Raw genomic sequence first — 57,671 nt, 5'->3', positions numbered from 1 at the left:
TCACGTAGTAAATCTCATCAAAGACGAGGGTGTGGGGGTGGCTCAGGCCCCAGAAGCGCGTCAAGGCGGCAATGAGACCGGCCACGGCGGTCACGATCCAGCCGCGCAGCCGCACCGCTGCGGGCAAGGTCCATCCCAGAGGCTCCAACCCCAGCATCTCGCGCAGCTGATCCTGGGTGCGGGGCGCCTGCGCCTCAGCTACCTCGGGCGTCCCCGTTTGGAGTGCGTCAACCGCTTCAGCCGGCACGGAGGGCGCCGTCCACCCTTCGATGGGCAGGGCCTGCTCCTCCTGGCCCGGTGAAGGGGCCGGCATGGGTGGCTGTTCTGTGAATGGTTCGTCATCCATAGGCTGTGCTGCAGAGTCGATCACACTAGTGAGTCTAGAGGGCAAGTCCATACTGGAAGCATGAGTGAGGCCATTCTTCCCCAGCCCAGTGCCGTGTCAATGTCGGATCCGGGGTGCCCCACTGAGAAGCCGGGGCCCTATATTCCGCGGCCGGGCACCATTGTTCTGTCCGCCACCCCCATTGGAAATGTCGGCGACGCTTCGGCGCGTCTGTGCCAGGCTTTGGAGCACGCCGATCTCATTGCCGCAGAGGACACCCGCCGTCTGCTCAATCTCGCTGGGCGCCTGGGCATCCAGGTCACCGGCCGCCTCACCGCCCTCCACGAGCACAATGAGCGCGACAAGGCCCATGAGCTCATTGAAGCCGCCCGTGAAGGCCGGAGCATTGTCGTGGTCTGCGACGCCGGGATGCCACTGGTCTCGGATCCCGGCTATCGGCTGGTGTCCGCGGCCGCTCAGGCCGGGGTACCGGTAAGTGCCATTCCGGGGCCCTCGGCGGCGCTCACCGCCCTGGTCCTGTCCGGGTTGGCCTCTGATCGTTTCTGCTTCGAGGGTTTCGTGCCCCGCAAGGACGGGCAGCGGCGCCGGGCTCTGACAGCGCTGGCTGAGGAGACGCGCACCATGATCTTCTTCGAGTCCCCTCGCCGCGTGCACCGGACTCTCCAGTCCATGGTTGAGGTCTTCGGGGCGCAGCGCCCGGCGGCCCTGTGCCGTGAGCTGACCAAGACGCACGAGGAGATCCGCCGGGCCACCCTGGGCGAACTCGCCCAGGCCACGGCCGGGGAGGTCCTGGGAGAGATCGTGCTGGTGGTCGCCGGCGCCTCGACGGGCGGAGCCGACCCGCAGCAGGCGGCCCGCCAGGCCCTGGCCCTGGCCGACGGCGGCATGCGGCTCAAGGCTGCGGCCTCCCGGGTGGCCCAGGACCGGGGGCTGCGGCCCAACGAGATCTACCGCCAGGCCCTGGCCCTGCGTTCGACGACGGAACTAGGCTGAGCACTATGACCGTGACAGCGCCTGCGCTCCGTGCCCTCATTATCGTTGATGTTCAGCCGACCTTCTGCGAGGGCGGCGCTCTGCCCGTGACCGGCGGCAACGCCGTCGCCCAACGGATTGCGGACTTCGCCGCAGCACACCGCGGCGCCTACAAACTCGTGGTTACCACCCAGGACTGGCACATAAACCCGGGTGACCATTTCTCCGCCGAGCCCGACTTCATCAACACCTGGCCTCCCCACGGCGTGGCTGGAACCCCGGAGGCGGCCCTCCACCCCGCTTTGTCCGAGCTGGAGGCGGATCTGGCGGTCCGCAAGGGGCAGTACTCGGCCGCCTACTCGGGATTCGAGGGAACGGTGCAGGACGGCACCGGCCTTGACGAGGCGCTGCGCGCCCATGGGATCACGGCCCTGGACATTGTCGGGCTGGCCGAGTCCCACTGCGTGAAGGAAACCGCCCTGGACGGCAGGCGCTTAGGGTACCGGGTGCGTGTACTCACTGACCTGACTGAGCCAGTCCGCCCCGAGCTGGGTGCGGCGGCCCGCGCCGAACTCGACGAGGCCGGCGTGGAGCTCATTGACTCCACCGATCTGTGAACCTGTAGAAGAGGCCCGCCAAGGCGCTCCGGCGGCCTTGGCGGACGCGGGCCGCCGCTGGCCGCCGCTGGCCGGCTCCGGTGACTTTGGTGGTTCACGGGTGCGGCAGCGGTCCGCGAATGCAGTAGCGGACCGCGGGCGCGGCATGACGGTATGAGGACCGCAGGCGGGTTGGTTCCCGCGGCCCTAGTCGCCGCGGGCGCCACCGGCTGGCGGCGGCATCGGCCGGTAGACCACCTGCTGGGGGGCGATTCCATATCCGCCGGAGGACGCCGACTGGGCTGATGGCGGCACGGGGCCCGACTGGGCGGACTGAGCAACAGGACCGGATTGGGCGGACTGGGCGTAGGAACCCGACTGGGCGGATTGGGCGTAGGAACCCGACTGGGCTCCCGGGGCCGATGGAACCGCCTGCCCCGGGGTGCCGGGCACCACTGGCTGCACGGGGATCGGCCCGGATGGCGTGGGCCCGGAGGCGGCGCTAAGGGCACCCGGGTAGGAGAACTGCTGGTGTGCTCCGGTCCAGGGGGCGGCTGCCGCCTGGACCCCCATCGGCGCGCCTGGCCCGGGTGCTTGATGGTTCGCGAGCTGGGAGACGAGTATCCGGGCGCGCTTGCGGCGTCGGACGAGCAGCCAGACGGAGCCGGCGATGAGCACGCCGGCATTAATGGGCATGAGCGGCATGCTGAAGAAGAACAGCAGGCGCGCTGTTTCCCGTCCGGGTGCGGTGTCCGACAGATTGATCCTCACCGGGTGCGCACTGGTGCAGGCCACCTTGTAGGTGCCGGCGAACGTGGAGGTGAAGACCAGCTGCTCCGGAGGGGTCTTAGCGCTGGTCCTAGGGCTGCGCTGGACCGAGACCTTGGAGTCGGCGGGGGAGCGGACTGTGCAGGAGATGTACTTGTCATCGGAGTAGAACCCGTAGGTCGTGTCCTCCAGGAGGGTCAGGTTCGTGGACTCGCCGTTACTGGGCACATTGACGTAATGGTCCTCGTTAATAGAGCCCATCGACTCGGTGACGAAGAACAGGATCAGGCACAGAATAAGGCCGACGCCGCCGATGACTGTCATGATGAGCGGCCCCTTGAGGGATGGCAGGGGGCGTCCGACTGTGCTGGAGGGCTGGAAAACTGTGCTGGAGGGCTGGAAGGTGTGAACGGGCTCCCCCGCCGCGGCCCACTGGCCGTGCGGTGAGGGCGATGATCCGGGGTAAGGGCTCCAACTTGTCACGGGCGCATCTCCGAAGTCATGGCGTGGGCCAGGACCCCTGGCCGGGGCCGGTGGAACCGGAGGAGGCCACCTGCGCCAGGAGGGCCTTCTTATTGGAGGACTTGCGCACGGCCAGCCAGATGCTGCCCGCCACCAGCAGGGGCAGGCCGACGGTTCCGCAAAGGCCCCCGAGGAGGAAGAGGATCGTACTGGAGAAGATCTCAGTCCCCATGGTCTTACCAACGAACACCGAAGCGTTCCCATCGGTGCTGCAGGTGATGGTGTGCTCTCCCGCCTCAGTGGGAGTGAAGGTATCGACTATGGGGATGTCGTTGATCTCGAGGCCGTTGGAGGGCCACAGTTGGACGTCCTGGCCCGAGGGGCTGGTCACCGTGCAAAAGGGGGAGCCGGAGCTGTAGAGGCCGTACGTGGACGTTTCCAGCGTGGCGGTGACGGTGCCGTTGGCCTGGATCGCGGACATGGAGCCGGTGATGGAGGTAATGGTGGCGACCGATATCGCTGTCGCCGCAATGGCCATCACGGTCAGGACAGCGCCGGCAATGGCCATAATCGCGGGCCCCTTGAGGCTCTTGACGGCTTGGGGGGGCCGCCCACCCGCGTACGGGCCCCCGCTGTAAGGGGCTCCGCTGTAAGGGGCTCCGCTGTAAGGGGCTCCGCTGTAAGGGGCCCCGGTGGCCGGACCCGCGTACGGCCCGCCCCCGGGTGCGCCCGCGTAGGGGGCTCCGGTGTACGGGGCGCCCCCGGGGGTGCCCGTGTATGGCGCCCCCGGATAGGCGCCGGGAGCGCTGTAAGGGGGGCCAGGCGTGGACGGGACCTGCTGCATGGTGACCTCTCGGGCGATGGCGGCGCGGACCGCTGTGACGGCTGAGGGAAGGGGCCCTCGGGGAGAAGAACCCATCTGAGGAACAGGATACGGCTTGACGTGACCATACGGGCACGGGCCCGCCGAACCGATAAGCTGCCCCCCATGAGCCACATCCTCTCCGCGGTCGCCTGGCCCTACGCCAACGGGCCGCGCCACATCGGTCACGTCGCCGGCTTCGGTGTCCCCTCCGACGTCTTCTCCCGCTACATGCGCATGGCGGGTCACGATGTCCTCATGGTCTCAGGCACCGACGAGCACGGCACCCCGATCCTGGTGGCCGCCGACGAGGAAGGGGTGAGCGCCCGCGAGCTGGCCGATCGCAATAACCGGCTCATTGTGGAGGACCTGGTCGCCCTGGGCCTGTCCTACGACCTATTCACCCGCACCACCGCCGGCAACCACTACCACGTTGTCCAGGACATGTTCCGCACTGTGCGCGACAACGGCTACATGGTCCAGCAGGTCACCCGCTCGGCCATCTCCCCATCCACCGGGCGCACCCTGCCCGACCGCTACATTGAGGGGACCTGTCCCATCTGCGGGGCCGCCGGGGCCCGCGGCGACCAGTGCGACACCTGCGGCAACCAGCTCGACCCCACTGACCTGGTCAACCCGCGCTCGCGGATTAACGGCGAGACCCCCGCCTTCGTGGATTCCACCCACTGGTTCCTCGACCTGCCCGCGCTCGCACAGGCCCTGGGCGAGTGGCTTCACGAGCGCGAGGCCTCCGGCACCTGGCGGCCCAATGTCATCAAGTTCTCGCAGAACCTCTTAGAGGACATTCGCCCGCGCGCCATGACCCGCGACATTGACTGGGGCATCCCCGTCCCCGGATGGGAGGACCAGCCTTCCAAACGGCTCTACGTGTGGTTCGACGCCGTCGTCGGCTACCTGTCGGCTTCTATCGAGTGGGCGCGGCGCAGCGGGGACCCCGAGGCCTGGCGCCAGTGGTGGAACGACCCGCAGGCCCTGTCCTACTACTTCATGGGCAAGGACAACATTGTTTTCCACTCCCAGATCTGGCCGGCCGAACTCCTGGGCTACAACGGCCAGGGCGGCCGCGGGGGCGGCCCCGGGGATCTGGGCGTCCTCAACCTGCCCACCGAAGTGGTCTCAAGCGAATTCTTAACCATGGAGGGCAAGAAATTCTCCTCCTCCCACGGCATTGTCATCTATGTGCGCGACTTCCTGTCCCGCTACCAGGCTGACGCCCTGCGCTACTTCATTTGCGCGGCCGGCCCTGAGACCGCCGACGCCGACTTCACCTGGGCGGAGTTCGTGCGCCGCACCAATGGAGAACTCGTCGCCGGGTGGGGGAACCTGGTCAATCGCACCGCCTCCATGATTCACAAGCGCTTCGGGGCCATCCCCGCCCCCGGCGAGCTCCAGGACATCGACCGCGCCCTGCTGGCGTCCGTCGAGGCCGGCTACAGCGCGGTGGGCGACCTCATTCGCCACCACCGCCAGAAGGCGGCCCTGGCCGAAGCCATGCGGCTGGTGGGTGAGGCCAATAAGTACGTCGCGGACACCGAGCCCTTCAAGCTCAAGGGGCAGGATCCGGCCACCCAGGAGCGCCTGGCCACGGTCCTGCACACCCTGGCCCAGGCGGTGACCGACCTCAACCTCATGCTCTCCCCCTTCCTGCCCCACGCCGCCAACGCCGTCGACCGCGTCATGGGCGGGGACGGACGGATCGCGCCCATGCCCCGCATTGAGGAGGTCCGCGAACTCGACCCCCAGGTCCTGCCCGAGGCCCTGGCCGACCGCGACAGTTACCCGGTCATTGTGGGCGACTACTCCACCGCCCCCAGTTGGGGCCGCCACCAGATCACCGCCGGCACCCCGGTGGGCAAGCCCGCCCCCGTGTTCGCCAAGCTCGACGAGGCCATTGTCGAGGCCGAGCTGGCCCGCTACACCGACGCCATCCCCGACGACGTCACTGGGGCCTGAGACGCCGGCCCGCCACAGCGCTGCTGTTTCACGACACAGATGGCGCCCCATCACCAGGCGCCCCGCTCCGGGCGATGGCGCCGTACAGCCGCCCGAGGAGGACTCATGAGCCGTACCAGGCGCTCCTGGCCGCCGGCCGACGCCGAGGCGCCCCTGGCCGTCCCGGTCACCGACAACCACACCCACCTGCCCGTCCCCGGCCGGTCCGAGACCGACCCCGAGTCATTGGAGTCATTGAGCGCCGCCCAACTCGTGCAGCGCGCCAAGGCGGTGGGCGTGACCGCTCTGATCACGTCGGCCTGCGAAACCACTACCTGGGAGCCCAGCCTCGCCCTGGCCCGCACCCTGCCGGCCGTGCGCGTCGCCCTGGCGGTCCACCCCAATGAGGCGGTCCTCCACGCCGGTGTCCGCGAGGTGGGGCCAGACGGCCTGACCCCACGGGTCGAGCCCCACCACGACGAGCCGCTTCCGGAGGCTCTGAACCGCCTGGAGGCCCTGGTGCGCTCCAACCGCGACCTCGTCGTGGCCGTGGGGGAGTCCGGCCTGGACTTCTTCCGCACCGGTGAGCGCGGCGCCCGGGCGCAGAGGGACGCTTTCCGCGCCCACATCGCCCTGGCCAAGGAGCTCGGCCTGCCCCTGCAGATCCACGACCGCGATGCCCACGAGGCCTGCGTCGAGGTGCTCTTGGCCGACGGCGCTCCCGAGCGCACCGTTTTCCACTGCTTCAGCGGCGGAACCGCCCTGGCCGCGGTGTGCGCCGAGCAGGGCTGGTACGCCTCGGTGGCCGGGCCGGTCACGTACCCCTCCAACCGCGAGCTGCGCCGGGCCCTGGCCTCCCTGCCGCCCCAGCTGCTCCTCGTGGAGACTGACGCCCCCTACCTGCCCCCAAAGCCGTGGCGCGGGCGCCCCAACGCCTCCTATCTCATGCCCGCCACAGTGCGCTTTTTGGCCGGGATGCTCGGCCAGGCCGAGGAGCACCTGTGCGCGCGGCTGCAAAGCAATACCGAGCAGGTCTACGGCTCCTGGTGACCAGGCCCGTCCCGAATGCAGGACCCGTCCCGAATGCAGGACCCGTCCCGAATGCAGGACCCGTCCCGAATGCAGGACCCGTCCCGAATGCAGGACGACGACGCGCGAAAGACAACAGATACCTGTACAATGCCCGCTCGGGCTGGTTTTGCGACCGGACGGACGAGTTTCGTGCCCGAAGTGTGTACCTGCGCACAGCTGTCCGAACTGTGAGTACGTGCATAGTCGACTGCTCGGCCAATCGACTACCGTGAAGGGCGATCGCCGAACGAAGGATTGTGACAGTGGGTCGACACTCCCAGAGCAGCTCCCTGAGCACCACGCTGGTTGAGCTCGGGGCCCTTGCCTCCATGAGCCGTAATGCGACCACGCACGGGCGTCGCCGTGCCGAGGGGCCAGCGCAGACCGCGGTGACCCCCACGCTCTACCGCGCCGGGGGCGTGGCCGCAGCCCTGTCCCTGGCCGTATCCGGCGGCGCCTACGCCGCTACCCAGGTTTCCGGCTCCGACATTGAGCCCCTGGGCAATGGATCGGACGCCATGGGCGCCATTGGCTCGCCCTCGCCGGCCTCAGAGGAGTCCGAGGGCCTGATCGTCCAGGGCGAGGCTCTTGAGGTTTCCACCATGACCGAGGAGTCCACTGAGGCTTACACCACGGTCTACAAGGAGACGACGGCGCTCGCCGAGGGCGAGACCAAGGTCGAGACCGCCGGCGTCAACGGTGTGAGTCGCACCACCTACCAGGTGACCTCGCAGGGCGGCACGGAGATCTCGCGCGAGGCCATTTCCGCGGTGACCGTGTCCGCGAGGGTTGACGAGGTGGTGCTGGTGGGCACCGGCTCCACTCAGGAGGTCGCGGTCGCCAGCGCCGGGGATGGCACGACGCCGGAGTCCGCCAAGGCCGTGGCCCAGGCGATGATGGCCTCTCACGGCTGGGGCGACGACCAGTTCTCCTGCCTGGTGAGCCTGTGGACGCGCGAGTCGGGCTGGAACTACCAGGCCGAGAACCCCTCCTCGGGCGCCTACGGCATCCCCCAGGCCCTGCCCGGCTCCAAGATGTCCTCTGTGGCCTCGGACTGGGCCACCAACCCGGTCACCCAGATCACCTGGGGGCTGCAGTACATTGCCGGGCGCTACGGCAGCCCGTGCAGCGCCTGGGCTCACTCGGAGTCCACCGGCTGGTACTGATCTCCCTGCGCGCCTCCCGCTCCATACGGGCCCTTTACGGGCTCGCGCCCCTCAAGGGGCCGGTCAGCGGGGAGGCTCCGCCCAGGCGCTGGGGTTCGACCCCAGCGCGCGGGCTCCGCACGGGCGCGTCGCTCATCCGCCTCGGCGCCTATCGCCGTGGCGGGACAGCATCTTGGCGGGACGGCTCAGAACGCGCGAGGCCCGCCTTGGCGCGCGGCGTCGCGATCGCGCCGCGGCGACAGCGCCCGGGAACGGGGCGCATCCTCCACACGCGCATGCGCGGCTCATGGCGGGAGGGCGCACGTGACCTTTTCCATGTTCCCCTGGGCACAATTCTTCCGATACGGTAGGGCGGCCGCTGACGGAAGGAATCGCATCGTGGGTGACGTGGGCGCCGCAAACCTGGACAACGAAGTCGAGGGTGCGATGAACGCGCCCGGCCGCCCGGACCGCAGCGGCTGGCGCCGTCTTAAGTCGCGGGTGAGTCCGGCGCTCATGCGCGCCAGCGGGATTGCGGTGGGCCTGTCCCTGGCGGTCTCGGGAGGCAGCTACGCCGCGGTGCAGATGGCCGGCGGCGCGCGGCCCACGACCTTCGCCTCAGAGTCCGAGCTCACCGCTATTGGTGCGGCGCGGGGCGGCAACTCAGCCCTTGACCAGGACTCCGGCGCGGGGCTGGCGGTAGGGGGCGATTCCTCCACGACCGTCATTGAGACTGTTGATGAGACCCAGGCCCACGGTCAGGTCCAGCAGGAGAGCGCCGACCTGGCGGCCGGAGAGACCAAAGTCCAGACCGAGGGCGTCGACGGGTTGACGCGCACCACCTATCGCGTGGTCCGCAACGGCGACCAGGAGATCTCCCGCGAAGTGGTCTCCGTGGTCGTCACCCCTGCGGTCGATGAGGTTGTCCTGGTGGGAACCGCCTCCAGCGCTTCGGGCTCCGGGTCCGGGTCGGGGTCGGGATCGGGCTCCGCCGCCCCGCCGAGCTCCGCCGCCCCGGGCACCCCGGCCGCAGAGGCGCAGGCCATCGCCAAGACGCAGATCGCCGGCTACGGCTGGGGTGAGGACGAGTTCAACTGCCTGGTGAGTCTGTGGAACAAGGAGTCCGGCTGGTCCACCACCGCGGGCAACCCCTCGGGCGCCTACGGCATCCCCCAGGCCCTGCCCGGCTCCAAGATGGCCGCCTTCGGCGATGACTGGCAGACCAGTGCCAGCACCCAGATTGCCTGGGGCCTGTCCTATATCTCTGGTCGCTACTCCACCCCCTGCGGCGCCTGGTCGCACTTCCAATCCAACGGCTGGTACTGAGCGCCGCACCCCAGGCGGGGTGCCGCAATGGCGGCGGCGGCGCCCGCTACGCTGAGGCCATGCCCAACACCATCGCGCCCTCCGAGCAAGGCCCGGCCGGCACCGGCCTGCTGGGGCCCACGCAGGTGCGCGACCTATCGACGGCCCTGGGCATTCGTCCCACCAAGGCCCTGGGGCAGAACTTCGTCCACGACGCCGGCACGGTGCGCCGTATTGCCCGCTACGCGGGAGTCCAACCCGGTGAGACCGTCCTGGAGATCGGGCCCGGACTGGGGTCCCTGACCTTGGCCCTCCTGGAGACCGGGGCGAACGTGGTCGCCGTCGAGATCGACCCCCTGCTGGCCCGTGCCCTACCGGTGACGGTCGCCGACCGCATGGAGCGGGCCGCCGGGCGCCTCCACGTGGTGTGCGCGGACGCCCTGACCATTACCGGCCCCCAGGCGCTGCACCTGGCGCAGGACGCCCCCCAACCCACCAGATTGGTCGCCAACCTGCCCTATAACGTTGCCGTCCCGGTGCTCCTGACCCTCCTGGCCGCCCTGCCCGGTCTGGTCAGCGCCACCGTTATGGTCCAGGCGGAGGTCGCCGACCGCCTCGCCGCGCCCCCGGGCTCACGCACCTACGGCATCCCCAGCGCCAAGACCGCCTGGTACGCCGCGGCCCGCCGCGGCCCCACCATTGGCCGCACCGTCTTCTGGCCGGCGCCCAATGTCGACTCCGCCCTGGTCGAACTCACCCGCCGCACCCCTCCGGCCACCACCGCCACCCGCGAGCAGGTTTTCGCCGTCGTCGACGCTGCTTTCGCCCAGCGCCGCAAGACCCTGCGCAAGGCGCTCGCCCCTTTGGCGGGCAGTCCCGAGCGGGCCGAGGCCGCCATCCGCGCCGCCGGCATTGACCCCGGGCTGCGCGGGGAGAGGCTTGACATCCGTGCCTTCGCCGCACTCGCCCAGGAGTTAGCAACCCTGTCCGCGCCCGCCCAGGAGTAGCCATGAGCCATCTGCGCGCCATCCCCGGAACCGGGGACGAGCCCCCCCGACAGCCCAGCCGCAGTGGCACCGCCACCACGGTGCGCGTCGAGGCCCCCGGCAAAGTCAACCTCTTCCTGTCTTGCGGGGCCCCCGGCGCCGACGGCTACCACCCGCTGACCACCGTCTTCCAGGCGGTGCGCCTCATTGAAACCGTCACCGCCCGCCGCCAGGCCCGCGACGCCCACGGCGCCATCACCCTGACCCTGGAGGAGGGGCCCGCCGTCCCCACCGACGAACGCAACCTCGCCGTGCGCGCAGCCCGGCTCCTGGCCGAGGCCACCGGTGTCACCGAGGGCGTCGACCTGCTCCTGCGCAAGCGCGTCCCCGTCGCCGGGGGCATGGCCGGGGGCTCAGCCGACGCCGCCGCCGCCCTGCTGGCCTGCAACACCCTGTGGGGCACCGGCCTGGAGGCCACCGAGCTCATAGAGCTGGCCGCACGCCTGGGCGCCGACGTCCCCTTCCCCCTCGTCGGCGCCACCGCCCTGGGGCAGGGGCGCGGGGACAGGCTCAGTCCCCTCATGACCCGTGGCACCTACCAGTGGGTCTTCGCCCTCCAGAACCGGGGTCTGTCCACCCCCAAGGTCTTCCGGCGCTTCGACGAGCTGGCCGCCGGCCGCGGGGCCGCCCCCGCCACCGAGCCCGTCCCCGAGCGCATGACCGCGGCCCTGCGCGCCGGCGACACCGCCGCCTTGGCCGCCGCGCTCCACAACGACCTCGCCCCGGCCGCCCTGTCCCTGCGCCCCGAACTGGCCCGGGTCATTGCCCTCGCCCAGGACGCCGGTGCCCTGCGCGCCATTATCTCCGGGTCGGGCCCCACAGTCGCCGCCCTGGTGCCCGACGCCGCCACCGCCCAGGCCGTGGCCCAGGCCCTGGACCATTCCGGAGCGTGCGCCGGCGTCCTGCGGGCCGACGCCCCGGTGGCCGGTGCCCGGGTGGTGGGCTAATGGCGCACCTGCTCGGTGTTGAGGACCTGCGGATTACGGCCGGGTCCCGCGTCCTTCTGGACGGCGTCACCCTGGGCATTGAGGACGGCTCCCGGGTGGGGGTGCTGGGACCCAACGGCGCGGGCAAGTCCACATTCCTGGCCGCCCTGGCGGGCCTGCGCGAGGTCGAGGGCGGGCGCGTGACCCGCACCGGCGGTCTGCGCCTGGTTCTGCTGCCGCAGTCCGACGAACTCGATCCCCATGCCACCGTGGTCCAGGCCATCCACGGGGATGTGCCCGAGCACGTGTGGGCCTCGGAGACCGCCGTGCGCGACATTCACGCCGGCCTCCTCGGGGACCTGGACATGGGCGCGGCAGTGAGTACCCTCTCCGGCGGGCAGCGCCGGCGCGTCCACCTGGCCGCCGTGCTCACGGCGCCCGCACAAGTCGTGATCCTCGACGAGCCCACCAACCACCTCGACGTCGAGGGCGTGGACTGGCTCGCCGGGCATCTGAGCGCCCGCTTCGGCGGCAGGCGCCCCGGACGCGGGGCACTGGTCGTGGTCACCCACGACCGCTGGTTCCTCGACGCCCTGTGCACCAACGTGTGGGAGGTGGTTCCCGGGATCGACCCGGGCGGAGGGCGCAGGCAGGTGCCCGGGCGCATTGAGACCTACGACGGCGGTTACGCCGCCTACGTCCTGGCCCGTGCCGAGCGCGCCCGGCAGGCCGCCCTGGCCGCTGAGAAGCGCCAGAACCTGCTGCGTAAGGAGCTTGCGTGGTTGCGCCGCGGGGCGCCCGCCCGCACCTCCAAGCCGCGTTTTCGCGTGGAGGCCGCCGAGACCCTCATCGCCGACGTCCCGCCCCCCAGGGACTCTGTTGAGCTCGTAGCCATGGCCACCGCCCGTCTGGGCAAGCGAGTCCTGGACCTGGAGGATGTCAGCGTGCGCTATCCGGCGCCCGGGGGCGCCCAAGGCTCACAGGGCGGGCGCCAGGTTCTACGGAAAGTGACCTGGCGCCTGGCCCCCGGGGAGCGGGTTGGCGTCATTGGCGCCAATGGGGCCGGGAAGACCACTTTGCTGCGGCTGCTCGAAGGCGTCCAGGAGCCCAGTGGCGGGCGGGTCGTGCGCGGCAAGACCGTCAAGGTGGCGGCCCTATCCCAGTCCACCCACGAGCTCGACGCCCTGGCGGACAAGCGGGTGGTCGAGGCCGTGGCCATGGTGGGGGAGCGGGTGAGCGTGGGCGGCAAAGAGCTGACCGCCGCCCAGCTTGTTGAGCGGCTCGGTTTCACCCGCCAACGCGCCTGGACCCGCGTGGGCGAGGTCTCCGGCGGCGAGCGCAGGCGCCTCCAACTGCTGCGCCTGCTCATGACCGAACCCAATGTGCTGCTCCTGGACGAGCCCACCAACGATCTGGACACCGACACGCTCGCCGCCGTCGAGGACATTCTCGACTCCTTCCCCGGCACACTGGTCGTCGTCTCCCACGACCGCTACCTCCTGGAGCGGGTCACCGACCACCAGGTCGCTCTCCTGGGCGACGGCACTGTGCGGGACCTGCCCGGTGGCGTCGAGCAGTACCTGGAACTGCGGCGCCAGGGGCGGGGGATATCCACAGGGGCGCAGACCACCGCGGGGCGCACCAATGGGGCCACCAGAACGGCCGGGGGCCCAGGGGATGACCGGGGCGCCCGAAGCGGCCACGACGGCCGGGGCTCGCGCGCGGCCGGCATTGCGGGGCCCGCAGTCGCCGGTGAGACGGCCGGGGGAGGCGGTGCCCCCACGGGCGGTGACGCGCCGGTGGGGCTCACCGGGGCGCAACGGCGTGAGGCGACGAAGAACCTGGCCCGCATTGAACGTCAGATGGCCAAGGCCACCGCCGCCATCGACGCCTTGCACGCCCGCGTGGAGGCCGTCTCAGCGGACCCGGCCCGCATTGACGAGCTCGCCGGCCTGGGCCGCGAACTCGCGGCGGCCCAGGCCGACCACAACGCCCTGGAGGAGCAGTGGCTCCAGGTGGCCGAGGAGCTGGAGTGAGACAGTCCCCATCGGCCGCGCCCGCACCGGCCAGCGGTGGGCGCGCGGGCCTCCTGCCCGGCCTCGACCTGGTCAAACCCGTCCTGGCTCTACTGGTCATCTGGATTCACACCGCGCCCTTGGGTCATCTGGCCCCGCACGTGGACGTCTATGTGACGATCGTGCTGGGGCGCTTGGCCGTGCCCCTGTACCTGGCGATCTCCGGCTACCTGCTCTTCCGTCGCGAACGGCCCCCCGTGCGCCGCCAACTCACGCGCCTGGCCCAGCTCTACCTCATCTGGTGCCTGCTGTACCTGCCGGTCATTGTCAGGGACCGGCCCGCCCCACTGACGGCCACGGCGCTCGTTCGCCTGGTGCTCACCGGTGGCGACACCCACCTGTGGTACCTGCCGGCCTGCGCCGTGGGCATCGCTGTTGTCGCGTGCGGCCTCAGGCGCTGGTCGGCCACCACCCTCGCCCTGGTCCTGCTCGCCGTCTACCTGCTGGGCATCGTCCTCTACTGCGCCCTGGACTCCGGCCTCTTGCCGGCCACCGGGATGGCGGGGCTGCCCGCCCGGTGCCTGGAATTGCTCGACGCGGTGGCCATGGCTCCGCGCGACGGCTTATTCACGGGCAGCGCCTTCGTTGCCGTGGGCGCCTGGATCGGGCGTGAGGGCGGCTGGCGGGTGCGGCCGGCACTGGCCCTGGCCGTGCTGGCCATGGGCGGAATGCTCGTCGAGGGCGTCCTGCGCCGCGCCCTCCACCTGGGGGCCGACCTCAGCCTGCCGGTGAGCACGAGCTACCTGTGCTTGGCGGTGTTCGTGCCGGCAGTCATGAGCCTGCTGGTGGCGTGGAGACCATCCCAGCCGGTCCGCGGCCAGATCCTGGCCCGCAACACCGGCAGCCTCATGTACTTCATCCACTACGCGGTCATTGCGCTTCTGGGCTACTCGCTGGAGTCCTCCGCCGGCGTGCGGGGGTTCCTGGCCGTCACCGTCATCTCCGGGGCCCTGGCAGTGGCCTTGGTCAGGCTCTCGGCGCACCCGCGGCTGCGCTTCCTGGCACGGCTCTATTGAGCCCCGGCGGGCAAGTCGCCCGGCCGCGCCCCGCCGGGCGCGCGCGTGTGCTGGGGGCCGGCACCGCAACGGCCCCCCCACCCGGCCGCGCCCCCGCCGGGGCATGGCTCAGTGCTCCAGAGGGGCCACTTGGCGGGCCAGGGCCACAATGGCGCTCAGGTGCGGGGCAATGTCATCGGCCTGGGCGCCCCACAGGCGCATGAGCAGGTCCACGGGAACGGTTGGCAGCCCGGCCATGCGCAGAACCACGAGCCCCTGGATGTCCCCTGAGGGTGAGAAGGCGGAGAAGCCGGCCATATTAGGGCCCGGGCGGAGGCGCTGCGGCGTCGCCCCCGGAAGCAGGTCTGTGACCAATCCCATCTGTGTGCGACGTCGCCCCTCCTTGGTGCCATTGTCGCCCGCGCGCAGGAGACTCATGTCGACGACGAAGGGCTTGTCCCTCACGCTGTGGGCGTGAAGCAGTCGCGCCAGGCTCTCCGTGCGCTCCACCGTGAGCAGGTCGCCAAGGAGCGATTCGAACTCATTGCGCCACAAAGGGCTGGTGACGCCCAGGAGGTAGGCGCGTCTGCGGGCCTCCTCCCGGGCCCAACCCGGTGGCGGGAAGGATGGGATCACGACCCAGTGCTCGGGGTCTGGACTGACCGCGATCTTCATCGTTCCTCCTACTCGTGGGGACTTCCTATGGAGGATATCGCTCACAGGCCTCACTATGCTGACCCTGTGATGGTTGACGAGCGTCATTCTGTCTTCCTGCCCGCTTCCAGGGCACGAAGAGTCATTGCGGTGCTCGCAGACACCGTTGTGGTGGTCCTCGTGGCGGTGCTCACCCTTCGATGGGGGGCCTTGGGGTGCGCGGCCATGGTGATTGCCACACTCGCGGTCATGGTGCTCCTTCAGGCGCTGACCGGCGCCACCCCCGGCGACGCCATTGCCGGGGTGCGGCTGCGCCGCGTTTCACGCCAGGGGGCGCGCCCCGGGTGGGCGGCCATCTACCGGGCGGCTCTCCTGGTGCTGGCGACAGCGGCGACAGCGGGCATCGCCCCCCTGGTCTTCTTCCTGCGCATTGTCTTTAAAGGCAGGGAGCGCAGCTGGCTCGACCGCCTCGCCGGCACAGTGATGCTGTCGTCGGCCGCCGCCTCTGGCACGGCCTGCAGCCTGGTGTGTGACGGGGTCCTCATTGCCCTGACAGGGCCCACCGTCGTGGGGCGCCAACCCAGTCAGATCGCCTCGCACCCCGACGCCCGGCTCGTCCCCATCCTGGTCGATGACTCCTCGGTGTCCAAGACTCATGCGCTTCTAGTCCCCACTCTGCATGGGGTCATGATCACTGACCTGGACTCGACCAATGGCACCCACGTGGAGAATGAGTGGGGTGTTCACCGCATTGACCCGGGTCAACCGCTCTTCGTTCGCCATGGGCGTCACGCATACTTCGGCGATGGTGTGTGCGTTATCGGTTCGTAAGGTGGACGCGCTCGTGCTATGAAAGAGTCGGTCGGGTTCTCAGGTGTCTGCTGCGTTCTCGGGCAGGCGTGTTCGGAGGTGGAGGAGCATGACAGTCGGTCTTGAGCTGATGAGTGGGGTCCGGTGGGCTGAAGGCCCGTGGACGGCGGTAATCACGCCCCGCGGGGCGATGCTTCTGCCGCCGAGCGTCCCCATGGACCTGGTGGAGCGGCTCTGGACTCTGCTGCGGTCCAGCGAGGGCACGCTGACGACGGTCCTTGATGAATTCGTAATGGGAATGGGCGGTCGCCTGGGATCCATACCGGACTTCGTCCTCGTGGCCCCTGACGCCGAGGGCGCCATCCGGCTCGCCCTGCGCGGGGAGGTCACTGTCGAGCTTGATGGGGAAACCCTTGACGCTCGCGGCGTGATCACCTGGCGCGAAGCCGCCGTGCGCGGCACCCCCTCGGTGCGTCTGCGCACCTCCGAGGAGAGCCCGCGCATTGTCCTGCGGCCCGCCGCCGACGCCGTCGTGGGCGCCTGCATGGTGCTGCTGGGGCGCCCGATCGGCGCCCGGCGTCAGGCGGGGCGCCGGAGCGCTACCCGGCGCGCCCTGAGGAACGACGACGACGCCAAAGCCCCGGCCCCGCCACCGAGCCCGGCCGGGACGTCCCGCCCCCCCGGCCACAGCCTGCGAGCGCCGACGACGCCGGCCATCTCACCGGGCCTGACCGAGTCGCCCTACTGGCCGGCCCACAGCGTTGGGGTGCCCACAACGACGTCCCCGCCCAGCTCTGCTGAGGCTGGTGGGGGCGAGACGGGTGGAGGTTCCGCGGCACCAGCCGTTGATGTGAAAGCGCCCACGCCTGCTTCGCCCTCGAGCCCCGCCGAGGTCTCCGAGATTACGCTCGCCCCCGCTGCTCAGACGCGGGTGCCCACACCGACTTCCCCCTCCAGTCCTGCCGAGTCCGCTGAGGCCCCTGAGTCCACTGAGATCTCCGGGGCCTCAGCGGCTATTGGGGCCGAGTCCCCTGCGGCAGGGGTGAGTGCGGTCTCGCCGGTTTCCCCGACCAGCCCGGCCGAGCCGGCTGAGGCCGACGCTTCCGGGGCCTCTGATGCTTCCGCAGTCTCTGAGGTTTCTGGGGCGGCTGAGGCTGATGGTGCCGCTGATCCCGGTGAGGGTGCGGCGGCTGAGGAGGTCTCGCCGGTTTCTCCGACCAGTCCGGCCGAGTCCGTCGCCTATGTCCCGGCCCATGGATTCCCGGTGTCCACGCCGGTTTCCCCGACCAGCCCGGCCGAGCCGGCTGAGGCCGACGTTTCCGGAGTCTCTGAGGTTTTTGATGCTTCTGGGGCGGCTGAGGCTGATAGTGCCGCTGAGTCCGGTGAGGGTGCGGCGGCTGAGGAGGTCTCGCCGGTTTCCCCGACCAGCCCGGCCGAGTCCGTCGCCTATGTCCCGGCCCATGGATTCCCGGTGTCCACGCCGGTTTCCCCGACCAGCCCGGCCGAGCCGGCTGAGGCCGACGCTTCCGGGGCCTCCGAAGCCCCTGGAGGCGGCGGGGCCCTTGGGGGCGTGTCCTGGGACGAGATCGCTCCCACCGTCGAGGTGCAGAGGCCCACACCGGCCTCCTCGCCCAGTCCCGCTGAGGCCTTCATGACTTCGTTCGCCCCTGCTGCCGAGGCGCGGCCCGCCCCCGCCTCGAGTCCGGCCCAGGCCACCGGGTCCCTTGCGTACGGTGCGGTGAGATCGGGAGTCATGGAGTCGAGCCCGGCCGAGGCGGTCCCGACGCCCGTCTACGGCATTAGGATGCCCACGCCCGCCTCCCCGGCGAGCCCGGGTGACTCGGCGGCGTTCGCGCACGGTGCCGGCGCCTCGCCGGGGTTCCTTGACGCAGCTGACGTCCCTCGTCCGGGAGCCCCCGATCCCAGGGCCGACCGCCCCGGCGACCACGATGGGCACACGGTCGCCGGCCTGCCTGAAGACCTTGTCGCCGAACTCGCCCCCCTGGCGGCCGCAGCCTCCGGTGGCTCTCCTGTGGAGGTCGGCCCGTCAGAAGCGGCTCAGGTGCGGATGGTGCTTTCCGCCGTCTGCGCGCAGGGGCACCCCAATCCCACGAACTACACCAACTGTCGCGTGTGCGGTCGAGACCTCAACCGCCCTGCCCGGCCCTGCCCCTGTCCACCACTGGGGCGTGTGGTCTCCTCCGCCGGGCAGAGCCTGGAGCTCTCCGGCCCGGTGCTGGTCGGCCGTGATCCGACGGCCGGCGACGTGCGGACATGCACGGGCATGCCTCCGCGCATTATGAGCGTGCCCTCCCCTGAGCACCTGATTTCACGCAATCACGTCCTCATTGACGTCGATGAGTGGTCGGTGCTGGCCCAGGACCTCTCGAATGCCAATGGGACGGTACTCATACGTGAGGGCGCCGCCCCGATTCGCCTATCGAGGACTGAGCCGGCCCTGCTCCGCAGCGGTGACATTCTCGACTTGGGCGACGGCCAGTCGCTTATCCTGGAGAATCTTCCGTGACAACGGATCGGCGCGGTGCGCCTCCGGTGATCGCCGGGTTCACGCATGTGCGCGGCCTGGGGGCCGGCGGATACTCAACCGTTTACCTCTATGAGCAGCACATGCCGCGCCGTGAGGTTGCGGTCAAGGTCACCAATGTTGACGTCGCCGGTCGGGCGACTTCAGGATTCGAGCATGAGGCGAACCTCATGGCGAAGGTGTCGACCCACCCCGCCATTCTCTCCATCTACGGGGCGGGGGTGGCTGCTGACGGGCGCCCTTTTCTCGTCATGGAGTACTGCCCCCCGCCGTCGTTGGAGACGGTTCTGCGCCGGGGGACCCTCAGTGTCCAAAATGCCCTGAGCACGGCCATCCAGATCGCCGGGGCGGTGGAGACCGCCCACCGGGCCGGCATCATTCACCGCGACATTAAACCCGCCAACATTCTTTTCACCACCTATCGGCGCCCGGTGCTCGCCGATTTCGGCATTTCGGCCATGAGCGTGCCCGACGGAGACCAGGAGCTGCGCGGCATGAGCGTGCCCTGGGCGCCGCCCGAGCAGCTTGTGGGCGGCCGTACGGCCCGACCCACCTCGGACGTCTACTCCTTGGGGGCCACCACCTACGCCATGCTCACCGGGCGCAGCCCCTTCGAGCCGCGCGACGGCAGGAGCCTCGACATCTACGAGCTCTCCCGCAGGATCGTCAATGAGCCTTTGACGCCTCTGACTCGGCAGGACGCCCCGCCATCCTTGCAGCGGGTGCTGTCCATTGCCATGGATAAGCGGCCGGAGAACCGCTACGGGAGCGCCCTGGCCTTCGCTCGCGCCCTCCAGCAGGTCGAGGCCGAACTCGACCTGCCGATCACCACCGTGGACCTGCTCCAGGAGGCCGGCACCGAGCCCAGTGAGGAGGAGCAGGGCGAAGACGGCTCCGCCACTCGACTGGGGGTGTTCAACCGGGTGGAGCAGCCGGTCGTGGACGCCGGTGGCCCCCGGGCCTCGGGCCGGACGATCACGGCGCTCGACGACGATGAGGACGAGGAGGAGGAAAGCCCCTGGAACCGCCGCGCCCGGCGCGGCCGCACGGTGCTCGCCGTGGTGGCCACCATTGTGACCGCCGCACTCGTTGGCGGCGCCATCCTCCTGGCGCGCGACAAGAACATTACCCGCCCGTCGCCCACATTCGCCACTATCTCCCCGGGAACAATCGACCCCCTGGCCTCTCAGGCCGACCCGCCGCGCAACCTGGCGGGCGAGCTGGGACAGGATGGTGCCGTGACCTTCACCTGGGAGGCTCCCGCCGATGACTGGGAGGGAAGCTATCTCTACCGGGAGATCGTGCCGGGACAGGAGACCAAGCTGGAGACCACGAAGACCACGGAGGTGACCCTCTCGGCCCGCTCAGGGCGCACCTGCATTGAGGTCTATGGCGTCAGGGACGACGGCAGGTCCTCGGCGGCGGTCACCGCCTGCGTCGACACCCCCTGACAGCCCGACGTCATGAGACATCCTGACAGCCCCGACAGCAGGATCCTCAATGGAGCGCGGCGGGATTCGGGGCAGCGCGCCGGGATTCGGCCCGGTGACCGGTGGAGGGCCGTGCGGGCCTCAGACCTCGACGCGGTAGGCCGTGCGCCCAAAACGAATCACCGCGCCGCCCAGGGCGGGGGCGGGCACATCGGGTGTGGCCGCGACCGTGCGGTTGCGCTGCTCTATGCGGGTGCCATTGGTGGAGTGCAGGTCCGTGACCCACACCCCGTCCAGCGTGGGGGCGAGCGCCGCATGGGTCTTGGACACTGATCGCTCAGGATCGGCCAGGGCGATGGGGACGGCGTCGGGGTACAGGGAAATATTGTCCGGGTCGCGCCCCACAACCGCCGGCCGCACCAGGAGGATGGGTTCGCCGCCGCTGACCGGCACCAGGTGCACCCCAATGGAGCGGCGCACGCGCGAGGCACCGGCTGCAGGCGGATTCGTCATGGTCTCAGCGGCCTTCGGTGCCGGGGTCGCCGGAGCCTCCGGGGCATATGGGGCCTCGGGGGCCTGCGGGGCCTTCAGGGCTTGCGGGGTCGCGGGGGCCTGTGGAGTCTCCAGGGCCTGTGGGGTCGCGGGGGCCTGCGGGGTCTCCACGACCTGTGGGGTCGCGGGAGCCTGTGGGGCCCCGAGGGCATATGGGGTCTCCAGGGCTTGCGGCGACGCGGGGGCCTCATGGCTGACGGCCCGCCGCCTTTGACGCCGCTGGACGGGCACCACTGCAGGAATGTCGGTGGTGTCGTCGTCCAATGGCACGGGCACGCTCGACCAGGGCACCGAGTCAATGATCGCCTGCTCCTGCTCCGGAGGCGGGATCATGGCCCCGGAGTCGAAGGTGCGCGCCGTCTGGGGCGAACTCGGTGAGGTGAAGGAGAACCGGTCGGGGGAGAAGACTTCCGGAGTCCAGTCCTCGGTGGGGCGTGAAATCGTTGGCACCTGCTGACCCTGCTGCACCCGGGCCGGCCGTGCCTTGCGGGAGGACACCACCATCATCTCAGCCAGGTGGTCGTGCCATCCTCGGCCACTGGGATCGGAGGCCGCGGAGCGCATGAGCCAGATCGCCCCCAGGCCGAGCGTGGACAGCAGGAGTACCACGGTGATGTCCATGTGCAGGAAGGCCCCCATCATGGAGGGCTTCCCCGTGCGGGCATTGACCAGGCGCACGCCCAGCGCCTTGCCGCCGGGCGACCAGCCGGACAAACCCACCATGGTCAGGCGCGCCAGCGTCACAATAATGACAGCGATCACAATGCCGAATGCCCAAGACATGCCCAACAGGTGCAGAACCACGGCCTGCCCGGCGGACAGCACCAGCGCAAGAAGAAGATCAATGACCCCGGCCAGCGCCCGCGCCGTGGTCGGCGCCGTCTGAAGTGCCCAAGAGGCATCGGAGCGGTGTCGTGGAGGGCGCGGTGAAGAGGTCATGATCGGATTCTCCTCCATGGGCGGCGCCCGCCCCCGCGTCGTCCTGCGGGGCGAAGCAGCGAGCGGATGGACAAGCGGGCCGCCAGGCGCTGCCACCGGGAACGGTCGGCGCCCATTGCCCGCACAATGGCGTCAGCAGAGCCCCACAGCTCGGAGTTCATGCGAGCAGTGGGCTCCCCGGCGCCGAACACCCGGGCGTCAATGGCGTGAGCGAAACGGGGGAGGTCGGCGGTGGGGAAGCGCACGGAGTACGTTTGCGCCGCCTCACGCCGGGTCGCCCCGGCTACCGCTGAGCATCCCAGATCACTGGCGTGGTCGACAATCTCATTCCAGGCGCCCAGGGTCGACTCGATCCCCGAGCGTCGTCGGCGCCTGGCCCGGCGCAGCGCCTTGAGCCCCAGGATAAGCGCAACGAGTATGAGGAGGGTCAGCACGGAGCCGACGACGGCCACCAGCCACACCGGAAGGCGCCAGGGGCTCTCATCCTCGTCGCCCTGGCCCTCCTGGTCCTCGTAGACCGGTGGGAGCTTGGCCGGATCCTGGGGCGGCAGAGGCGGCTGAAGCACCTGCGGCTCGGGGTTGGAGACCTGCTGCGTGGTCTGCTGCTGGGGGACCTGGTCGCGGTCGGGGGTGACGTCGAAGGGCACCCATCCGGCGCCCTCGAAGGGGATCTCAACCCAGGCGCTCACGTCCTCGCCGGTAATATCGCCGGCGTCGCCGTCGGTGGCCGGCTTGAACCCCATGACCACCCGGGCGGGGATCCCCACCGAGCGGCACATGAGCATCATGAGCACCGAGTACTGCTCGTCGTCACCGACCAAGGAGTCCGCCCCCACCATGGAGGCCATGCGGGCCGCGCCATGGCCGGACGGCGACGGGCTCTTGGTGCCATCGGAGTAGTAGCCGGTGCGCAGCGCCTGCTGGAGAGCGCGGATCTGCGCCAGCGGCTGAGACTCCGAACCAATGATCTCAGTGGCCAGGGCCGACACCGAGGAGGGAACCTGCTCGATCGCCCCCAAGGAGACGCGCGAGAGGGTCAGGGTCTCAAGCTTGGGGTCCGCGGGCACTGCCGCGGGCACCACCTGCTCAGACAGAACATCCCCGGTGCTCAGCCCGGCGGTGACGATCACCGTCGCTGACGCGGCGTCATGGTAAAGGGTCTCGCGCAGCGCCGTGGATCTGGGGCCCTTGGTGGCGATGGTGGCCGTATCGGAGACGGTGGGCACCCAGGGGAAGGAGTAGTCCCCAATGGTGAAGGTCACCGGGACGGCGCGGTCGGAGGCCACCGCGGCCAGGGTGGTGGTTTCACCCACGTGCTGGAACCGGGCGGCCCCGCCGGTGTCCTCACCGATGCGGGCCGTCAAGCCGTCGTAGGCGTCCAGGGAGGCTATGCGGATGCGGGCCCCCGAGGGCAGGCCGCTGACGGTCATGAGCTCAGTGCGCGCCAGGTCCGTCTCCAGGGTCCGCACCAGGGACAGGGGACTGGCGTACTCAGTCAGGTCCAGGGGCGGCTCGAAGACATCGCGCAGGACCGTGCGGGCCGTCGGCGTCACCGGGGCCGCCACCGCGGCCACCAGGGCCGCGGTCAGGAGCAGCAGCGTCGCGGTGACGCCGCCACGCACCCCGGCGCGGCGCAGCCCGGTGTCACGGTTCTCCATGGCCTCGGCGACGCGCCCCTGGCGCACCCGCAGAGAGGCGGCCGCCCACAGGGCCAGGGTCAGTGCAATGAGAACCGGGCCGAGCACCGTGGGCATGACCGTGGTCCGCCCGCCCCAGACGATCGCCACCACGGGTATCGTCAGGGCGCACAGGCCCCCCAGGTGCTCGCGCCCCGCCATGACCAGGCGGCAGGCAATCACAGTGGAGCACAGCCCCGTCAGCCACGGTAGGATGGTCATGGCGGTGAAGGAACTCAGCGGCAGCGGCAGCGTCAGCGCGTCCTTCCACACGGTGATGGTGCCGGCCAGGACATCGAACAGCGCGTCGGTGCCCGGGCTCAGGTCCGGCAGCAGCCACGGCGCCGCCAGAATATGAACCAGGCCGGTGACGGCCATGGTCGGCAGCACCGAGAGCCGAGTCCACGCCGAGACCATGCCGACGACCAGGCCCAGGCCGGCGGCCCCGGTCGCCACCAGCACCCCGGTGCCGCCCTCGAACAGGGGGCCGAATAGCAGCGAGCCCACGAGCACCAGGGCCAGGACGATCCCCAGCTCAACAACCGCGGCGGCGCCCCGGGGTGCGGCACTGGGGCGCCGAGAGGAGGCAGACGTCATGACATCCTCCTGAGGGCCAGGGGGAGCTGCTCGAGTCGGTCGAGGTCGACCACGTCCAAGGAGCTGAGACGACGGCGGGACAGGGGGCGGGCGCCGCAGGACAGCGCCAGCATGACCATGGACACCGGGGTGAGGATCCTGGAGCGCACGAGCTGGGCGTCGGGGCAGTCCTGGCCAGTGACCAGGACAATGACCGAGGCGTCAGGATGGGCGACGGCGGCCTGGCGCACCAGTTCGTCGCAGGTCTCAGTGGCGTCGAGCTTCAGCAGGCAGGAGGCGTCCAGGAGCCGCAGCGGGGTGGTGGTGGGCAGGGCGTCGGTCTGGGTCAGGAAACGCACCTCACGGTTGTCCAGGATCCCGTCGAGGACAATCGAACAGGCCACTGACACGGCGGTTTCGAAGTCCTCCTCCCCGGCATAGTCCTCGGGTCGAGTCGATAGGGCCACAATGAGACTGGAGCGGCGGGTCTCCTCGAACTGGCGGACCATGAGGCGCCCGGTGCGGGCGGTGGTCTTCCAGTGAACGTTGCGGCGGTCGTCGCCGGGCACGTAGTCGCGCAGGGCGTGGAAGGACACGTCCGAGCTGGACAGGTCCTGGGTGACAGCGCCCTCCAGGTCGCGCAGTATGCCGCGCAGGACTGATCCCAGGCGCAGGGTACGGGGATGGATGTGAACCAGCTGGGAGCTGGTGCGCGTCCTCTCGTGGCGCAGCAGCCCCACCGGGTCGCGTGTTACCGAAATCACCGGCCCCACGGTAATGACGCCACGGCGCTCGGTGGGCAGGACGAAGCCCCAGTCGTGCTCCTCCCCGGGGCCCAGCGTGGGGACGGCGAAGACAGCGGCGTGGGGCCCCACTGGCAGTTCCATGCGTGCGGGCAGCAGGGGCCGATTACGGGGGTTGGTCACCGTCACCCGGAGTAGGGCGTGGTCGCCCACGGTCACCCGCTGTTCAAGCAGCTCATGGTGCACCCGGTGCCCGCCGCGCGGAATGAGCCATAGCCCGGCCGTGAGCACAACAATGGCCAGCACTGCGGTGGCGCTCCAAGCCTCCTGCCAGCCCAGGCGCAGGCCGGCCGTGGCGCAGGCCCCCAGGAGCAGCAGGCAGGACCAGCCGGTGGGTGTGACCAGCCCCAGGTTCCGGCGCACCCGGGAGGTTGAGGGGGCCAACTTCTGCAGGGCGCGCGCACCGGCGGGGCGCAGCCGTGCCGCGGCGCCCCGCGCAATACCGGCCAGCGCCCTTACGGCGGACACCCCACCGTTGACGGTTGCGCGCAGGGCGGCCGTCGCGAAGCGGGTACGGGATGGGCGGGGAGTTGAGCGCCGACGGCGCGAGGTACTTACTTCTGCGTGCATTTCACCGATGAGTTGGGGGTGCGGGAACGGTGGGGGAAGACCTTGTGGGCTTCGCCGTCGCCGTCGAGCGCGACATCCTCCTGATAGGTGGGATTGGCCCCAGTGTTCGGTACATGGTAGACGTAGGAGCAACTGACCGTGCTGTTGGGGTTCATCCCTTCAATGTCGATAACGAGGCGCCAGCAGCTGTTGGCGGGGTAGCCGGTCTCATTGAGGTCCTGCTGGGAGCACACGGCGTCGGGGGAGTCGGTGTCGATCCAGAAGGTCTTCACGGTGCCCACTGGGACAACCCCCTGGACGGTTCCCGAAGCGCAGGCCCACGGGGTCTGCCCAGCGGAGTTGGTGGCCCGCACGCACCAGGTGGCGGTGTTGCCCACACCCGGGTTGAAGCTCGCGGTCTGGCCCGGGGACAGGGGGGCCAGGTTGGCGCCATCGCTGGAGGTGGCCTGCTCGTAGCTGGTCGGCAGCCCCCCGGAGGCGCCGGCGGACCACATGCAGTCCACCTGCTGGCCATTGACCGCGCAGCTGACCGTGGGCGTCGAGGGGGGCCCATAGGGGGAGACCGCCGTGGCGGAGACCGCGCCGGAGGCCACCTGCGCGCCCCCATCAGAGCCCACGACTCGGGCCTGGACGGTGACCGGCGAGCCGTCCGTCAGGCCGTCGAAGGTCAGGGCCTCCGTCCAGTGGACGCCGTCGACGGAGTACTGCACGGTCAACTCGTTGGTGTGCCAGCCATTGCCGGCCCGGGCGGTCGCCGGGGTCGTCACCCGCACCTGCCCATTGACCCCGGTCGCGGAGACGACCGGCGTGGAGGGCTCCAGGGGGGTGGCGGTGACGCGGTAGGAGGTGGCCGAGGAGGTCGAGGACCCGGCGGAGTTCGTGGCGGTCACCGTGAAGGTGTAGCTGCCGGGGGACAGGGCGATGGTGGCGGAGGTCGACCCGGCGGCGTCAACGGTCTTGGAGGCGTCCCCGGAGACCGTCACCTGGTAGGACACCGGTGCGCCGTTGGCGGCGGCGGCGGCCCAGCTCAGCGACACCCCTCCGGAGACGGCCTCCACCTGCGGCGCCCCCGGCGCCCCGGGCTTGCCGTAGGGGGAGGCGTCGTTGGACTGCCAGGAGAACGCCGAGGGCGTGCCGGCGCTGGGCACGGCACGGACCACGGCCCGGTAGGAGGAGCCGACGGTCACCGCGGGAGCCGAGAAGACCGCCTCGGTGCCGGTCACCACGCGCGTGGCCACCACCTCACCGGAGCCCGATGCGCGCAACTGGACCTCATAGCTGATGCTCACCCCTTCAATGGGGCTGACCGCCTGCCAGGTGGCGCGCACGGCGCCCGCCTGGCCGCTGAGCTGCACCGCTGAGGGAACATCGGGGGTCACCGACAGGGTCTGGGGCGTTGACGCGGCGGAGGGAGGGGAGTCCCCGGAGGCGTTGTGCGCCACCACCTGGAAGGAGTAGGTGCCGCCAGGGGTCAGACCCGTGGCCCCGCACACGGTGGCCATGCAGGTCCAGGTGCCGGCGCCGCCGGTCTCGGTAATGGTGTAGCCGATGATCGGCGAGCCATTGTCCGGTCCCGGCGTCCAGCTCACCACCATGGTGGTGGCGCCGGCGGGCTTGGCGCGCACCCCGATCGGCGCCCCGGGGACGGCGGCGACGGATACGGTGATCAGGCCGCTGACCGCGCGCGACTCGCTGCCGGTGGCGTCGAGCACACGGTATTGGACCACGACGCGGCCGTGGTAGCCCTTGGTGGGGGAGATGGTCACCGTGGTTCCCGAGGCGGATACCGTCCCCTGGCCGCTGGTGACCTGCGGCTTGCCCGAGAGGGTTACGCCCTGGCCGGGGAAGGGGTTGGTCACCAGGGTGGAGACGTCAACACTCACCGGTGAGCCGTCGGAGGTCAGGGTGATGGGCGCCGAGGTCATGAGGGGGCGGGTCGAGGATGTCACCCGCAGCGGGATCGTGCTCTCCACGGGGTCGGTGACGCCGTCGTTAATGGTGACCGGCAGCGAGCCGGTGGTCCCCATCGACGCGGAGTCGGCGGCCGCCACCGACAGCACTGAACCGGCCAGGGAGACACTGAAGCCGCTGGGGGCCTCGCCAATGCTGAAGGTCAGCGTGTCCTTGTCGGCGTCCCGGGTCATAGCGGCCAGGTCCGCCGTTACCGGCGCCTCGCCGGCGGCCACTGAGATCTCGGTGGGGGTGAACACCGGTGGGGTGTTGGTCGTCGAGCTCACGGTGATGGGCAGGGTAAGGGTTGAGACCAGGGCGTCGGAGCCGGTTGAGTCGGCGACCTCGAAGGTCACCGAGGTCCGGCCGGTGAACCCGGCGGTGGGGGTCAGGCGCACGGTGGTGCCGCCGTCGGCCAGGTCAGCGCGGTCAATGCCCGTCCCCAGGGAGATGGTCGAGGCGTCGTTAATGACCGGGGCGGTGCCCGCACGGGTCAGGATGTGGCTCTTCAGGGGGACGTCGGTGGTGGTGTCCGCCGGGACGGTCACGGGCACGGTGGCGGCATTGAGCCGAGGGCGCAGGTCTGAGCGGGCGGGCACAATGACGACGGCCGAGCCGGTCAGACCGTCGGCGTCGGTGACCGTGTACAGCACCATCCGCTGCTCATCCTCGACCGCCAGGTGAATGGTCTGGTCGACCACCTCCACGCCCGGCTCGGAGGTGCTCACGGTCAGGTCCCAGGGAGTGCCGTCGGCGTCGATGTCATTGTCGAGGACCGGGACCGTGACTTGGCCGTTGGCGTCGACCTGCTCCAGGGTTACGTAATCATCCACGCCCACCGGATTGAGCAGGGGGGCGTCGCGGAGCACCTGGACGGTGAGGGTGCCGGTGTCGGTGCCCCCGCGGGAGTCTGAGACGGTGTATTGCGCCGAGTAGACGCCCTCGTCGGAGGGCAGGGTCAGCAGGACCATGGACTCGCGCACCGACACGCCCAGCTCGGCGGCGTCGGAGGTTGGGGTGCCGTCGAGGCTCAGGGGGTCGCCGTCGGCATCCAGGTCGTTGGAGAGCACATCCACGGCCACGGTTCGTCCCGGGGGGGGCGACGACGAGGTCGTTGGCGGCCACCGGCGGGGTATTGGTGGAGGCGGCGGCGGCCACGCCCACGCGCACGGTGCCGGTGGCCTGGGCGCCGAAGCGGTCCTGAACCTGGTAGGTGAAGGTGTCCGGGCCCGCGGCGCCCTCGGTGGGGGTGTAGGTCAGCCATGAGGAACTCATCTCCACCACCCCCTGGGCGGGGGGTTGGGCCAGGCCCACCAGGGTCACCGAGTCGCCGTCGGCGTCGATTCCGTCCAGTGGGACGGTGACGGCCACCGGTGAACCGGCGACGGTGCGCGCCTCCAGGCTCTGGGCCATGGGCGCGGTGTTCGCGGCGTCGTCGCGGGCGCGTACTTCAATGACCAGGCTCCCGGAGGCCGTCTGCTCGCTGGTGTCCTTAATGGTGTAGATCAGCGTGGTGCGTCCCGGGGTCTGGCCCGCCTTGAAGCGGACCGAGTTCTCCGAGACCCAGGCCGTGCCCAGGCTCTCACCGGTCGACTCCAGCTCGGGGACCACCGACAGGCTCAACCCCGAGGGCGAGGAGTCATTGTCGAGCACCGAGACGGTGACGACGTCGTCCACGCGCACCACGGCCGTGTCGTCGCCCACGACGGGCAGCTGCAGCTCGGAGGAGGCCACTGGCACAATATCGACCTTGCCGGTGGCGGTGGCGGTGCCGTTGGAGACCGTGTACTCGAAGGACTGACCGCCGGCGACCGGGCCCGCAGCGGTGATCTGGAGCAGGGAGTGGTCCACCACTGTCACCGTAATGCCCGAGTCCGCCGGGGCGTTGGCGGACTGGAGGACCAGGACGCCGCCGGCAGGGTCGAAGTCGTTGGCCAGGGGGGCGATAGTGGTTGATCCGCCGTCGCGCAGCAGGGCGGTGTCGACTTCGACCTCCGGGGGCACCGAGGGGTCTGAGCGCTCAACGACGTCGACGCGGATCACGCCCTGGGAGGTGGCGGCGCCCACAATGGCGTCATAGGTCAGGTAGTAGGTCTGGGGCTGCTCGGAGAGGAAGGTGAGCACGTCGGCCTGCATGTCGACGTCAACCGTCGTGCCCACCGGGGCCTCACTGACCCCGGCCAGGCGCAGCTCCTCACCGGTGGGGGAGGAGTCATTGTCCAGCGGGGAGATAATGGTCTCGCTGCCCGCCACCACGCGCACGTGGTCGGCATTGGCCAGCGGCACGGCCGTGTCGGCGGACTGCACATCGACATTGACCACGCCGGTGGCGGTCTCCTGCCCGTCGGAGACGGTGATGGTCACGGTGCGCACCCCAATGCCCGCGCCGGTGTCGCGCACAGTGACGGTGCCCTCATTGGAGGTTTTAACGTCGAAGCCCTCCCCCTGGGCGGAGACCAGGTAGATGGAGTCCCCGTCGGGGTCCAGCCACTGCCCGAGGACGTCCAGCGAGCCCGAGGCGCCCTCGGCAATGGTCAAGGTGGGGGTGCTCTGCTGCTCGGGGGCGCCGTTGAGGCTCCAGTCGCGGATCTCCACCGTGGCAACGGCGGAATCGCTCAGGCCCCGGCCGTCGTCGGCGGTGTAGGGCACGGTAATGGTGCCGGTGGCGTCAGCGGGGACGTCCAGGCGCAGGGCCAGACCGGACTGGGCGGTGGTCACGCTCGCCGTGGAACCGGCGTCCCCGGGCACGGCGGTGAGGACGTCGCCGTCGGGGTCGGAATCGTTGGCCAGGACCGGCAGCAGGGTGGAGCGCCCGGGGCGCACCCCGAAGGTGTCGTCGTTGGCCTCGGGGGCGTGGTTCTCCTCGGTGCGCTCGGGCGGGGACTGGGAGTCGCTGGTCTCGGCGGAGTCGTCCTTGGTCTCGGCCGAGTCGTCGGTCTGGGCCGTCACATCGGTCCAGTCGTCCAGCAGCACCAGCTCCTCGTCGGGCAGCCACACCGTGCCGGTGGCAATGTCGTTGAGGATAATGGCGTCGCGGTTGACTCGGAAAACCGGGGTGGTGGAGGAGGCGAGGGCCTCGTCGTGGCGGATCTCGGTGTCTGTGCCGCAGCGGCGCAGGAACTGCCCGGAGCCGGACCAGGCCGCATAGGTGCAGCCGCCCAGGCGCACCGGCTGGGCGGCCACTCCCACGGGCGCGGTCCCGGACTCAGAGGCCTCCGTCTTGGTGGCCGGAGAGCCGTCCAGCGGTACCGAGTACAAGGCGGTGCGGGAGGCCAGGAGCACCGCATCGGCCTCGGGCCCGGGCTGCTGGATGGCCAGGCCCGGCTCATCCAGGGCGATGGTCTTCCCATTGGGGAGGTGAACGACACCGGTTCCCCGTTCCAGGATGACGGCCTGGGAGCCCACGGCGGTGATGGCCAGGTCGGTGCCCGCGCTCAGGGACACCTTCTCAATGGTCGGAGTCTCCCAGCCGGCGTTCGTGGGGGCCACGGTGGCCTCTTGGCCGGAGTCGGCCGAGACGGCGTGGATGGTCCCGTCGACGCCGGTTACGGCCACCACGCCCGGCATGCCCTGAAGCACCGGGGTGGTGCTCATGACCGAGCCGACGGCCGCCACCGTGGTGGCCCTGACCGTCCCCTCAGTACTGTTGACGGCGGCAACGCGGTCCCCGCCCTGGTGGATCGAGATGCCCTGGGTGAGCTGGGTGCGCGAGGAGAATTCCACCAGGGTCGTGTTGACACTGGAGACGGTGGCGCCGGCCGTGTCGGAGACCAGGACGTCCTCGGCGTTCTGGCTGACGTCGAAGTCGGCCGAGGAGGTGCGGATGGCGCCGTCGACTTCACGGGAGGCGTAGTTGAGGCGGGCCACCAGGTGCTCGGAGGTGCTGGTCACCCAAATGCCGCCGTTGTTGACGTCGAGATCCGCCTGGAAGACGCCGGGGTGCGCCAATGCGGCCACAATGAGGCTCAGGGCGCACGCGGCGGCGGTCAGCGCCGAGATCCGCCTGCGGGTGGAGCGGCGCAGCCGGGCGATTCCGCGTCCGCTGCGGGGCTTTAGCGCCATGCGGCCCCTCCTGCTTGTCCTGCTTGGTGGTCGCTGCGGGCGGCGACCTGCTGGAGGAGGGTGCGTCGCAGCATGGTCGAGGAGGTTGTCGGAGTGTAGGGGAGGTAGGTCACCCGTGCCCCGACCTCCGCCATCTGCGCCTCCAGACTCTCGCCCTTGGGCGTGCCCTTCCAGTCGGTGCCCTTGAAGAGGACGTCGAAGGGGCGACTGCGCCAGGCCAGGCGCTTGTCCTGGTCGTGGTCGGGGACTACCTCGTCGACCATTCGCAGCGCCGCCACCAGGGCCATGCGCTCAGTGAGGGGCACAATGGGGGCCCGGCCCTTCATGCGCTCCAAAGACTCATCGGTGGCAATGCCCGCAATGAGGTGGTCGCAGCGCTGGGCCGCGGCCTTGAGAATATTGAGGTGCCCCACATGGAGCATGTCAAATCCTCCCGGAATGTAACCGACGAGCATCAGTAGGCCCCCTTGCCGCCGACGACGGCCCGGAGTGTGGCGGCCAGAATGCTGGCGTCCAGGGAGCCGGAGCGATTGTCCACGTAGTGGCGGTCCAGGGCGACGGTGGACTCCCAGGACAGGTCCGATCGGCCGGAAACCTGCCACAGGCCGGTCATGCCGGGGCGCACCAGCAGTCGGCGGCGGGCCTCGGCATCATACTGGGCGACCTCCTGGGGCAGTGCCGGGCGCGGGCCGACCAGGCTCATTTCACCGGTGACGACATTAATGAGCTGGGGGAGTTCGTCCAGGGAGGTGCGTCGCAGCAGGCGGCCCACCCGGGTAATGCGGGGATCAGCGCTGTCCTTGAACAGGACCTTGTTGCCGGCGTCCCCGCCCTTGGCCACCAGGGCGGCGCGGCGGGCGTCGGCGTCAATGTACATTGAGCGCAGCTTCCACATGGTGAAGTGCTTGCCCCCCAGGCCTACGCGGGTCTGCTTGTAGAAGGGGGAGCCCGGTGATTCCAGGCGGATGGCCAGGGCGGCGACGGCCAGGACCGGCAGGGCAATGGCCAGCAGGAGCGCGCCGACGACCCGGTCGAGGATCATCTTGCCGATCTCGCGCGTGCGGCGGGTGCGCACGGCGATCAAACCCGTCCACCCGTGGGTGACCGGCAGTCCGCGCATGCGGTTGGGCTCGACGTCCTGGAGCCCGGGCGCCACGACCAGCCGTGCCCGGGAGCCCTCCAGGCCGCGCATGAGGGTAATGAGGTCGGCGGGGGCGACGGCGCCCACGGTCATGACCACGTCAATGCGCTCGGCGCGCACCAGTTGAGCAATATGGCGGGTGCCGCGAACGGGGTCGGCTTTGTGGGGCGATCCCATATTCCCCGAGGAGACGTAGCCGACAATGAGGAAGCCGTCGGCGGGGTGGCGGCGCAACTGCTGGAGCAGGGGCTCGGCGCCGGGCCCCATGACAATAAGAGTGCGGCGCAGGGCGTGGCCGTCCATGCGGCGGCGGTGCAGCCAGGTTTCCTCCACGTTGCGGCCAATGAGCATGAGTGCGCTCTGGAGCGTCAGCCAGCCCAGGAGCGTCCAGGCGCTGGTGCCGCCGGGCATGAATTGGTTGAGCAGTAGGACGGCCGGGGCGGCGATGACCGCGCACAGGATGAGGTGCGCGGTGCGGGAGCGCCCCTGGTCGACGGCCTCGACCCCCAGGCCCCCGCTGACCCAGACCATGGTGATCATGAGCGCCCCGACCAGGCCGACCGGCCACGCCGCCGACGGCCCGCTGGAGAGCACCAGGAACCAGGTGGGCAGGGCCACGGCCGCGAGGTCATTGAAAATGAGCCACTGGAGTAGGTCGCGGCGCATCTCCGGCCAGGGCACTGGGGCGCCCAGTCGTGCGCGCGCACCAGCAAGCGGCTGACTGCGCAGGGTCTGCTCGATTGTCGGCAGCGTCATAGGCGGTAAAGACACGTGCAACTCCGCGGATGCTCAAACAAGGAGGGGAAGGACGTCGGTCAGGACCGTCTGATGGCGGGACCTACGGTGACTTAATGGTAACGGGAAGTCGAACCTCTCCGATATGCTCGTGCGATAGATCGCATTGTGATGAAGCAAACCGTAAGGCCGTATCTAGAATCACACCTGAATAATTCCTGGGCAACACCTGAAAATTGCTCGCCTGCGGGCGGGGCAGTACCTGTCAGCGGCTGTTGGTGGCTGCTTCGGGCGGGTCCGGGGCGCCCCGGCGCCCGGGCCGGTGCCGCGGTCTGGAGCCCGCCCTGGAGCCCGCCCCGGAGCCCGGGCCGGTGCCGCGGTCTGGCGCCCGCCCTGGAGCCCGCCCTGGAGCCCGCCCCGGAGCCCGGGCCGGTGCCGCGGTCTGGCGCCCGCCCTGGAGCCCGCCCTGGAGCCCGCCCCGGAGCCCGGGCCGGTGATGCCGGTGATTCGGTGTGGGTCAGTGCCGGGGCGGCGGCTCGACGTCGAGGGCGGCGCTGCTATCGTGTCCGTGCCATGAGCCCGCGGGGCCGACCGCGCCCCGGGCAGTAGCTGCAGTAGCTGCAGTAGTTAGTAGTTAACAGACACCACCGCGAGGAGCCGCCCATGATCCGCCTGCGGCGCTCGGGGGGGTGGTCCTCCGTGGGGCGCACCGCCATCGCCAAGATGGTCGTCATGGTCGTCTCCGGCCTCTTCGGCCTGGTCAACACGCGCCTGATCATTAGCCACTTCGGCGCCGACGCCTACGCCCAGTACGGGCTGTTGGCCACCTTCCCCACTCTCATGCCCTTCACCGACCTGGGCATTGGCGCAGTCATCCTCAACACGGTGGCCGGCTCGGCCGACCCGGCCCACGACTCCCAAGTGCGCCGCACCATCACCACCGCCATTCGTGTCCTGCTCGTGTCCACCGTGGCCATCTCCACTGTCGGAATCGTTATCCAACTCCTGGGGCTGTGGCCGGCGCTGCTGGGCGCCAAGCTCATGCCCGGCGGTGGCGCGACCGCCACCGCCTGCCTGCTCATCTACGCCATCGCCCTGCCGGCATCCATCGGTCAGCGCGTGGTCATCGGTCTGGGGCGCTCGGCCACCCAGGTCATTAGCCAAGGAGTGGTCTCGCCGGCCATGACCTGCCTGCTGCTGGCGGCCATTGTGGCCCGCTTGGACGCCGGCAACGCCGTCTCCATCTACTCCTACCTGGCCAATACGCTCGTCTCGGTGATCTGCGTGGTGGTCGCCTGGAGGGCCACCCGCCCCCTGCTGGCCCAGGCCATCCGCGACGTCCCCCGCCTCCGGGCCGTGCGCGGCGTGAAGATCCTCAACACCGCCGGCCCCCAGCTGGTGCAGTCCCTGGTCATCCCCATCGCCTTCCAGACCGACCGCCTACTGCTGTCCCACCTGGGGCGCTCCGAGGCCCTGGCCCAGTACAACCTGGCGAACACCCTGTTCAACCTGCTGACGCAGACCATTGTCGTCACCGGCGTATCCATGTGGCCGCTGTTCGCCAAGGCCCGGGCCGACGGCCGGATCGAGAGCCCCTTCAAACCGGCGGTCTTCTTCGCCGCTGGCGGCCTGGTGCTCGCCCTGGTGCTGGGGGCCCTGGCGCCCTGGGCGGCCCGACTCCTGTCCGACGGCCTCATCGCCCTGCCCCTGATACTCATTGGCGCCTATGTGCTCAGCGTGGTGGTCGAGGCCGCCAAGCAGCCGCTGGGCATGTATATGACCGACCCGCGGGGCCTGCAGTTCCAAATGGTGCCCGTCTTGGTGCTCGTGCCCATGAACCTCGCAGTCTCCTGGGTCCTCATTGAGCCCTTCGGTGCCGCCGGGCCGATTCTGGGCTCGGTGATCTCGGTGGTGGTGTGTCAACTGATGCCGTACTCCTGGTGGGTGGCCCGTGACGTACGCCGCCGTCGCGCCCTGGCCGCGCAACCCCAGGAATCCCGGGACCATGACGCCGCGGGCGTGTAGGCTGACGCGGCCCACGGTCCGACCTTAGGGAGTCCCTATGAGCAAACCAACCATCGCCCAGAGCATCCGGGACCTGTCCCGGGCGCAGAAGTCGAAGGCGGGCGCCCCCCTGTACTCCCGGGTGATCAACCGGCCCGTGGGCCGGGTCCTGGCGGCCGTGGCCCATCAGTTGGGCATGACGCCGGACCAGGTCACGGCGGTCTCGGCGCTGTGCACCTACACGGGGATTGTGCTCATCGCAGTGGTGCGCCCCACGGTCGCCTCCTGCGTGGCCGTCAGCCTGCTGCTCATGCTCGGCTACGCCCTGGACTCCGCCGACGGGCAGCTCGCCCGCCTGCGCCACGGAGGCTCCAAGGCGGGGGAATGGCTCGACCACGTCGCCGACGTCATTAAGCTCTCCACTATTCACTCCGCCATTGCCATTAGCCTGTACCGGTTCAGTATCGACCAGCTCCCCGGGGCATGGGCGCTATTGATCCCCCTGGCCTTCGGGGCGGTGCAGGGCATTCACTTCTTCAGCTACATCCTCACCTATCAGCTGCGCTACCACGGCGGCACCCCACTGGCCAAGGACGAGAAGAAGCCCGGGCTGCTCAAATCCGTGCTCTCGGCGCCCACCGACTACGGCCTCATGTGCTTCGTTCTCATGCTGCGCTGCTCGCCGACGGCCTTCCTCTGGGTCTACGGCCTCATGCTCGTGGGTTATGCCGCCTATGTTGTCGCGGCCCTGCCCAAGTGGTACCTCGAACTGCGCCGCCAGGGCTGAGCCGTCCCACCGGAACGGCCCCACCCGCCCGCCTCACGCCCGGGCCGCCTTGGAGCCGACCCTGCCCGGGCCCCGGCGCGCCCCCGCGCCACCAGCCCGCCTAACCCCTTCAATGCTCCTCGATGCCCCCAGTCCCTCAATCATTCACTCCCCTCAATCATTCCGCGCCGCGAACGAACCAGTCGCGCGCCGCTCAAGGGAAAGGAAGCCTCATGGCACTGCTCGGCGGCCGCAAGAGCCTGCTCATCTACACCGGCCGCAAGGACGGCCTGGGAAACCGGATGCGCGCCCTACTGTCCGGCAAGGCCCTCGCCGAGACCGAGGACCGCGACCTCTACTACGTGTGGAGCGCCGACAGCTACTTCGCCCCCAGGCTGGACCAGCTGTGGCATCTCGACGGCGCCCGCCTCGTACCCCGCCTGGTGTCCCGGGCGATCTCACCACTCCACCGTTACCGCGGCACGGACTTCTCCACCGTCTCGGCGGCCGACCGCGCCGCGCACTTATGGCAGGTCCGCACCCGTGGCATGGAGCTGACCACAGGACCGCAGGTGCGCCCCTGGGGCGCCGAACTGCGCCGACTGACCCCCATCGCCCCCATTGCTGAGCGCGTGCGCGACACCTTCGCCAGTGGGCTCGCAGGGCGCCCCTACGTGGGGGTGCAGGTGCGCGCCCACACCAGCCGCCACGCCAAGACGGCAGCCTTCCCGGTGGAGTGGTTCGCCGAGCGCATGCGCGCCATTCGCGAGCAGGCGCCCGACATCACCTTCTTCCTGTCCTGCGACACCGAGGACGTCCAGGCCGGCCTCATCAAGGAGTTCGGTAACTGCGTGGCGTTGGAGGACAAGGGCGGTTTCAACACCGTCGAGGGCGTCCAGTCCTCCATTGCCGATCTTTACCTGCTGGCCTCGGCCCAGCACCTCATTGGGGCGGCGCACTCCTCCTTCGTGGAGATGGCAGTCCATCTGTGCGGGGGCATCATTCCCTTCGAGCGGCCCAACCAGCCCCTGGAGGGGGACCTGGACCTGTCCCTGGGCCTGGCCGCCAACCCGCTCACGCCGGCGCAGCGCTCCTAACCGGCTTAGCAGTTCTGTGACAGTTCTGGGCCGCGGCCCCGACCCCGCCTTGCCTTCAGCCGGGAGCCGGGGCGGCGCCCCGCGCCCGCAGACGGCGCTTTAAATGAGCATGTGGGAGACGGCGGCGGCCATGCGCTCGCGGTAGCCCTCGACGGAGAAGCGCCGCGCGGCCTCCTGCCGCCCCTGCTCCGCCAGGTCGAGCGCCAGGCCGGGGTCCGCCGCGCATCGCGCCAGGGCGTCGGCCAGGGCCCGGGGCGAGTCCGGGGCCACCAACAGTCCGGTGACGCCGTCGGTCACCACCTCGGCCAGGCCCTGGACTCGGCAGGCCACCAGCGGCCGGCCGGCGTGCATGGCCTCCACGGCGGTGTTCCCGAAGGGCTCGGCCCGTGAGGGCACCACCACGGCGTCGGCCTGCTCCAGCACCGGCCAGGTGGGGTGGACGTAGCCCAGCAACTCCACATGGCCGGCCAGGTCGGGGGCCGCGGCGCGCCGGCGGAGCTCCTCCTCGTACCACTCGTAGCCGGGGAAGATCGAGCCGGCCACCCGCAGGGAGGCGTCCACGCCCTCGGCCCGCAGCAGGGCAATGGCCTCCAGGGCCACGTCGACGCCCTTGCGCGGGGACAGGCGCCCCACCATGGCGACGCGGAAGGGCTCTGCGGCGCCCCGGGTGCGCAATGGGGCCAGGGGGGAGCGGGGGCCGGCGACGCCATTGTGGATGACCCGGGTGCGCGAGGCGAGCAGGGGTTGGGCGTCCAGCAGCACCTTGCGGGCGGCCCCGGAGTTCGCCACGATCTGCGTGGCCGCCAGGAGCGGGGCGTTGAGGCCGGCCCGAATCACCGGGTGCTGGGTGTCCTCGGCCTCGTGCACATGGGCGAGGACCGGCACTCCGGCCGCCCGCGCGGCCGGCGGCCACCATGGGATTGTCACGGTGTTGACCACCACCGCGTCGGCGCCACTGATCTGGACTACCCGGCGCAGGCGTGCGATTTCGGGGCCCGCGTCGAGCGCCAGGGCGGACAGCCCGCCGGGGGTGAGCAGCGCCTTGCGCAGCACCGTGAAGGGGAGCACCGCCACAGCGGCCCCCGCCCGCCTCAGGACCGGGACCAGAGGGCCGTCCTGCGGCAAAGCGGCCTTGACGCGGTAGCCGCCGGCAACCAGCCCGACCACCGTCTCCACCAGCTGCCTGTCCGAGCCGTAGAGGTCGGGGGAGGGGTGGGCCACCAGGACCGTGCGGCCCTCGGATGAGGCCCGGCCCCGGCCTTGGGTGACGCCCAGGTGGCCCCGGCCCTGGGGGGCGCTCGTGCGGCCCGGGGGCGTGCCGACGGCGCTCATGCTGGGAACGCCCCGCTGCGGCGCCCCGAGGGGCGGTGCGCCCTGGGGCCGTTGAGGGCCAGACGGCGGCACAGGGCCTCGTAGCGCAGCGCCACCTCGTCCCAGTCGTATAGGGAGGCGCGCTCGCGCGAGAGTCGGCCGCGCTCGACCTGGGCCGCCGGCTCGGCCTCGGCACTGGTCACGAGGTCGGCGACGTCCTGCGGCGTCCTCCAGTAGCGGCCGGCGCCCCCCAGCACCTCGCGGTTGAAGGAGACATCGAAGGCGTCCACGGCCGCCCCGGCGCCAATGGCGCGCAGCAGCGACGGGTTGGTGCCCCCCACGGAGTGCCCGTGGTAGTACACCCGGGCCCCGGCGTAGAGCTGGTCGAGAAGCTCCTGGTCCCACACGCCCCCCAGGAGGCGGACGCGGTCGTCGGCCAGCGATTCCACCAGGGCGGTGTACTCGTTGGCGTAGGGGGCCGAGCCGACGACGACCAGCGGCAGGCGGGCGCGGGAGCGCACGTAGCCGTCAACGATGACATCGACGTGGTTCTCCACCTCGAAACGGGCTACCACCAGGTGGAAGCCGTCCGCCGCCAGTCCGAGCTCGCCCAGGCGCTCGCTGCCGACCCGGGGGCGGGGCGCCCCGTAGGAGATGAGCTCGGTGGTGGCCCCGAACTCCAGGGTGTAGTAGTCGGCAATGCCCTGTGCGTCGGCGATGAGCGCGTCCGAGTAGCGCACGGCCAGCGACTCGGCGGCACGGTAGTACCTTTTGCCGGCCGGCCCCCATTTCCCCCGGCGCCACTCCAGGCCGTCGACATGGGTGGCCACCGGGATGCGGGCGGCGCGCAGGGCCGGCAGGAAGAGGGCGTTGGCGGCATTGAAGACGATGGCGACGTCGGGGTGCCTGCGGTTGAGCAGGTGCTCAACGCTGTGCGCGGTGTGGGAGAGGGTTTCCAGGCTGCGCTTCTTGAGCGCCGGCAGCTCGACCACGCGCATGCCCAGGTACCTGGCCGGCAGCGGGACCGCCGGCTCGGGGTTGCGGCTGTAGACCAGGACCTGGTGCCCGCGGGAGGCCAGACGGCGGCCGACCTCTTCGACGGCGGTTTCAAAACCCCCGTAGCGCGCAGGGACGCCGCGCGTACCGAGCATGACCAGGCGCAGGCGGTCGGGGTTGGGTGCACTCATCGGGGCCCTTTCACGGGAGGCTGAAGCGCTGAGTGAGCGTTTGGCGGGGACAGAGTAACTACTGAGTCACGGCTGCGCGTGCCCAGGGCCCGCGCGGCCGTCGTAGGCTGGCCCCGTGACCCGACTCCTGCGCGCAATGGCGCCCTCTCTCCTCATTATTGTCCTCCTGGCCGCTTGCGGAAGCGGTTCTTCAGGTGACGCCACCGCCAGTTCCACCACACCGCCGGTGGTTGGCACTCCTGATCCGACGACGGCGCCCACGCAAGTCGTCACGCCCTCCGCGGCCTCGGCCCCCACCGACTCCGCCGGGGGCGATGATTCCACCGCCCCCGATCCGGTGGACCTGGCCGCCGACCAGCTCGAGGCGGTGGACATCGACCAGGCCGTCGGGGTCGACAATGTCATCCTGTCCATTGGCGCGATCAGTTCCCAGGAGTTGACCGCCGGCGCCGGGGAGGTTGGCGGGCCGGGCATTATTGTTCCGGTCGTCGTGGCCAATACCTCCGACGCGGAGGTGTCCTTGAGCGGCCTGGTCACCACGGTGAGCTACGGGGACACGGACATTCCGGCGTCCGAGCTCATCTCCGCCTCCGACGAGATCCCCCCGACCCTGGCCCCCGGTGAGGCCCTGGTCATTGAGCGGGCCTTCCTGGTGCCGGCCGAGGGCCGCTCGCACGTGCGCATCGTGGTGGACATGGGGGCCGATTACCAGGCGGCGGTCTTCGAGGGGCCGGCACCGCAGTAGCGCCCCAGTAACCCTCATGAGCCCCATGGGGAGTTCTCTCCATGGGGTCTCGGCGTGTCGGGACGCCGATCGGCTCTAGCCCCCACGGGCTCGGTGTTCGGTTGGTGTCCCGGCGCGTTATTCTTAGCCTCAGCCTCGCCCATCCGTGCATTCCCATGTGCGAGACCCCCTTCACCCAAACTCCTTACCCATCGCCTTCGGGCGAATTCTCCTGATCGGAGTGAACATGCGTGCTCCCCGCGCTCTTCACAGCCTTCTTGCGGCTGGAATCGCGCTTCTTCTAACCATGGCGCCCATGGTGCTCCCGCGAGCGGCCGCCGATGAGGCCCCCGCGGACGCGCTGACCGTCTCGGCCGACCCCCTGCCCACCGTCCAGATCGACGGTGTGGTGTGGGATCAGGAAGTAGTCGGCAACATCGTCTACGCCGTGGGATCCTTCACCAACGCCCGCCCCGCCGGTGCGGCCGCGGGCACTGAGCAGGTGCCGCGGGCCAACGCCCTGGCCTACGACATCACCACCGGCGCCCTTCTCGACTGGGCTCCCACCACCAATGGTGTGATCTATTCCATTGAGGCCTCGGCGGACGGCGCCACCCTCTACCTGGGCGGCACCTTCACCTCCCTCAATGACGTCACCACCTGGCGGGTGGGCTCGGTGTCCGCCGCTGACGCCAGTCGCATCCCCTTGGGCGCTTCGGCCAATGCCGCGGTCCAGGACCTGGCCGTCTCCCCCGACGGCTCCACGCTGTACATGGCCGGCTCCTTCACCCAGATCAACCGCTCCGCCCGCCAGCGCGCGGCCGCCGTGGACCTGGGCACCCAGACCCTCACGGATTTCGCGCCCCTGGTGGACAACTACCTGGTGCGCGCCATCGCGGTGGCCGCGGACTCCTCAGCGGTCGCCATTGGCGGCGCCTTCACCTCCGTGGGCGGGTCGAGCAACCCGGGCTACGGGCTGGCGATCCTGGAGAACGACGGTTCGCTGCGCGCCAACAACGTTAACTCCGAGGTGCGCAACGCCGGCGCCCACGCCGCCATTATGGACCTGGAGGCCGATGAGCAGGGCCTGTACGGGGCGGCGTACTCCATGAACAGCTCGACCGGCAATATCGAGGGGGTCTTCCGCGCCAACTGGAGTACCGGCGACCTGGACTACCTGGCCGACTGCCACGGCGACTCCTACGACGTCCACCCCACCGCTGACGTCCTGTACGCCTCCAGCCACACCCACGACTGCTCCAACATCGGGGGCCTGCCGGATTCTCGCAACCACTTCAACGCTGTTGCTTTCGCCAACCACCCGGTGAGCACGGTCAAGACCAACAGCCAGTGGGGCTACGCCGACCACGCCGGTCAGCCCGCCACGATCAACCTCAGCTTCCACCCCGTGTTCACCAATGGGACCTTCACCGGGACCAACCAGGCCACCTGGACGGTTGAGGGCAACGCCGACTACGTCGTTTACGGCGGGGAGTTCACGGCCATTAACGGCCTGCCCCAGCAGGGGCTGGTCCGTTTCGCCCGCCACGACATCGCCCCCAACGAGCTGGGGCCCCAGGACAAGGGCGGCGCCTTCGCGGTGTCGGCGCGCTCGGTGCGCGCCGGCGTGGTTTCCATATCCTTCCCCACCAACTGGGACCGCGATGACAGGACCCTGGTCTACACGGTCTACCGCGACTCACTGGACTCGCAGCCGGTGTTCTCCCAGACCGTGAGCGCCGGCTTCTGGGAGAAGAACGAGCTGGCCGCCATGGACCTCGTCGAACCCGGCTCCACGCACTCCTATATTGTGGTCGTCTCCGATTTGTGGGGGGCGTGGACCCGCTCCGACTGGGTCTCGGTGACCGCGGCCTCCACCGGCGAGATGGGCGACTACGGGACCCGGGTGCTCCAGGACGGCGCCGCCCACTACTGGCCGCTGGATGAGACCTCCGGGGAGAGCGCCGAGGACATTGTCGCCGCGCGCGCCCTGACCTTCAACGGATCGGCCTACACCCGCGGAGCCGAGTCGGTGCTGTCCGCCGGTGCGGGAACCACCTTCGCCCCCACGGGCTTCGCCGGGACCACCGAGTCCCAGGCCTCGCCGCGCGCCTTCACCGTGGAGACGTGGTTCCGCACCTCCTCCTCCACCGGCGGGCCGATCATCGGCTTCGGCTCCTCGGCGGGCAGCGACTCGACCACCAAGGACCGCATGGTCTACATGCGCGACGACGGCACGGTCGCCTTCATGCTCAACCGCGGTCCGCTCCAGACCCTGGTCTCCGGGCAGAGCTACAACGACGGCGCCTGGCACCACGTGGTGGCCACCATGAGCCCCACCGACGGGGCCGTCCTCTACATTGACGGCGCCGCGGTCGCCTCCGACGCCACGATGACCATGGGGTGGACCTACACGGGCTTCTGGCGCGTGGGCGGGGACTCGGTCTCCGGGCTGGAGGGGGCCCCCTCCAGTTCCAACTTCACCGGTGAGATTGACGAGGTCGCCGTCTACGGCGTGCCGTTGACCGCCGCCCAGGTGGCCGCGCACCACGCCCTCGGCACGGGCGCCCCCGAGCCCCCGGACCCCGACAACCCGACCCCCGAGCCCCCGGCCGATGAGTCCATCCTGCTGCAGGACAGCTTCTCGCGCAGCGTCAAGGGCGGTTGGGGCAACGCCGACGCCGGCGGTACCTGGCGGGCCAAGTGGGGCCTGGACACCCTGTCGGTCGACGAGACCAGCGGCCTCATCGTCATGAAGGGCGCCCGGACGGCCGCCTCGGTGACCTCCCCCACCCTGGACTCGACCTCGACGGACGCCACCTTCGACCTGTCCCTGGACGCCCTCCCCGGAGGCAGCGGCGCCTACGTGTCCTACACGGGGCGCGGGACGGACCAGGCCTGGTACCAGGCCACGGTGCGCGTCACCTCCTCAGGGGCCGCCGCCCTGTCGGTCGCCAAGGTGGTCAATGGGACCATGACGACGCTGGGCAGCACCAGCCTGGCCGGCAGTTACGCCGCCGGCGACGTCCTCCACGTCCGGCTCATCCTGGACGGGGCGGAGTCCACGGTCATACGCGCCAACTTGTGGACCGGTGACACCGAGCCCGAGACCTGGGGCGTGGACACCACCGACGTGGACGCCGAACTCGCCGAGCCCGGGGCGGTGGGCTTCACCACCTACCTGTCCAGTGGCGCCGGCGCGGACACGGTGACCGCGTCGATCGACTCGCTGACGGTCAAGAAGATCAGCTGAGAGCCGTTCGCGGCACGGGGAGGGCGGGGTCCGGGAGGGTCCCGCCCTCCGCCGCGCGCAGCAGGCGGTAGCCGTCGCGCGTAGCGGCCAGGGCGGTGGCCAGGGGCCGCAGCGAGGTCAGGAATTGGCGGCGCCCGCCGCGCAGCACGATCTCGCGGGCCGCCGTCCCGGCGGTGAGCAACCACCGGCGCCGTCCCGCCCGCTCCAGGTGCAGGGCCGCGTAGAGCAGCCGGTTGCGGATGTTGTAGTAGTAGTAGGTCTCCGACTTGGCGCGCGAGCCCTGACGGCCCCCGGCGTGAGTCCCGCCCTCGTCGTGCACCGCCAGGGCCTTGCGATCAAGCACCAGGCGCCCCCCGGCCCGGAGTATCCGCGCCGAGAAGTCCACGTCCTCCCAGTACAGGAAGTAGCGGGCGTCGAAGCCGCCGACGCGCTCGAACAGCCCCGTGGACAGCGCCAGGCACGCCCCTGAGAGCCAGGGGCTCGTGCCGCCGGCCGGCACGGGGCGGCGGGAGCGGCGCGAGCGCATGGAGCCGTCGGCCAGGCACACGACGACGCCGTCGGAGACCACTTTCCCGCTGGAGTCCCGCACGAGGGGGCCGACCAGGGCGTCGGGGCGCCGGTGGGCCCTGCGGGCCAGGCGGACCAGGTCCTCGCGGCCCAGGAGGGCGTCGGGGTTGAGCAGCACGAGCACCTCGGCGCCCGCCTGGGCGGCGCGGGCGGCCCCCAGGTTCATCCCCGCCCCGAATCCGGTGTTCGTCTCGGGCAGGACCGTGGACCAGCGGTGCCGGCGGGCCAGGGCGGTGAGCTCCTGGCGGGCCAGGGCGGTGGAGCGGTTGTCCACCACCACCACCTGCGCCTCCGGGGCCCGGGCGCTCAGGGGTGCTAGGTTGCGGCGCAGCAGCTCCGCCGAGTTGTAGGAGACAACGATCACAGCCGTGCGCGCCAGGAGCTCCGCTTCGGGGAGCGCCGGTGCGGGAGATCCGGATGGGTCGGGCAGTGCGGTCATGTGGGCCCCCTGGTGCGCGGTGGTCCCGCGCCCAGGTGGGTGTCGGGCGGCGGGCTGCGCGAATAGTACCGTTGGTGCCTCAGGCATGCAGGTCGAGGAGGAGTCGTGGGCCACGCGGAGCAGATCACGATCGCCATGCTCACCTACCGGCGCAACACCTGGCTGGCCCAGGTCCTGCCGCTGCTGGTGGAGCAGGCTGCGGGCGTTGGCGACGTCCGCACGGGCGCCGGCGCGGGCGTCCAGGCGAGAATCGTCATTGTTGACAACGATCCGGCCGCCGGCGCCGCCCCAGTGGTGGCCGCCGCCCAGGAAATCGCCCAGGACGCCGGGGTGGAGTTGGTCCACGTCCATGAGCCCACGCCGGGGATTGTGGCGGGGCGCAACCGGGCCCTGGAGGAGGCGGCGCACAGCGAGGCGCTGGTGTTCATTGACGACGACGAGTTGCCCGGGCCCGGATGGCTGGAGGCCCTGGTGGAGACCTGGCGCGCCCACGGCTGCGCGGCCGTGACCGGGCCGACCCCGCCGGTGTTCATGGTCCAGCCCACCGCGTGGGTGCGGGGCTCGGGCGTCTTCGACTCCTGGGACGCCCCTGACGGGGCGGTGGTGCGCAGCGCCGACACCGGCAACCTCCTGGTGGACTTGGCGGTGGTGCGCCGCCTGGGCTTGCGCTTCGACCCCCGCTACGGGCTCACCGGGGGCGAGGATTCACTGTTCACCCGGCGCCTGACCCTGGGCGGGGGGGAGATCCGCTTCGCCACCGCCGCGGTGGTCGTCAAACGAGTCCCGGCCTCGCGCGCCACCCGCGCCTGGGTGCTGCGCCGCGCCTTCCGCTCGGGCTCATCCTGGGCGCGGGTGCGCATTGACACTGCCGAGCACCGCCTCCCCCTGCGCCTGGCCTACTCCCTCAAGGGCCTGGCCAAGGCCGGTGTTGAGGGCGCCGGCTCGCTCGCGGCCCGCCTGCGGGGCGACGCCGCCGCACGGGCGCGCCGGGAGGTCTCCTGCCGTGGGGGGCTGGGCATGGCGGCGGGCGCCCTGGGCGCCCGGGTGCGCGAGTACAAGCGCCCGGCCCGGGCGCGGAAGAAGGACGCGTGAGCGCGCGGGCGGGAGATCCGGTGGGGCCGGTGAGCATTGCCATCCCCACCTACCGCAGGCCCGAGGGACTGGGGCGCGCCCTGTCCGGGGTGCTCAACCAGATCCAGGACCTCGACCCCGCCCTGGCTCCCGGGGGCGTAGAGGTCCTCGTCATTGACAATGACGCCGCCGGCTCGGCCCGCGCCGCAGTCGACTCCGCGGCCCACCCCCGGGTGCGCTACGCCGTCGAGGCCTCACCGGGCGTGGCCGCCGTGCGCAACCGGGCCCTGGACGAGACCGCCTCCAGCGCACTGCTGGTCTTCATTGACGACGACGAGGAGCCCGAGCCCGGGTGGCTGGCCGCCTTGCTGGGCCTGCATCGGAGCACCGGCTGCCAGGCGGTGGCCGGCCTGGTCCTGCCCGCCTACGACACTCAACCCGACCCCTGGGTGCTGGCCGGAGGCTTTTTTGAACGCCGCACCTGGCCCACCGGGACCCCCCGCCCAGTGGCCGCCACCAACTGCCTGCTGCTGGACCTGGGCTTCGTGCGCGAGGCGGGGCTGCGCTTCGACGAGGCCTTCGGGGCCACCGGCGGGGAGGACACCCTTTTCACCCGCCGCCTGACTGCTGCCGGCGGCACCATCTTGTGGTGCGACCAGGCGCGGGTGAGGGACCACGTGCCCGTCTCACGGCTCGACCGCCGGTGGATCCTGCGCCGCCAGCGCTCCCACGCCGCCACCGCCGTGCGCGTTGACCTCGTCCTGGCCGGCCCGCACCGGCGTCGGCGCGCGCTCCTGCGGGGCCGCGCCCTGACCGGTGGCTGCGTGCGCGTCCTGGCCGGCGGGGCGCGCCGCCTCCTGGGTGCCCTCAGCGGCGACCTGCGGCACCGGGCCAGGGGGGCGCGCCTCATGGCGCGGGGGCGGGGGATGGTCGCCGCCGCCCTGGGGCGGGGCGCGCACAGCGAGTACGGTCAGCGCTGATAGCGCCGGCTACGGCGCACATCGCGCAGGAAGCGGCGGCGCGTGCGACGCAAGGGCACCTGGACCAGCACGGTCCCCAGCACCAGGGTCAAGAAGGGGGGGAGCACGCTCCAGGGACCCACCAGGATGTTCATGACCGCCACCAGGACGGCCAGGAAGAGCCAGGGGTGGATCTGCGGGGAGCCCAGGTCGCGCAGGAGGGCGACCACGGACAGCACCAGGATGCTGGCCACCAGCACGGCGCCGGGGAGGGAGCAGGCCACCCACATGTCGACCAGGCCCGAGTGCAGCTCAAAACCGTGACCGAACATGAAGTTCAAGACGTAGCCGTTATTCGGGTCGTAGCCCACCGCCGCCATGCCGTCCATGGCGGCGCGCACATCCTGGTGCCGGGGGGCGATCCCCGCGCCGTAGCCCCAGGGGCGGTTGACGAAGAGCGCCCAGGAGGCCGCCAGTTCGGGGCGGGCGGCCAGCAGAATATTCGTGGAGCCCGTGGACTGCGCCAGCGTCCTGGCCTGGGCGTCGGCCCCCAGGGCCCCGGCGGCGGAGGCCCCCAGCACGCCGACCGCCATGGCCAGCACGGCCACGCTCATGGCCACGGCCTGGAAGGCGGCGCGCCGCCGCGGGAAGTGGATGGCGGGAATGATGCGCTGAATAGCGGCGTGCCACACCACCATGAACGCCGTCACCCCTATGAAGCCCAGTGCCGCGCGCGAGTCCTGGAGGAGGAAGAGCGCCCCCAGCACCGCCAGGGCAATGACCTGGATAATGTGCCCCAGACGGGAGACGATCGCCAGGACCACAATGGAGGTGGACAGGCCAATACCGAACTTCCACGGGTTGGACACGCTGCCCAACAGGGACAGGGAGTTGAGCAGCAGGCCCAGGCCCACCGCCAGCGCGGCGCCGTCGAGCCCCAGCCGCCGCGCCCCCCAGGCGAAGGCGGTCGCCGAGCAGGGGACGGACAGGACCGACACCAAGGTGGCGCGCCTGATCGAGCCGATCACGGTGAAGTCGTTAGGGGCCGCGATCGACATCGTCAGGCCGGTGACCGCCGCCAGCACCGAGCCAATGAGCAGCAGGCCCAGCACGCGTGAGCGGCGCACCTCCGACCAGGTCGCCGGCAGGGCCAGCAGGGCCACGATTTCACTGAGGTGGGCGGAGCCGCCGATCGCGGTGGGCATACCGACCAGCACCAGCAGGGCGAAGGCGATGACCCGCTCGCGCCGACGGCTCCGCTCCTGATCGCTCACCGCGGCCCCAGGGCGGTGGGCCTGGGGCGCCGGCGCGGTCATGAAGCCTCTGCGGCGACCGGCGGCTGGGCTGCCGCGGGGGAGCCGTGGCGCAGGAGCTCAATAATGATGGCGAAGGCCGCCCCCACCAGGGCGCCAATGACAAGCCCGGCGAGCGCAATCGAGATGGTGGAGGGGCCCGTGGGCGCCCCCGGGAGGGAGGGGGCGTCGTAGGGGGACAGGATCAGGCCGAGGTTGCCGTCTTGGTCCCGCCCGGTCAGGGACATTCTTCCCACCACCCGGCTCAGGGCGTCGAGTTCGGCCTGGGCGATCTTCTGCGCCTTCTCGGGGGTGTCCGCGCTGGCGGAGATCTTCAACAGGAAGGTATTCGTGGGGGTGGACAAGGACAGTGAGCCCTTGAGGGCCTCCGGTTTCGCCCCCGTGGCCTCGGAGACCTCGGTGAGCACCGACTGGGACGTGCCCAGCTCAATGATCGTGGGCATGACCGTGGCGATCACCGCCGAGGAGCTCGACACGCCCTGGGTTGCGTCGGATTCGCCAGTGACAATAAGCGCCGAGGCGGTGGACACATATACGGGGGGGCTCAGGAGTCCCACGGCGAGACCAATAATGGTGCCGAGTACCGCGTGCATGACGACAAGCAGGGAGTGCCTGCGCAGCGCTTTAATGATTCTGTCCGGTTCCATATTCTGCTTTCCCTTGTCCTGGCGGCTTCAGCGTAGCGCGCTGACAGCGGGTCGCGCGCCGCCCCCTGGCGCCGGCGCCAGGGGGCGGCGCGCTCGATCGTTCAGGAGCGGGTCCGGGACTCGCGCAGTGAGGGGTGGGGTTCCATGGCCCGCAGCCCATTCCAGGCGAGGTTGACCATGTGCGCGGCCACTTCCTCCTTGCTCATGGTCCGGTTCTCCAGCCACCACTGGGAGGGCATGGCGACGATTCCCACAAGCATCTGAGCGTACAACGGCGCCGTGCGCGGGTCGATGCCGTGGGAGGAGAACTGGGCGGCCAGGATCCCCGAGACCTGGATGGCGACGTCGGCCAGGAGGGTGGAGTAGGTGCCCGAGGCGCGGTCGTTGCCGGAGGACAGCAGCCGGAAGCCGTCGGGGGAGTCCTCGATGTAGGTCAGCAGCGCCATGGCCGCCCGCTCCACGGTGACCGACGCCGACTCCGAGGAGCCCAGGGCGGCGGTGATCGTGGTTGAGATCGTCGTCAGCTCACGGTCAACGATGACGGCGTACAGGCCCTCCTTGCCGCCGAAGTGCTCGTAGACCACCGGTTTGGAGACCTTCGCCCGCGAGGCGATCTCCTCAATGCTGGTGCCGTCGAAGCCCTTGGCGGCGAACAGGCCGCGGGCCACGTCGATCAGTTGCTCGCGCCGCTCCCCGGCGCTCATTCTGGTCCTCTTGGCAGCCACGACGATTCACTCCTTGAGCGCGACCCGGGTGCCGCCCCCGCTCCAGCGGGCCCGGTCGGGGCGGCCCACGGCGTCGGCCCGGCGGCGCCTGCGGAAGCGGGCCGAGGCCCTGCGGCCCACCTCCCGGGACAGGCGGTGGCTGGGGGCCTCGATGAACCGGTGGAACAGGATCGTTAAGGGGGCGCTGGCGAGCGGCGCCAGCACCAGCATCCACCACGGCGACCAGGAGGCGGTCAGCAGTCTTACCGCCACCACGACCGGTTCGTGGACCAGGTACAGGGAGAAGGACATCGTCCCCAGGTACTGCACCGCCCGCGAGCGCAGCAGGCCCCGCAGGGCGCCGGCGCGCACCGTGAGCACGACCAGGCAGGTCACGGCCGCCGTCGTCATGCTCAGGGCCACGTGCTGGAGTGCTCCGTGGAGGAAGGGCGGCCACCAGGCGATGGTTATGAGCAGCAGGCACAGCAGGGCCAGTGGGGTCGCCCAGGGGCGGGGCCTGGGGGGCAGGGGGTGGTCCAGGTGCCCCCAGGACCACCCCAGGACCGCGCCAATGGTGAATACCGGCAGGTATCTTCCCCAGCCGAGGCTGCCGGTCGCCAGGGGCACCGCCAGGGCCGCGCCCAGCACCGCCCAACTGAGGCGCCGCCGTGCGGCCAGTGCCACCAGGGCCACGACCACCGGCAGCATGATGGAGAAGATCGCCTCGGCGTGCAGGGACCACAGCACGGTGTTGCGGTAGGAGTGCTGGGAGATGAGCAGGAACTCCAGGATCTGCTGGTCCACCGACAGGCCCGGGGGGTGGCCGGTGGTTATCCACGAGCCCAGGGCGGGGTCGGTGGAGCGGGGCACCAGCACAATGAGCAGCATGGCCCATGTGGTGGAGGCCGCCGCCGGCAGCCACAGCCGCACCACCCGGCGGGGGGCGTAGTCCACCCAGTCGAAGGGCTGGGATCGGGCGTGCCTGCGGGCTATGGGGTAGACCAGGGCCACCCCCGACAGGACGAAGAAGACCAGCACGGCCTCGTGCCCGGCCCACAGCAGGTGCAGGGGCGTGCCGGTCAGGATCCGCTCCAGGGCGCCGTCGGGGGTGACGCCGGGGTGCGTCCCCACTGCGGCAATGCTGGGGACGGTCTGGAGGCAGTGGTCGATGAGGACGACGGCGGCGGCCAGGCCGCGCAGGCCGTCGAGCTCGGTCAGCCGTGCCGCGCGGCGGGAGGATGCGTCATCCGGGGGGGTGGACATGCCCCCATCCTGCCCGCACCGCGGGGCGATTGCGACGCGGGCGCCGCGTTGTCGCGGCCACAGCACCGGTGCCGCGGCCCCGGGGCGCGGTGACGGCAGGTCGAGGACGATGAGCAGATGCCGGGCGGGCCCCCGGGGCGGGGCCCGCTAAGGATGCAGGGGGTTCTCGCAGTGGGCCGGCGGCGGGCCGGGCGGGAAACGTGGTATCCGCCACCGCGCGACCCGCTGCCCGGGAAGTAACCGGGAGGTCATGAGACACTGGCGCGGTCGCGTCGATGGGCCTGCGCCCGCGATGCGGTCTTCCGCCCTGGTGTAGTGGCAGCACGCAGGCCTTTGGAGCCTTGAGGCCCGGGTTCGAACCCTGGGGGCGGAGCGCGGGCCGCGGCGCGCCCCGGCCGAGCCCTGTGAGGGGACGTTAGGATGGCGCCGTCCGGTCCACCCGGGGCGGACCCGCCAGACCCCAGTTGAGGAGAGGCCCGTGGCCCCCACTACTCCCGCCGCCGTTATTGTCATGGCCGCCGGCAAGGGCACGCGCATGCGCTCGTCGACCCCGAAGGTGCTTCATCGCATTGGTGGGCGCAGCCTCCTGGATCACGCTCTCACCGCGGCGCGCGGCCTGGCCCCCGAGCACCTGGTGGTGGTGGTCCGCCACGAGCGCGACGCCGTCGTGGCCCATCTGGCCGAGGTGGCCCCCGACGCCGTGCCCGCCGACCAGGACGAGGTTCCCGGCACGGGGCGGGCGGTGGCCTGCGGCTTGGCGGCCCTACCTGAGGACGTGACCGGTCCGGTGGTGGTCACCAGTGGGGATGTCCCGCTCCTGGACACCGCGACCCTGAGGGCCCTGGTCGCCCAGCACGTCGAGCGCGGTGACGCCGTCACCCTGCTGACCGCCGTCCTGGAGGACCCCACCGGCTACGGGCGGGTTCTGCGCGAGGCGGACGGCACCGTGTCCGCCATTGTCGAACAGCGCGACGCCACCGCCGAGCAGCGGGGCATTACCGAGATCAATGCCGGCGTCTACGTCTTCGACGCAGCCGACCTGCGGGCCGCCCTGGGCACCCTGGGCACCGACAATGACCAGGGTGAGGTTTATCTCACCGACGTCGTCGCCTACGCCCACCGGGCGGGGCGCCCCACCAGCGCCCTGGTGGTCGAGGACCACTGGCTGGTGGAGGGCTGCAACGACCGCGCCCAGTTGGCCGCCCTGGGGGCCGAACTCAACCGGAGGGTCGTGGCCCACTGGATGGAGCAGGGCGTGGGCGTGGTGGACCCCGCCACCACCTGGGTGGATGTCACCGTTGAACTGGCCCAGGACGTGACTGTGGAGCAGGGCGCCCTTCTGCGCGGGACCGCCCGCATTGGCCCGGGCACCACCGTGGGCGCCTACGCCATCGTGACCGACGTCGAGGTCCCGGCCGGCGCCGTGGTGGCGCCGCATTCCTGGCTCGACTCCCGCACCTCCACCATGGGGCGTGCACAGGCGTGATCGTGCAGGCGGCGCGCACCGACCAGGCCCCACAGAGGCCGTGAGAGGGGAACCACGTCATGACGGGCATTATCACTAGCGGCGAGAAGAGACTGGTCGTCGTCTCCGGGCGGGCGCACCCCCGGCTCGCCGAGGACGTCGCCCGGGAACTGGGCACCCAGGTGCTTTCCTCGACGGCGTACGACTTCGCCAACGGCGAGACCTACGTTCGTTTTAACGAGTCGGTGCGCGGCTGCGACGTCTTCGTTATGCAATCCCACGCGGACCGCGTCAATGACTGGCTCATGGAGCAGCTCATTATGGTCGACGCCCTCAAACGGGCCTCCGCCAAGCGCATTACCGTCGTGGCGCCCTTCTTCCCCTACGCCCGCCAGGACAAGAAGCACCTGGGGCGCGAGCCCATTAGCGCCCGCCTGGTGGCCGACCTCTACAAAACCGCGGGCGCGGACCGCATTATGAGCGTGGACCTGCACACCTCCCAGGAGCAGGGCTTCTTCGACGGCCCCTGGGACCACTTGTGGGCCCAGCCGGTGCTGGTGGACTACGTGCGCACCCGCCTGAACCCGGCCGCAGCGTCCGTGGTCTCCCCGGACGCCGGGCGCATCCGCGTGGCCGAGCGGTGGGCCAACGCCCTGGGCGGCACCCCGCTGGCCTTCGTCCACAAGACCCGCGACGTCACCCGGCCCAATGAGACCGTGGCCAACCGGGTCGTGGGTGACGTGGCGGGCCGCTCCTGCGTGCTGGTTGACGACATGATCGACACCGGCGGCACCATTGCCAAGGCCGTCAAGGTGGTCCTCGATGCCGGCGCGAAGGACGTCATTGTCGCCGCCACCCACGGGGTGCTCTCCGGGCCGGCCATCGAGCGCCTGGCCACCTGCGGCGCCCGCGAGGTCGTCATTACCGACACCCTGCCAATCTCCCCGGAGAAGCGATTCAAGCAGCTCACCGTCCTGCCCATTGCCCCGCTGCTGGCCCAGGCGATCAAGCTGGTCTTCGACGACGGCTCCATAACCTCCCTGTTCAAGTCGGTCGAGGCCTGACCCGGGGCGGGCGCGCCCTGGGCGGACGCCCGCCTAAACGGCTTGTGCCCCGCTGCCCGAACGGCCCGCGCCCCTGCTGGGCGGCGCCGCGGTCGTGGCGGTGATCGCGGCCAGAGCCGCTCCGCCCCGCCCCCGCCGGGCGCCGGGGCCCGGCCCAGGTTCTACACTCGCGCCGTGCGACTGACGGCCCTCCTCCCCCCGCTTCTGACATCCCCTCCCATTGCCGCGCTGGTGGGCGCCGCCTCCAGCCCCCGTCGATCCGAACGCAGCGTCGTCCTCGCCCCGGGCGCCCGCCCCGCCGTCCTGGCCGCCATGGCCCTGGGCCCCGCCGGCGTGGCCCGGGCTGTTGGGGCCCGGCCCACGCGCAGCCCTCACCAGGACGCCGCCCCGACCCCGCCCGCCGCCCCGGACACCGGCACGCCCCTGCTCGTGGTCACCGCCACCGGGAGGGAGGCCGAGGAGGCGGCCGCGGCCCTGGCCTGCTACCTGCCGTCGACCGACATCGCCGTCTTCCCCGCCTGGGAGACCCTGCCCCATGAGCGCCTTTCCCCGCGGGCGGACACGGTGGCCACGCGCCTGGCCGTCCTCCGGCGCCTGGCCCACCCTGAGGGCGGCGCCCCCCACCCCGCCGCCCCGCCGGGGGCTTCGGATGGCGCCCGCGGCCCCATCCGCGTGCTCGTGGCCCCCGTGCGCGCCCTCCTGGCGCCGGTGGTGGCCGGTCTGGGCGACCTGGTGCCCATTGACCTGGCCCCCGGTGCCCGGGTGAGTCTGGAGGAGATCGCCGCCCGCCTGGCCGACGCCGCCTACACGCGCGTGGACATGGTGGAGAACCGTGGCGAGTTCGCGGTGCGCGGCGGCATCCTCGATGTCTTCCCGCCCACCGAGCCCCGCCCCGTGCGGGTGGACTTCTTCGGCGATGAAATCGAGTCCGTCTCCTCCTTCGCCGTCGCCGACCAGCGCACTATTGCTGAACTGGGCGCCGTCACCGCCACGGCCTGCCGTGAAATCCTCCTCACCGACGCCGTCCGCGATCGTGCGGCGCACCTGACCGGCTCCATCCCCGGGGCGGCCGACATGCTGGAGAAAATCGGGGCCGGTATCCCGGTGGAGGGCATGGAGTCCCTGGCCCCCGTCCTGGTCGACGAGATGGTGCCCCTGCTCGACCTGGTGGGGGAGCGGCTCGTGGTCGTCCTGGAGCCCGAGCGGGTGCGCAAGCGCGCCGAGGACCTGGTGGCCACCACCGCCGAGTTCCTGGCGGCCGCCTGGACCTCGGCGGCCAGCGGGGGAGCCGTCCCCGTGGACCTGTCCGCCGCCGCCTTCGCCCACCTGGCCGAGGCGCGCGCCCTGGCCCTGTCCACCAATCGCGGTTGGTGGTCCCTGACCTCCCTGACTGCTTCCCCTGAGGCCGACACGCTGCCCCTGCGCGACCCCCACCCCTACCGGGGCCGCCTGGAGCAGGCCGTCGCCGACCTGGGGGAGATGGCGCACAAGGGCTGGAGCGTGGTGGTGGCCACCGATGGGCCCGGGCCCGGGCGGCGCATGGCCCAGCTGCTGGCGGACGGCTCCGTGCCCGCCCGCATTGTCACCGCACTCGACGAGCCCGGGGACTTGTCCTACCAGGCTCCCGACGGCGTTGTGCGCGTCACCCAGGCGGCTGCGGGGCACGGCTTCGTCGCCGAGGAGCTGCGCCTGGCCCTCATCGCCGAATCCGACCTCACCGGGCGCGCCACCGCCGGCCCCCGCCAGGCCAAGGCCCTGCCCGCCCGCAGGAGCCGCAAGAGCGTTGATCCCCTATCCCTGCACGCCGGCGACCTGGTGGTCCACGCCCAGCACGGGGTGGGGCGCTTCATTGAGCTCATGCGCCGCCCCGTGGGCTCGGGCAAGTCCTCCGCCACCCGCGAGTACCTGGTCATTGAGTACGCCCCGTCCCGCCGCGGGCAGCCCGGCGACCGCCTCCTGGTGCCCACCGACGCCCTGGACCAGGTCACCAAGTACGTCGGCGGGGACGCCCCCGCCCTGAACAAGATGGGCGGCGCCGACTGGGCCAAAACCAAGTCCAAGGCCCGCAGGGCCGTGCGCGAGATCGCCGGGGAGCTGGTGCGCCTCTACGCCGCCCGCTCAGCGGCCACCGGCCACGCCTTCCCCCCCGACACCCCGTGGCAAGCCGAACTGGAGGAGGCCTTCCCCTACACCGAGACCCCCGACCAGTTGGCCACCATTGATGATGTCAAGGCCGACATGGAGAAGCCCCAGCCCATGGACCGCCTCATCTGCGGCGATGTCGGCTACGGCAAGACCGAGATCGCCGTGCGCGCCGCATTCAAGGCCGTGGCGGACGGCAAGCAGGTGGCGGTGCTCGCCCCCACCACCCTGCTGGTGACCCAGCATGCCGAGACCTTCACCGAGCGCTACGCCGGCTTCCCGGTGCGCGTGGCCCAGCTGTCCCGCTTCCAGTCCGCCGCCGAGTCCGCGAAGGTCCTGGACGGCCTGGCCGACGGCACTATTGACCTGGTCGTGGGCACCCACCGCCTGCTGACCGGACAGGTGCGCTTCAAGGACCTGGGCCTGGTCGTTATTGACGAGGAGCAGCGCTTCGGGGTTGAGCACAAAGAGACCCTCACCGCCCTGCGCACCGACGTCGACGTGCTGTCCATGTCCGCCACCCCCATCCCCCGCACCCTGGAGATGGCGGTCACCGGACTGCGCGAGATGTCCACCCTGGCCACTCCCCCCGAGGACCGCCACCCCATTCTCACCTATGTGGGCGCCTTCGAGGCCAAGCAGGTCTCGGCGGCCATTCGCCGCGAGCTGCTGCGCGACGGCCAGGTCTTCTACGTCCACAACCGCGTCGAGGATATTGACCGTGTCGCCGCCCGGATCAGCCAGGCCGTCCCCGAGGCGCGCGTGGCCACCGCCCACGGGCAGATGAACGAAGCCCGCCTGGAGCGGGTCATTGACGACTTCTGGCACAAGGAGATCGACGTGCTGGTGTGCACCACCATTGTGGAGACCGGCCTGGACGTCTCCAACGCCAACACCCTCATCGTTGACCGCGCCGACCGCATGGGCCTGAGCCAACTCCATCAGCTGCGCGGACGCGTGGGCCGCGGCCGCGAGAGGGCCTACGCCTACTTCCTCTACCCCGCGGACCGGCCGCTGACCGAGACGGCCCTGGAGCGCCTGCGCACCATTGCCACCAACACCGATCTGGGCGCCGGTATGCAGGTGGCCATGAAGGACCTGGAGATCCGCGGTGCCGGCAACCTCCTGGGCGGAGAGCAGTCGGGGCACATTGCCGGGGTCGGATTCGACCTGTACGTGCGCATGGTCTCCGAGGCGGTGACCGCCTATAAGAAGGCCCTCAAGGTTGGTTCGCCGGCCGGTGGAGCCGAGGAGGAGGCGGCCATTGACGAGGACTTGCGCGTGGAGTTGCCCGTGGACGCCACCATCCCCGAGGACTACGTGCCCCATGAGCGGCTGCGCCTGGAGGCCTACACCAAGTTCGCCGCCGCCCGCAGCGACGACGATGTGCGCGACGTCCTGGACGAGCTCACCGACCGCTACGGGCCCGTCCCCGAGCCGGTCGCGCGCCTGGCCGCCCTGGCCCGGCTGCGGGCGCTCGCCGCCCACCTGGGGGTGCGCGAGATCGTCGCCCAGGGCAAGTCCGTGCGCTTCGCCCCCGTTGAGCTGCCCGAGTCGGCGCGCATGAGACTGACCCGCCTCTACCCGGGCACTGTCCTCAAGCCGGCCACCCGCACCATTGTGGTGCCCGCGCCCGGCACGGCGCGCATGGGGGGCGGGCCCATTGAGGGCGAGGCCCTCCTGCGCTGGGCCGAGGTGCTCCTGCACGCCGTCGTCGCCGGGGACGCCGACTACGAGGCCGAGGCGGCCACCTACCGCCGGAGGCGGTGAGGGCGGGCCCTCGGGGGCAGTGCCTTTACCCTGCGACCTTCTGCTCCGAAGGAGGCCTGCAGGTCGGGCCCTCGGGGGCAGTGCCTTTACTCGCTTTCAATGGGGTTATTCGTTACGCGGTCGACGGGAGAGCCCCGCGCCCGCGATAGCATGGCCCCAAGACCCAGGCAGCGCCGTCCGCGAGGGTGGCTCGCCGAGGGCCCAGGACGAGAGCCCAGGAGCCGCACGTGACCCGTCACCCCACCCACCCCGCACGCATCCTCGCCGCGGTCGGCGCCGTGCTCGTTGTCCTCGGGGCGCTGACCGGTTGCTCCGCGCGGCCCGGGACCGCTGGAATCCTGAGCTACACCGGGCTTGACGGCACCGCCCACACCGTGACGGTCTCCGAGACCGACGTGCAGGACGCCGCCACCGACTTGGCCGCCCTGGAGGGCGTGGACGCCCAGTACGTCCTCAACTACCTCCTCTTCCTGCCCATCCTCCAGGAGGCCGCCGCCGCTAACGGCGTGACCGTCACCGACCAGGACGCCCAGGTCTTCCTGGAGCAAACCCTGGGTGAGACCAGGGAGTACTCCCCGGGCGCGCTCGGGGTCATTCGCGCCATCCTGCTCGGCCACGCCCTGAACGTGCCCGAGGAGGACGGGCTCTCCGCCTCCGCGGCCGATGCCAACGCGATGATGAGCACCGTCGAAGTGCAAACCTCCCCGCGGTACCGCACCGAAAAGCCCTGGCTCGCTCCAATCGGGGTCCCCGTCACCTAGAGGGACCTTGAGGGGTACGGCCCGGCTCCCGGGGCTCGCGCCGTCCGGGATCCCCTGGCGCTGTCTGGGATCCCCGTTACCTTGGTGGTGGTCGCAGGGAGGAGCCTTGCGGCTGGGCCAGCGGCGGTTGGCATGATGTCTTGCCCCTGTCTATCGAATGATCCGGGGGGTGTTGTCACCAGCCGTCGCGAGGCGAACT

General features: G+C 70.8%; 41 protein-coding genes, 1 tRNA gene and 1 pseudogene (1 of these 43 running past the window's edge). 25 read left to right on the top strand and 18 right to left on the bottom strand.

All coding sequences use genetic code 11. The features are described from left to right. Positions 1-313, bottom strand: partial view of a dolichyl-phosphate-mannose--protein mannosyltransferase gene (locus EUC46_RS08335; RefSeq protein ID WP_164918791.1) — the 5' portion only. Its footprint begins 1,547 nt before the window's first position; 313 of the gene's 1,860 nt are visible here — the first part of the coding sequence; it begins with the start codon at positions 311-313; its stop codon lies off the left edge, out of view. Positions 314-406: 93 nt separating this feature from the next. On the opposite strand from EUC46_RS08335, the gene rsmI reads away from it, so the two are divergent. Together rsmI and EUC46_RS08325 are read left to right on the top strand one after the other, a co-directional pair. After that, positions 407-1,339, top strand: a complete 933-nt coding sequence (gene rsmI / locus EUC46_RS08330; RefSeq protein ID WP_128773708.1) for a 16S rRNA (cytidine(1402)-2'-O)-methyltransferase — start codon at positions 407-409, stop codon at positions 1,337-1,339. A 5-nt stretch (positions 1,340-1,344) separates the two neighbouring features. Beyond that, on the top strand, positions 1,345-1,935 hold the full coding sequence (locus tag EUC46_RS08325; RefSeq protein ID WP_128773707.1) for an isochorismatase family protein: 591 nt from the start codon (positions 1,345-1,347) through the stop codon (positions 1,933-1,935). 186 nt (positions 1,936-2,121) lie between these two features. Here the strand turns inward: EUC46_RS08325 and EUC46_RS08320 are convergent, their stop codons facing one another. Both EUC46_RS08320 and EUC46_RS08315 read right to left on the bottom strand, forming a co-directional pair. After that, on the bottom strand, positions 2,122-3,006 hold the full coding sequence (locus EUC46_RS08320; protein ID WP_128773706.1) for a hypothetical protein: 885 nt from the start codon (positions 3,004-3,006) through the stop codon (positions 2,122-2,124). A 175-nt stretch (positions 3,007-3,181) separates the two neighbouring features. Next, positions 3,182-3,712, bottom strand: a complete 531-nt coding sequence (locus tag EUC46_RS08315; RefSeq protein ID WP_128773705.1) for a hypothetical protein — start codon at positions 3,710-3,712, stop codon at positions 3,182-3,184. Between the two features lie 420 nt (positions 3,713-4,132). Between EUC46_RS08315 and metG the strand changes: the two genes are divergently transcribed. From metG to EUC46_RS08270, 8 genes are all read left to right on the top strand, one after another. Then, the gene (gene metG, locus EUC46_RS08310; protein ID WP_128773704.1) at positions 4,133-5,980 is read left to right on the top strand and encodes a methionine--tRNA ligase; all 1,848 of its coding nucleotides are present in this window, start codon (positions 4,133-4,135) and stop codon (positions 5,978-5,980) included. Positions 5,981-6,085: 105 nt separating this feature from the next. Further along, positions 6,086-7,009, top strand: a complete 924-nt coding sequence (locus tag EUC46_RS08305) for a TatD family hydrolase (RefSeq protein WP_128773703.1) — start codon at positions 6,086-6,088, stop codon at positions 7,007-7,009. Between the two features lie 284 nt (positions 7,010-7,293). Further along, positions 7,294-8,196, top strand: coding sequence for an aggregation-promoting factor C-terminal-like domain-containing protein (locus EUC46_RS08295; RefSeq protein WP_128773701.1), 903 nt, complete (start codon positions 7,294-7,296; stop codon positions 8,194-8,196). A gap of 378 nt (positions 8,197-8,574) precedes the next feature. Continuing rightward, positions 8,575-9,501, top strand: coding sequence for a G5 domain-containing protein (locus EUC46_RS08290; RefSeq protein WP_241655490.1), 927 nt, complete (start codon positions 8,575-8,577; stop codon positions 9,499-9,501). 59 nt (positions 9,502-9,560) lie between these two features. Beyond that, positions 9,561-10,487 carry a 16S rRNA (adenine(1518)-N(6)/adenine(1519)-N(6))-dimethyltransferase RsmA gene (gene rsmA / locus EUC46_RS08285; protein WP_128773700.1) on the top strand — a complete coding sequence of 309 codons (927 nt, stop codon included), beginning with the start codon at positions 9,561-9,563 and terminating at the stop codon, positions 10,485-10,487. Between the two features lie 2 nt (positions 10,488-10,489). Next, positions 10,490-11,473, top strand: coding sequence for a 4-(cytidine 5'-diphospho)-2-C-methyl-D-erythritol kinase (locus EUC46_RS08280; RefSeq protein ID WP_128773699.1), 984 nt, complete (start codon positions 10,490-10,492; stop codon positions 11,471-11,473). Then, positions 11,473-13,488, top strand: a complete 2,016-nt coding sequence (locus EUC46_RS08275) for an ABC-F family ATP-binding cassette domain-containing protein (RefSeq protein WP_128773698.1) — start codon at positions 11,473-11,475, stop codon at positions 13,486-13,488. Before EUC46_RS08280 ends, EUC46_RS08275 begins: the two co-directional genes overlap by 1 nt. Further along, entirely contained in the window at positions 13,485-14,543 is a 1,059-nt protein-coding gene (locus EUC46_RS08270; RefSeq protein ID WP_164918790.1) for an acyltransferase family protein, read from the top strand. The genes EUC46_RS08275 and EUC46_RS08270 overlap by 4 nt, the downstream gene beginning before the upstream one ends. A 108-nt stretch (positions 14,544-14,651) precedes the next feature. On the opposite strand, the gene EUC46_RS08265 is transcribed toward EUC46_RS08270, so the two are convergent. Then, positions 14,652-15,197, bottom strand: coding sequence for a hypothetical protein (locus tag EUC46_RS08265; protein ID WP_128773696.1), 546 nt, complete (start codon positions 15,195-15,197; stop codon positions 14,652-14,654). A gap of 69 nt (positions 15,198-15,266) precedes the next feature. Between EUC46_RS08265 and EUC46_RS08260 the strand changes: the two genes are divergently transcribed. From EUC46_RS08260 to EUC46_RS08250, 3 genes are all read left to right on the top strand, one after another. Then, positions 15,267-16,007, top strand: a complete 741-nt coding sequence (locus EUC46_RS08260) for an FHA domain-containing protein (protein WP_128773713.1) — start codon at positions 15,267-15,269, stop codon at positions 16,005-16,007. An 88-nt stretch (positions 16,008-16,095) separates the two neighbouring features. Next, positions 16,096-18,513: an FHA domain-containing protein gene (locus EUC46_RS08255; RefSeq protein WP_128773695.1), complete on the top strand. Its 2,418-nt coding sequence runs from the start codon at positions 16,096-16,098 to the stop codon at positions 18,511-18,513. Further along, positions 18,510-19,982 (top strand): serine/threonine-protein kinase, encoded by a 1,473-nt coding sequence (locus EUC46_RS08250; protein ID WP_128773694.1) that lies wholly within the window; start codon positions 18,510-18,512, stop codon positions 19,980-19,982. The genes EUC46_RS08255 and EUC46_RS08250 overlap by 4 nt, the downstream gene beginning before the upstream one ends. 120 nt (positions 19,983-20,102) lie before the next feature. Here the strand turns inward: EUC46_RS08250 and EUC46_RS08245 are convergent, their stop codons facing one another. From EUC46_RS08245 to EUC46_RS08220, 7 genes and pseudogenes are all read right to left on the bottom strand, one after another. Next, a complete protein-coding gene (locus EUC46_RS08245; protein WP_164918789.1) occupies positions 20,103-21,452 on the bottom strand; it encodes an RDD family protein in 1,350 nt (449 codons plus the stop codon). Next, a complete protein-coding gene (locus EUC46_RS08240) occupies positions 21,449-23,725 on the bottom strand; it encodes a transglutaminase-like domain-containing protein (RefSeq protein WP_128773692.1) in 2,277 nt (758 codons plus the stop codon). Before EUC46_RS08240 ends, EUC46_RS08245 begins: the two co-directional genes overlap by 4 nt. Then, on the bottom strand, positions 23,722-25,077 hold the full coding sequence (locus EUC46_RS08235; RefSeq protein ID WP_128773691.1) for a DUF58 domain-containing protein: 1,356 nt from the start codon (positions 25,075-25,077) through the stop codon (positions 23,722-23,724). Before EUC46_RS08235 ends, EUC46_RS08240 begins: the two co-directional genes overlap by 4 nt. After that, positions 25,062-28,109 (bottom strand): Ig-like domain-containing protein, encoded by a 3,048-nt coding sequence (locus EUC46_RS13050; protein ID WP_241655489.1) that lies wholly within the window; start codon positions 28,107-28,109, stop codon positions 25,062-25,064. The genes EUC46_RS08235 and EUC46_RS13050 overlap by 16 nt, the downstream gene beginning before the upstream one ends. 133 nt (positions 28,110-28,242) lie before the next feature. Continuing rightward, positions 28,243-30,594 (bottom strand): annotated as a pseudogene (locus EUC46_RS13045) (Ig-like domain-containing protein); the annotation flags it as partial. A gap of 485 nt (positions 30,595-31,079) precedes the next feature. Beyond that, positions 31,080-31,544 (bottom strand): FAD synthase family protein, encoded by a 465-nt coding sequence (locus EUC46_RS08225; protein WP_128773690.1) that lies wholly within the window; start codon positions 31,542-31,544, stop codon positions 31,080-31,082. Continuing rightward, positions 31,544-32,986: a sugar transferase gene (locus EUC46_RS08220; RefSeq protein ID WP_128773689.1), complete on the bottom strand. Its 1,443-nt coding sequence runs from the start codon at positions 32,984-32,986 to the stop codon at positions 31,544-31,546. The genes EUC46_RS08225 and EUC46_RS08220 overlap by 1 nt, the downstream gene beginning before the upstream one ends. A gap of 642 nt (positions 32,987-33,628) precedes the next feature. Here EUC46_RS08220 and EUC46_RS08215 point away from each other — a divergent pair. The 3 genes from EUC46_RS08215 (at position 33,629) to EUC46_RS08205 (ending at position 36,832) form a co-directional block, all read left to right on the top strand. Continuing rightward, on the top strand, positions 33,629-34,990 hold the full coding sequence (locus tag EUC46_RS08215; protein ID WP_128773688.1) for an oligosaccharide flippase family protein: 1,362 nt from the start codon (positions 33,629-33,631) through the stop codon (positions 34,988-34,990). Between the two features lie 37 nt (positions 34,991-35,027). Further along, positions 35,028-35,756: a CDP-alcohol phosphatidyltransferase family protein gene (locus EUC46_RS08210; RefSeq protein ID WP_128773687.1), complete on the top strand. Its 729-nt coding sequence runs from the start codon at positions 35,028-35,030 to the stop codon at positions 35,754-35,756. 212 nt (positions 35,757-35,968) lie between these two features. Next, positions 35,969-36,832 carry an O-fucosyltransferase family protein gene (locus EUC46_RS08205; protein ID WP_128773686.1) on the top strand — a complete coding sequence of 288 codons (864 nt, stop codon included), beginning with the start codon at positions 35,969-35,971 and terminating at the stop codon, positions 36,830-36,832. Positions 36,833-36,931: 99 nt separating this feature from the next. On the opposite strand, the gene EUC46_RS08200 is transcribed toward EUC46_RS08205, so the two are convergent. Both EUC46_RS08200 and EUC46_RS08195 read right to left on the bottom strand, forming a co-directional pair. Further along, on the bottom strand, positions 36,932-38,164 hold the full coding sequence (locus EUC46_RS08200; RefSeq protein ID WP_128773685.1) for a glycosyltransferase family 4 protein: 1,233 nt from the start codon (positions 38,162-38,164) through the stop codon (positions 36,932-36,934). Beyond that, entirely contained in the window at positions 38,161-39,330 is a 1,170-nt protein-coding gene (locus tag EUC46_RS08195; protein WP_128773684.1) for a DUF1972 domain-containing protein, read from the bottom strand. The genes EUC46_RS08200 and EUC46_RS08195 overlap by 4 nt, the downstream gene beginning before the upstream one ends. 115 nt (positions 39,331-39,445) lie before the next feature. Between EUC46_RS08195 and EUC46_RS08190 the strand changes: the two genes are divergently transcribed. Together EUC46_RS08190 and EUC46_RS08185 are read left to right on the top strand one after the other, a co-directional pair. Next, the gene (locus EUC46_RS08190) at positions 39,446-40,075 is read left to right on the top strand and encodes a hypothetical protein (protein ID WP_128773683.1); all 630 of its coding nucleotides are present in this window, start codon (positions 39,446-39,448) and stop codon (positions 40,073-40,075) included. A 286-nt stretch (positions 40,076-40,361) separates the two neighbouring features. Further along, entirely contained in the window at positions 40,362-43,307 is a 2,946-nt protein-coding gene (locus EUC46_RS08185; RefSeq protein ID WP_241655491.1) for a LamG domain-containing protein, read from the top strand. Here EUC46_RS08185 and EUC46_RS08180 read toward each other — a convergent pair. Then, entirely contained in the window at positions 43,300-44,313 is a 1,014-nt protein-coding gene (locus EUC46_RS08180; protein ID WP_128773681.1) for a glycosyltransferase, read from the bottom strand. The two genes, EUC46_RS08185 and EUC46_RS08180, sit on opposite strands and share 8 nt — an antisense overlap. Positions 44,314-44,448: 135 nt before the next feature. On the opposite strand from EUC46_RS08180, the gene EUC46_RS08175 reads away from it, so the two are divergent. Both EUC46_RS08175 and EUC46_RS08170 read left to right on the top strand, forming a co-directional pair. Further along, positions 44,449-45,405 carry a glycosyltransferase family 2 protein gene (locus EUC46_RS08175; RefSeq protein WP_128773712.1) on the top strand — a complete coding sequence of 319 codons (957 nt, stop codon included), beginning with the start codon at positions 44,449-44,451 and terminating at the stop codon, positions 45,403-45,405. Next, the gene (locus tag EUC46_RS08170; protein ID WP_241655488.1) at positions 45,402-46,364 is read left to right on the top strand and encodes a glycosyltransferase family 2 protein; all 963 of its coding nucleotides are present in this window, start codon (positions 45,402-45,404) and stop codon (positions 46,362-46,364) included. Before EUC46_RS08175 ends, EUC46_RS08170 begins: the two co-directional genes overlap by 4 nt. Here the strand turns inward: EUC46_RS08170 and EUC46_RS08165 are convergent. From EUC46_RS08165 to EUC46_RS08150, 4 genes are all read right to left on the bottom strand, one after another. Then, a complete protein-coding gene (locus EUC46_RS08165) occupies positions 46,355-47,659 on the bottom strand; it encodes a hypothetical protein (protein ID WP_128773680.1) in 1,305 nt (434 codons plus the stop codon). The two genes, EUC46_RS08170 and EUC46_RS08165, sit on opposite strands and share 10 nt — an antisense overlap. Next, positions 47,656-48,303 (bottom strand): YveK family protein, encoded by a 648-nt coding sequence (locus EUC46_RS08160; RefSeq protein ID WP_128773679.1) that lies wholly within the window; start codon positions 48,301-48,303, stop codon positions 47,656-47,658. Before EUC46_RS08160 ends, EUC46_RS08165 begins: the two co-directional genes overlap by 4 nt. Positions 48,304-48,404: 101 nt before the next feature. Further along, positions 48,405-49,028, bottom strand: a complete 624-nt coding sequence (locus EUC46_RS08155) for a TetR/AcrR family transcriptional regulator (protein ID WP_241655487.1) — start codon at positions 49,026-49,028, stop codon at positions 48,405-48,407. 6 nt (positions 49,029-49,034) lie between these two features. Continuing rightward, positions 49,035-50,270 carry an acyltransferase family protein gene (locus tag EUC46_RS08150; RefSeq protein WP_128773678.1) on the bottom strand — a complete coding sequence of 412 codons (1,236 nt, stop codon included), beginning with the start codon at positions 50,268-50,270 and terminating at the stop codon, positions 49,035-49,037. Positions 50,271-50,571: 301 nt separating this feature from the next. Between EUC46_RS08150 and EUC46_RS08145 the strand changes: the two genes are divergently transcribed. The 5 genes from EUC46_RS08145 (at position 50,572) to EUC46_RS08125 (ending at position 57,472) form a co-directional block, all read left to right on the top strand. Then, a tRNA-Gln gene (locus tag EUC46_RS08145) sits at positions 50,572-50,643 on the top strand. Positions 50,644-50,748: 105 nt separating this feature from the next. Next, positions 50,749-51,756, top strand: coding sequence for a bifunctional UDP-N-acetylglucosamine diphosphorylase/glucosamine-1-phosphate N-acetyltransferase GlmU (locus EUC46_RS08140; RefSeq protein ID WP_128773677.1), 1,008 nt, complete (start codon positions 50,749-50,751; stop codon positions 51,754-51,756). 59 nt (positions 51,757-51,815) lie between these two features. Next, positions 51,816-52,799, top strand: a complete 984-nt coding sequence (locus EUC46_RS08135; RefSeq protein ID WP_128773676.1) for a ribose-phosphate diphosphokinase — start codon at positions 51,816-51,818, stop codon at positions 52,797-52,799. 174 nt (positions 52,800-52,973) lie between these two features. After that, entirely contained in the window at positions 52,974-56,711 is a 3,738-nt protein-coding gene (gene mfd / locus EUC46_RS08130) for a transcription-repair coupling factor (RefSeq protein ID WP_128773675.1), read from the top strand. A gap of 227 nt (positions 56,712-56,938) precedes the next feature. Beyond that, positions 56,939-57,472 (top strand): hypothetical protein, encoded by a 534-nt coding sequence (locus tag EUC46_RS08125; protein WP_128773674.1) that lies wholly within the window; start codon positions 56,939-56,941, stop codon positions 57,470-57,472. Positions 57,473-57,671: the final 199 nt, after the last annotated feature.

Origin of the sequence: Actinomyces oricola (genome assembly GCF_004104015.1) — a bacterium.
GTDB lineage: Bacteria > Actinomycetota > Actinomycetes > Actinomycetales > Actinomycetaceae > Actinomyces > Actinomyces oricola.
This window is presented reverse-complemented; position numbering and strand designations above follow the sequence as displayed.

What these genes read in the sequence shown, in the direction of transcription:
- rsmI (WP_128773708.1), top strand. Translation starts at nt 407, where the DNA reads ATGAGTGAGGCCATTCTTCCCCAGCCCAGTGCCGTGTCAATGTCGGAT.
- EUC46_RS08325 (WP_128773707.1), top strand. Translation starts at nt 1,345, where the DNA reads ATGACCGTGACAGCGCCTGCGCTCCGTGCCCTCATTATCGTTGATGTT.
- EUC46_RS08320 (WP_128773706.1), bottom strand. Translation starts at nt 3,006, where the DNA reads ATGACAGTCATCGGCGGCGTCGGCCTTATTCTGTGCCTGATCCTGTTC.
- EUC46_RS08315 (WP_128773705.1), bottom strand. Translation starts at nt 3,712, where the DNA reads ATGGCCATTGCCGGCGCTGTCCTGACCGTGATGGCCATTGCGGCGACA.
- metG (WP_128773704.1), top strand. Translation starts at nt 4,133, where the DNA reads ATGAGCCACATCCTCTCCGCGGTCGCCTGGCCCTACGCCAACGGGCCG.
- EUC46_RS08305 (WP_128773703.1), top strand. Translation starts at nt 6,086, where the DNA reads ATGAGCCGTACCAGGCGCTCCTGGCCGCCGGCCGACGCCGAGGCGCCC.
- rsmA (WP_128773700.1), top strand. Translation starts at nt 9,561, where the DNA reads ATGCCCAACACCATCGCGCCCTCCGAGCAAGGCCCGGCCGGCACCGGC.
- EUC46_RS08280 (WP_128773699.1), top strand. Translation starts at nt 10,490, where the DNA reads ATGAGCCATCTGCGCGCCATCCCCGGAACCGGGGACGAGCCCCCCCGA.
- EUC46_RS08275 (WP_128773698.1), top strand. Translation starts at nt 11,473, where the DNA reads ATGGCGCACCTGCTCGGTGTTGAGGACCTGCGGATTACGGCCGGGTCC.
- EUC46_RS08265 (WP_128773696.1), bottom strand. Translation starts at nt 15,197, where the DNA reads ATGAAGATCGCGGTCAGTCCAGACCCCGAGCACTGGGTCGTGATCCCA.
- EUC46_RS08260 (WP_128773713.1), top strand. Translation starts at nt 15,267, where the DNA reads ATGGTTGACGAGCGTCATTCTGTCTTCCTGCCCGCTTCCAGGGCACGA.
- EUC46_RS08255 (WP_128773695.1), top strand. Translation starts at nt 16,096, where the DNA reads ATGACAGTCGGTCTTGAGCTGATGAGTGGGGTCCGGTGGGCTGAAGGC.
- EUC46_RS08245 (WP_164918789.1), bottom strand. Translation starts at nt 21,452, where the DNA reads ATGACCTCTTCACCGCGCCCTCCACGACACCGCTCCGATGCCTCTTGG.
- EUC46_RS08240 (WP_128773692.1), bottom strand. Translation starts at nt 23,725, where the DNA reads ATGACGTCTGCCTCCTCTCGGCGCCCCAGTGCCGCACCCCGGGGCGCC.
- EUC46_RS08235 (WP_128773691.1), bottom strand. Translation starts at nt 25,077, where the DNA reads ATGCACGCAGAAGTAAGTACCTCGCGCCGTCGGCGCTCAACTCCCCGC.
- EUC46_RS08225 (WP_128773690.1), bottom strand. Translation starts at nt 31,544, where the DNA reads ATGCTCGTCGGTTACATTCCGGGAGGATTTGACATGCTCCATGTGGGG.
- EUC46_RS08220 (WP_128773689.1), bottom strand. Translation starts at nt 32,986, where the DNA reads ATGACGCTGCCGACAATCGAGCAGACCCTGCGCAGTCAGCCGCTTGCT.
- EUC46_RS08215 (WP_128773688.1), top strand. Translation starts at nt 33,629, where the DNA reads ATGATCCGCCTGCGGCGCTCGGGGGGGTGGTCCTCCGTGGGGCGCACC.
- EUC46_RS08210 (WP_128773687.1), top strand. Translation starts at nt 35,028, where the DNA reads ATGAGCAAACCAACCATCGCCCAGAGCATCCGGGACCTGTCCCGGGCG.
- EUC46_RS08205 (WP_128773686.1), top strand. Translation starts at nt 35,969, where the DNA reads ATGGCACTGCTCGGCGGCCGCAAGAGCCTGCTCATCTACACCGGCCGC.
- EUC46_RS08200 (WP_128773685.1), bottom strand. Translation starts at nt 38,164, where the DNA reads ATGAGCGCCGTCGGCACGCCCCCGGGCCGCACGAGCGCCCCCCAGGGC.
- EUC46_RS08195 (WP_128773684.1), bottom strand. Translation starts at nt 39,330, where the DNA reads ATGAGTGCACCCAACCCCGACCGCCTGCGCCTGGTCATGCTCGGTACG.
- EUC46_RS08185 (WP_241655491.1), top strand. Translation starts at nt 40,362, where the DNA reads ATGGCGCCCATGGTGCTCCCGCGAGCGGCCGCCGATGAGGCCCCCGCG.
- EUC46_RS08180 (WP_128773681.1), bottom strand. Translation starts at nt 44,313, where the DNA reads ATGACCGCACTGCCCGACCCATCCGGATCTCCCGCACCGGCGCTCCCC.
- EUC46_RS08175 (WP_128773712.1), top strand. Translation starts at nt 44,449, where the DNA reads ATGCTCACCTACCGGCGCAACACCTGGCTGGCCCAGGTCCTGCCGCTG.
- EUC46_RS08165 (WP_128773680.1), bottom strand. Translation starts at nt 47,659, where the DNA reads ATGACCGCGCCGGCGCCCCAGGCCCACCGCCCTGGGGCCGCGGTGAGC.
- EUC46_RS08160 (WP_128773679.1), bottom strand. Translation starts at nt 48,303, where the DNA reads ATGGAACCGGACAGAATCATTAAAGCGCTGCGCAGGCACTCCCTGCTT.
- EUC46_RS08150 (WP_128773678.1), bottom strand. Translation starts at nt 50,270, where the DNA reads ATGTCCACCCCCCCGGATGACGCATCCTCCCGCCGCGCGGCACGGCTG.
- EUC46_RS08135 (WP_128773676.1), top strand. Translation starts at nt 51,816, where the DNA reads ATGACGGGCATTATCACTAGCGGCGAGAAGAGACTGGTCGTCGTCTCC.